Annotated in this window: 56 protein-coding genes, 1 pseudogene and 1 CRISPR repeat array (2 of these 58 running past the window's edge); of the genes and pseudogenes, 29 read left to right on the top strand and 28 right to left on the bottom strand. The window is 70.0% G+C overall.

The window, feature by feature from the left end; genetic code table 11:
• Nucleotides 1-98: the beginning of a UDP-N-acetylglucosamine--N-acetylmuramyl-(pentapeptide) pyrophosphoryl-undecaprenol N-acetylglucosamine transferase gene (locus ACIP89_RS11645; protein WP_401929755.1), read on the bottom strand. It extends 1,084 nt beyond the left edge of the window; the window shows 98 of its 1,182 coding nt (coding positions 1-98); the start codon lies at nt 96-98; its stop codon lies off the left edge, out of view.
• Nucleotides 99-149: 51 nt separating this feature from the next.
• A complete protein-coding gene (locus tag ACIP89_RS11640) occupies nt 150-1,562 on the bottom strand; it encodes an aminopeptidase P family protein (RefSeq protein WP_402114449.1) in 1,413 nt (470 codons plus the stop codon).
• A 189-nt stretch (nt 1,563-1,751) separates the two neighbouring features.
• On the opposite strand from ACIP89_RS11640, the gene ACIP89_RS11635 reads away from it, so the two are divergent.
• Complete coding sequence (locus ACIP89_RS11635; RefSeq protein ID WP_401929759.1) at nt 1,752-2,735, top strand: LuxR family transcriptional regulator; 984 nt, start codon at nt 1,752-1,754, stop codon at nt 2,733-2,735.
• Between the two features lie 14 nt (nt 2,736-2,749).
• Here ACIP89_RS11635 and ACIP89_RS11630 read toward each other — a convergent pair whose 3' ends face one another.
• The 3 genes from ACIP89_RS11630 to ACIP89_RS11620 all read right to left on the bottom strand — a co-directional run bounded on the left by ACIP89_RS11630 (nt 2,750) and on the right by ACIP89_RS11620 (nt 4,854).
• Nucleotides 2,750-3,307: a PIN domain-containing protein gene (locus ACIP89_RS11630; protein WP_402114446.1), complete on the bottom strand. Its 558-nt coding sequence runs from the start codon at nt 3,305-3,307 to the stop codon at nt 2,750-2,752.
• 3 nt (nt 3,308-3,310) lie between these two features.
• On the bottom strand, nt 3,311-3,763 hold the full coding sequence (locus ACIP89_RS11625) for an excisionase family DNA-binding protein (RefSeq protein WP_402114443.1): 453 nt from the start codon (nt 3,761-3,763) through the stop codon (nt 3,311-3,313).
• 452 nt (nt 3,764-4,215) lie between these two features.
• The gene (locus tag ACIP89_RS11620) at nt 4,216-4,854 is read right to left on the bottom strand and encodes a PH domain-containing protein (protein WP_402114440.1); all 639 of its coding nucleotides are present in this window, start codon (nt 4,852-4,854) and stop codon (nt 4,216-4,218) included.
• Nucleotides 4,855-5,001: 147 nt separating this feature from the next.
• Here ACIP89_RS11620 and deoC point away from each other — a divergent pair, with 147 nt between their 5' ends.
• The 3 genes from deoC to ACIP89_RS11605 are packed head-to-tail and all read left to right on the top strand — an operon-like array spanning nt 5,002 to nt 8,305.
• A complete protein-coding gene (deoC, locus tag ACIP89_RS11615) occupies nt 5,002-5,949 on the top strand; it encodes a deoxyribose-phosphate aldolase (RefSeq protein WP_401931877.1) in 948 nt (315 codons plus the stop codon).
• A 6-nt stretch (nt 5,950-5,955) separates the two neighbouring features.
• A complete protein-coding gene (locus tag ACIP89_RS11610) occupies nt 5,956-7,419 on the top strand; it encodes an aldehyde dehydrogenase family protein (RefSeq protein ID WP_401929763.1) in 1,464 nt (487 codons plus the stop codon).
• Nucleotides 7,412-8,305 carry an aldehyde dehydrogenase family protein gene (locus tag ACIP89_RS11605; protein ID WP_401929765.1) on the top strand — a complete coding sequence of 298 codons (894 nt, stop codon included), beginning with the start codon at nt 7,412-7,414 and terminating at the stop codon, nt 8,303-8,305. Before ACIP89_RS11610 ends, ACIP89_RS11605 begins: the two co-directional genes overlap by 8 nt.
• Before the next feature lie 54 nt (nt 8,306-8,359).
• On the opposite strand, the gene ACIP89_RS11600 is transcribed toward ACIP89_RS11605, so the two are convergent.
• Nucleotides 8,360-8,785, bottom strand: coding sequence for a hypothetical protein (locus ACIP89_RS11600; protein WP_402114437.1), 426 nt, complete (start codon nt 8,783-8,785; stop codon nt 8,360-8,362).
• A 75-nt stretch (nt 8,786-8,860) separates the two neighbouring features.
• Between ACIP89_RS11600 and ACIP89_RS11595 the strand changes: the two genes are divergently transcribed.
• Nucleotides 8,861-9,571 (top strand): uridine kinase, encoded by a 711-nt coding sequence (locus tag ACIP89_RS11595; protein ID WP_401929769.1) that lies wholly within the window; start codon nt 8,861-8,863, stop codon nt 9,569-9,571.
• Between the two features lie 195 nt (nt 9,572-9,766).
• Here the strand turns inward: ACIP89_RS11595 and ACIP89_RS11590 are convergent, their stop codons facing one another.
• A complete protein-coding gene (locus ACIP89_RS11590; protein ID WP_402114434.1) occupies nt 9,767-10,540 on the bottom strand; it encodes a SigE family RNA polymerase sigma factor in 774 nt (257 codons plus the stop codon).
• A 192-nt stretch (nt 10,541-10,732) separates the two neighbouring features.
• On the opposite strand from ACIP89_RS11590, the gene afsQ1 reads away from it, so the two are divergent.
• The 5 genes from afsQ1 (at nt 10,733) to ACIP89_RS11565 (ending at nt 14,543) form a co-directional block, all read left to right on the top strand.
• On the top strand, nt 10,733-11,410 hold the full coding sequence (gene afsQ1 / locus ACIP89_RS11585) for a two-component system response regulator AfsQ1 (RefSeq protein ID WP_026171255.1): 678 nt from the start codon (nt 10,733-10,735) through the stop codon (nt 11,408-11,410).
• On the top strand, nt 11,407-12,945 hold the full coding sequence (locus ACIP89_RS11580) for an ATP-binding protein (protein WP_401931787.1): 1,539 nt from the start codon (nt 11,407-11,409) through the stop codon (nt 12,943-12,945). Before afsQ1 ends, ACIP89_RS11580 begins: the two co-directional genes overlap by 4 nt.
• Nucleotides 12,945-13,559 (top strand): hypothetical protein, encoded by a 615-nt coding sequence (locus tag ACIP89_RS11575; RefSeq protein WP_402114431.1) that lies wholly within the window; start codon nt 12,945-12,947, stop codon nt 13,557-13,559. Before ACIP89_RS11580 ends, ACIP89_RS11575 begins: the two co-directional genes overlap by 1 nt.
• Before the next feature lie 107 nt (nt 13,560-13,666).
• Complete coding sequence (locus tag ACIP89_RS11570) at nt 13,667-14,215, top strand: VanZ family protein (protein WP_401929777.1); 549 nt, start codon at nt 13,667-13,669, stop codon at nt 14,213-14,215.
• 121 nt (nt 14,216-14,336) lie between these two features.
• On the top strand, nt 14,337-14,543 hold the full coding sequence (locus ACIP89_RS11565) for a PspC domain-containing protein (protein WP_073732498.1): 207 nt from the start codon (nt 14,337-14,339) through the stop codon (nt 14,541-14,543).
• Between the two features lie 69 nt (nt 14,544-14,612).
• Here the strand turns inward: ACIP89_RS11565 and ACIP89_RS11560 are convergent, their stop codons facing one another.
• On the bottom strand, nt 14,613-14,927 hold the full coding sequence (locus tag ACIP89_RS11560; RefSeq protein WP_401929780.1) for a hypothetical protein: 315 nt from the start codon (nt 14,925-14,927) through the stop codon (nt 14,613-14,615).
• Nucleotides 14,928-15,061: 134 nt separating this feature from the next.
• Nucleotides 15,062-16,216 (bottom strand): adenosine deaminase, encoded by a 1,155-nt coding sequence (locus ACIP89_RS11555; protein WP_401929784.1) that lies wholly within the window; start codon nt 16,214-16,216, stop codon nt 15,062-15,064.
• Between the two features lie 113 nt (nt 16,217-16,329).
• On the opposite strand from ACIP89_RS11555, the gene ACIP89_RS11550 reads away from it, so the two are divergent.
• The 3 genes from ACIP89_RS11550 to ACIP89_RS11540 all read left to right on the top strand — a co-directional run bounded on the left by ACIP89_RS11550 (nt 16,330) and on the right by ACIP89_RS11540 (nt 19,468).
• Nucleotides 16,330-17,091 (top strand): alpha/beta hydrolase, encoded by a 762-nt coding sequence (locus tag ACIP89_RS11550; protein WP_401929786.1) that lies wholly within the window; start codon nt 16,330-16,332, stop codon nt 17,089-17,091.
• Nucleotides 17,092-17,122: 31 nt separating this feature from the next.
• A complete protein-coding gene (locus tag ACIP89_RS11545) occupies nt 17,123-17,590 on the top strand; it encodes an NUDIX hydrolase (protein ID WP_402114428.1) in 468 nt (155 codons plus the stop codon).
• A 228-nt stretch (nt 17,591-17,818) separates the two neighbouring features.
• Nucleotides 17,819-19,468 (top strand): hypothetical protein, encoded by a 1,650-nt coding sequence (locus ACIP89_RS11540; RefSeq protein WP_402114425.1) that lies wholly within the window; start codon nt 17,819-17,821, stop codon nt 19,466-19,468.
• A 328-nt stretch (nt 19,469-19,796) separates the two neighbouring features.
• Nucleotides 19,797-20,620: a CRISPR direct-repeat array (repeat unit 29 nt; unit sequence CTGCTCCCCGCGCGTGCGGGGATGGTCCC).
• A gap of 180 nt (nt 20,621-20,800) precedes the next feature.
• Here ACIP89_RS11540 and ACIP89_RS11535 read toward each other — a convergent pair.
• Nucleotides 20,801-21,754, bottom strand: coding sequence for a LysR family transcriptional regulator (locus tag ACIP89_RS11535; RefSeq protein ID WP_401929792.1), 954 nt, complete (start codon nt 21,752-21,754; stop codon nt 20,801-20,803).
• Between the two features lie 63 nt (nt 21,755-21,817).
• Between ACIP89_RS11535 and ACIP89_RS11530 the strand changes: the two genes are divergently transcribed.
• From ACIP89_RS11530 to ACIP89_RS11515, 4 genes are all read left to right on the top strand, one after another.
• Nucleotides 21,818-23,125: an MFS transporter gene (locus tag ACIP89_RS11530; RefSeq protein ID WP_402114422.1), complete on the top strand. Its 1,308-nt coding sequence runs from the start codon at nt 21,818-21,820 to the stop codon at nt 23,123-23,125.
• A gap of 118 nt (nt 23,126-23,243) precedes the next feature.
• The gene (locus ACIP89_RS11525; RefSeq protein WP_401929796.1) at nt 23,244-23,960 is read left to right on the top strand and encodes a L,D-transpeptidase family protein; all 717 of its coding nucleotides are present in this window, start codon (nt 23,244-23,246) and stop codon (nt 23,958-23,960) included.
• Between the two features lie 100 nt (nt 23,961-24,060).
• Nucleotides 24,061-25,053, top strand: coding sequence for a sigma-70 family RNA polymerase sigma factor (locus ACIP89_RS11520; RefSeq protein ID WP_401929798.1), 993 nt, complete (start codon nt 24,061-24,063; stop codon nt 25,051-25,053).
• Nucleotides 25,050-25,403, top strand: coding sequence for a hypothetical protein (locus ACIP89_RS11515; RefSeq protein WP_401929800.1), 354 nt, complete (start codon nt 25,050-25,052; stop codon nt 25,401-25,403). Before ACIP89_RS11520 ends, ACIP89_RS11515 begins: the two co-directional genes overlap by 4 nt.
• A gap of 28 nt (nt 25,404-25,431) precedes the next feature.
• Here the strand turns inward: ACIP89_RS11515 and ACIP89_RS11510 are convergent, their stop codons facing one another.
• Both ACIP89_RS11510 and ACIP89_RS11505 read right to left on the bottom strand, forming a co-directional pair.
• Nucleotides 25,432-25,614 carry a hypothetical protein gene (locus ACIP89_RS11510; RefSeq protein ID WP_401929802.1) on the bottom strand — a complete coding sequence of 61 codons (183 nt, stop codon included), beginning with the start codon at nt 25,612-25,614 and terminating at the stop codon, nt 25,432-25,434.
• A 147-nt stretch (nt 25,615-25,761) separates the two neighbouring features.
• Nucleotides 25,762-26,301, bottom strand: coding sequence for a TetR/AcrR family transcriptional regulator (locus ACIP89_RS11505; RefSeq protein ID WP_402114419.1), 540 nt, complete (start codon nt 26,299-26,301; stop codon nt 25,762-25,764).
• Nucleotides 26,302-26,457: 156 nt separating this feature from the next.
• Here ACIP89_RS11505 and ACIP89_RS11500 point away from each other — a divergent pair, with 156 nt between their 5' ends.
• Together ACIP89_RS11500 and ACIP89_RS11495 are read left to right on the top strand one after the other, a co-directional pair.
• Complete coding sequence (locus ACIP89_RS11500) at nt 26,458-26,868, top strand: PPOX class F420-dependent oxidoreductase (RefSeq protein ID WP_402114417.1); 411 nt, start codon at nt 26,458-26,460, stop codon at nt 26,866-26,868.
• Between the two features lie 17 nt (nt 26,869-26,885).
• Nucleotides 26,886-27,707, top strand: a complete 822-nt coding sequence (locus ACIP89_RS11495) for an SDR family NAD(P)-dependent oxidoreductase (protein ID WP_402114414.1) — start codon at nt 26,886-26,888, stop codon at nt 27,705-27,707.
• A 64-nt stretch (nt 27,708-27,771) separates the two neighbouring features.
• Here ACIP89_RS11495 and ACIP89_RS11490 read toward each other — a convergent pair whose 3' ends face one another.
• On the bottom strand, nt 27,772-27,912 hold the full coding sequence (locus ACIP89_RS11490) for a hypothetical protein (protein WP_401929857.1): 141 nt from the start codon (nt 27,910-27,912) through the stop codon (nt 27,772-27,774).
• Here ACIP89_RS11490 and ACIP89_RS11485 point away from each other — a divergent pair.
• A pseudogene (locus ACIP89_RS11485) lies at nt 27,845-28,545 on the top strand (site-specific integrase); the annotation flags it as partial. The gene ACIP89_RS11490 and the pseudogene ACIP89_RS11485 sit on opposite strands and share 68 nt — an antisense overlap.
• 105 nt (nt 28,546-28,650) lie before the next feature.
• On the opposite strand, the gene ACIP89_RS11480 reads toward ACIP89_RS11485, so the two are convergent.
• The 5 genes from ACIP89_RS11480 to ACIP89_RS11460 all read right to left on the bottom strand — a co-directional run bounded on the left by ACIP89_RS11480 (nt 28,651) and on the right by ACIP89_RS11460 (nt 31,940).
• A complete protein-coding gene (locus tag ACIP89_RS11480; RefSeq protein WP_401929810.1) occupies nt 28,651-28,947 on the bottom strand; it encodes a hypothetical protein in 297 nt (98 codons plus the stop codon).
• A 14-nt stretch (nt 28,948-28,961) separates the two neighbouring features.
• On the bottom strand, nt 28,962-29,252 hold the full coding sequence (locus ACIP89_RS11475) for a hypothetical protein (RefSeq protein WP_401929812.1): 291 nt from the start codon (nt 29,250-29,252) through the stop codon (nt 28,962-28,964).
• A gap of 618 nt (nt 29,253-29,870) precedes the next feature.
• Nucleotides 29,871-30,233 carry a hypothetical protein gene (locus tag ACIP89_RS11470; RefSeq protein ID WP_364514694.1) on the bottom strand — a complete coding sequence of 121 codons (363 nt, stop codon included), beginning with the start codon at nt 30,231-30,233 and terminating at the stop codon, nt 29,871-29,873.
• Between the two features lie 514 nt (nt 30,234-30,747).
• On the bottom strand, nt 30,748-31,218 hold the full coding sequence (locus tag ACIP89_RS11465; protein WP_402114410.1) for an NUDIX domain-containing protein: 471 nt from the start codon (nt 31,216-31,218) through the stop codon (nt 30,748-30,750).
• Nucleotides 31,219-31,220: 2 nt separating this feature from the next.
• Nucleotides 31,221-31,940 (bottom strand): XRE family transcriptional regulator, encoded by a 720-nt coding sequence (locus ACIP89_RS11460; RefSeq protein WP_402114595.1) that lies wholly within the window; start codon nt 31,938-31,940, stop codon nt 31,221-31,223.
• Nucleotides 31,941-32,213: 273 nt separating this feature from the next.
• Here ACIP89_RS11460 and ACIP89_RS11455 point away from each other — a divergent pair, with 273 nt between their 5' ends.
• Both ACIP89_RS11455 and ACIP89_RS11450 read left to right on the top strand, forming a co-directional pair.
• The gene (locus ACIP89_RS11455; RefSeq protein ID WP_399154671.1) at nt 32,214-32,465 is read left to right on the top strand and encodes a hypothetical protein; all 252 of its coding nucleotides are present in this window, start codon (nt 32,214-32,216) and stop codon (nt 32,463-32,465) included.
• Nucleotides 32,453-32,698: a hypothetical protein gene (locus ACIP89_RS11450; protein ID WP_401929816.1), complete on the top strand. Its 246-nt coding sequence runs from the start codon at nt 32,453-32,455 to the stop codon at nt 32,696-32,698. Before ACIP89_RS11455 ends, ACIP89_RS11450 begins: the two co-directional genes overlap by 13 nt.
• Nucleotides 32,699-33,253: 555 nt before the next feature.
• Here ACIP89_RS11450 and ACIP89_RS11445 read toward each other — a convergent pair.
• Nucleotides 33,254-33,577 carry a hypothetical protein gene (locus ACIP89_RS11445; protein WP_402114407.1) on the bottom strand — a complete coding sequence of 108 codons (324 nt, stop codon included), beginning with the start codon at nt 33,575-33,577 and terminating at the stop codon, nt 33,254-33,256.
• Between the two features lie 878 nt (nt 33,578-34,455).
• Nucleotides 34,456-34,758 carry an STAS domain-containing protein gene (locus ACIP89_RS11440; protein ID WP_402114406.1) on the bottom strand — a complete coding sequence of 101 codons (303 nt, stop codon included), beginning with the start codon at nt 34,756-34,758 and terminating at the stop codon, nt 34,456-34,458.
• A 356-nt stretch (nt 34,759-35,114) separates the two neighbouring features.
• Between ACIP89_RS11440 and ACIP89_RS11435 the strand changes: the two genes are divergently transcribed.
• Nucleotides 35,115-38,465, top strand: a complete 3,351-nt coding sequence (locus tag ACIP89_RS11435) for a S8 family peptidase (protein WP_402114404.1) — start codon at nt 35,115-35,117, stop codon at nt 38,463-38,465.
• 100 nt (nt 38,466-38,565) lie between these two features.
• On the opposite strand, the gene ACIP89_RS11430 is transcribed toward ACIP89_RS11435, so the two are convergent.
• The 8 genes from ACIP89_RS11430 to ACIP89_RS11395 form a co-directional block, all read right to left on the bottom strand.
• On the bottom strand, nt 38,566-39,843 hold the full coding sequence (locus ACIP89_RS11430; RefSeq protein WP_402114402.1) for a thymidine phosphorylase: 1,278 nt from the start codon (nt 39,841-39,843) through the stop codon (nt 38,566-38,568).
• Nucleotides 39,844-39,958: 115 nt separating this feature from the next.
• On the bottom strand, nt 39,959-40,381 hold the full coding sequence (locus ACIP89_RS11425) for a cytidine deaminase (RefSeq protein WP_393339319.1): 423 nt from the start codon (nt 40,379-40,381) through the stop codon (nt 39,959-39,961).
• Nucleotides 40,378-41,667, bottom strand: a complete 1,290-nt coding sequence (locus ACIP89_RS11420; protein ID WP_401929825.1) for an ABC transporter permease — start codon at nt 41,665-41,667, stop codon at nt 40,378-40,380. The genes ACIP89_RS11425 and ACIP89_RS11420 overlap by 4 nt, the downstream gene beginning before the upstream one ends.
• Nucleotides 41,664-42,779 carry an ABC transporter permease gene (locus ACIP89_RS11415; protein ID WP_024488543.1) on the bottom strand — a complete coding sequence of 372 codons (1,116 nt, stop codon included), beginning with the start codon at nt 42,777-42,779 and terminating at the stop codon, nt 41,664-41,666. The genes ACIP89_RS11420 and ACIP89_RS11415 overlap by 4 nt, the downstream gene beginning before the upstream one ends.
• Complete coding sequence (locus ACIP89_RS11410; protein WP_401931750.1) at nt 42,776-44,362, bottom strand: ABC transporter ATP-binding protein; 1,587 nt, start codon at nt 44,360-44,362, stop codon at nt 42,776-42,778. Before ACIP89_RS11410 ends, ACIP89_RS11415 begins: the two co-directional genes overlap by 4 nt.
• A gap of 257 nt (nt 44,363-44,619) precedes the next feature.
• Nucleotides 44,620-45,657 (bottom strand): BMP family protein, encoded by a 1,038-nt coding sequence (locus ACIP89_RS11405; protein WP_401929830.1) that lies wholly within the window; start codon nt 45,655-45,657, stop codon nt 44,620-44,622.
• A 138-nt stretch (nt 45,658-45,795) separates the two neighbouring features.
• On the bottom strand, nt 45,796-47,034 hold the full coding sequence (locus ACIP89_RS11400; RefSeq protein WP_402114401.1) for an amidohydrolase: 1,239 nt from the start codon (nt 47,032-47,034) through the stop codon (nt 45,796-45,798).
• Between the two features lie 337 nt (nt 47,035-47,371).
• A complete protein-coding gene (locus ACIP89_RS11395) occupies nt 47,372-48,790 on the bottom strand; it encodes an MFS transporter (protein WP_401931744.1) in 1,419 nt (472 codons plus the stop codon).
• A gap of 764 nt (nt 48,791-49,554) precedes the next feature.
• Between ACIP89_RS11395 and ACIP89_RS11390 the strand changes: the two genes are divergently transcribed.
• The 6 genes in view from ACIP89_RS11390 to ACIP89_RS11365 are tightly spaced (at most 52 nt apart) and all read left to right on the top strand, a layout consistent with a single transcriptional unit that may run on beyond the window.
• The gene (locus tag ACIP89_RS11390; protein ID WP_402114398.1) at nt 49,555-50,346 is read left to right on the top strand and encodes a tRNA-dependent cyclodipeptide synthase; all 792 of its coding nucleotides are present in this window, start codon (nt 49,555-49,557) and stop codon (nt 50,344-50,346) included.
• Between the two features lie 2 nt (nt 50,347-50,348).
• The gene (locus ACIP89_RS11385; protein WP_401931738.1) at nt 50,349-51,371 is read left to right on the top strand and encodes a 2OG-Fe(II) oxygenase family protein; all 1,023 of its coding nucleotides are present in this window, start codon (nt 50,349-50,351) and stop codon (nt 51,369-51,371) included.
• Nucleotides 51,368-52,276, top strand: coding sequence for a 2OG-Fe(II) oxygenase family protein (locus ACIP89_RS11380; protein ID WP_401928337.1), 909 nt, complete (start codon nt 51,368-51,370; stop codon nt 52,274-52,276). Before ACIP89_RS11385 ends, ACIP89_RS11380 begins: the two co-directional genes overlap by 4 nt.
• Nucleotides 52,273-53,853 (top strand): cytochrome P450, encoded by a 1,581-nt coding sequence (locus tag ACIP89_RS11375; RefSeq protein ID WP_402114397.1) that lies wholly within the window; start codon nt 52,273-52,275, stop codon nt 53,851-53,853. The genes ACIP89_RS11380 and ACIP89_RS11375 overlap by 4 nt, the downstream gene beginning before the upstream one ends.
• Nucleotides 53,850-54,818 (top strand): 2OG-Fe(II) oxygenase family protein, encoded by a 969-nt coding sequence (locus ACIP89_RS11370; protein ID WP_401928343.1) that lies wholly within the window; start codon nt 53,850-53,852, stop codon nt 54,816-54,818. Before ACIP89_RS11375 ends, ACIP89_RS11370 begins: the two co-directional genes overlap by 4 nt.
• A 52-nt stretch (nt 54,819-54,870) precedes the next feature.
• Nucleotides 54,871-55,340, top strand: the 5' portion of a protein-coding gene (locus ACIP89_RS11365; RefSeq protein WP_402114396.1) for a 2OG-Fe(II) oxygenase family protein. It continues 445 nt past the right edge of the window; the window shows 470 of its 915 coding nt (coding positions 1-470); the start codon lies at nt 54,871-54,873; the stop codon falls past the right edge of the window.

Raw genomic sequence — 55,340 nt, 5'->3', positions numbered from 1 at the left:
ATCGCGGTCAGGGCGGGATACGTATGACCTCCCGTGCCACCGCCCGTGACGATCAGTCGGAAGGCGCGAGGAGGACAAGACGGAGAAGTACTGTTCATCGGGCGCACGTTACTGGCAAACACCGCCACCCCCGGTACCGGTGCGTCACGTCAGCCCGCGAACCGCGCCATCCACGCCTCGACGTCGTCGGCGGACCGGGGCAGGCCCGCGGACAGGTTCTCGTGGCCGTCCTCCGTGACGACCAGGTCGTCCTCGATCCGGACGCCGATGCCGCGCCACTCCTCGGGCACGGTGAGGTCGTCCGGCTGGAAGTACAGGCCGGGCTCGACGGTGAGCACCATGCCGGGTTCCAGCGCGGCGTCCACGTAGGCCTCGTTGCGGGCATGGGCGCAGTCGTGGACGTCCAGGCCGAGCATGTGGCCGGTGCCCGCCATGGTGAAGCGGCGTTGCAGGCCGAGTTCGTACGCGCGCTCGGCCGGTCCCTCGATGAAGCCCCACTCGACCAGCCGCTCCGCGAGGAGGCGCTGGGACGCCTCGTGGAAGTCGCGGTAGGCGGCGCCCGGCTTCACGGCGGCCATGCCCGCCTCCTGGGCCTCGTACACCGCGTCGTAGACCTTGCGCTGGAGCGGCGTGAAGGTGCCGTTGATCGGGAGGGTGCGGGTGACGTCGGCGGTGTAGAGGGTGTGGGTCTCCACGCCGGCGTCGAGCAGGAGGAGGTCGCCGGGGCGTACCGGGCCGTCGTTGTCCGTCCAGTGCATGATCGTGGCGTGCTCGCCCGCCGCGCAGATCGAGCCGTAGCCGACGGCGTTGCCCTCCAGCCGGGCGCGGCGGAAGAAGGTGCCCTCGATCCAGCGCTCGGACGAGGCGACCGCGCGGGAGAGCTCACCGATCACGTCGGTGAATCCGCGCACGGTGGAGTCGACGGCCTTGCGGAGCTCGGTGATCTCCCAGGCGTCCTTGACGAGGCGGAGGTCGCTGAGCGCCTCCTCCAGTTCGTCGTCGCGCTCCTCGTCGGTGGTGACGGCGTCCTCCAGGGACGGGTCGACACCGCGGACGATCCGGGTCGGCGCGCCGGAGCCGGCGGCGAGCGTGTCGGCGGCCGTGCGGACATCGCGGCAGGGCAGGCCGAGGACCTGCTCCGACTCCGCGAGCGAGCGGCGGCGGCCCATCCACAGCTCCGCCGTGGGCCCGGTCCAGAACTCGTCGTTGTCCCGGCTGTCGCGGGGCAGCTGGAAGCAGTAGGCGTCGTGGCCGCCGTCCGCCCGGGGTTCGAGGACGAGGGCGCCGTCCCGGGCCCGGTCGCCGGTCATGTGCACGTAGGCGGTGTAGGGCCGGAACGCGTAGCCGTCGTCGTTCGACCGGACCTTGAGGTTGCCCGACGGGATCACGAGGCGTTCGCCCGGGAAGCGCGCGGAGAGCGCGGCGCGGCGGGCGGCCGCGTACGGGGCCTGCTCGTCGGGCTGGAGGCCGTGCCGCTCGGTGTCGGCCCAGCCGGTCCGCATCAGCGCGGACAGTTCCTCGGAGATACCTGCGTAGAGACGGTTCTTCCGGCCTTTCGCCACGTCGTACTCCTTCTTCTGGTGGGTTCCTCGGTGGCGAGGGGCGTACCCCGCCGGTTGCGGCCCGGGTGCCCTCGCTGCCACCGGTCGGCGGCACCCGGACGGTATCCCGCACGGTGGGCGCGCGGGGCCAAGGAGTGCCAGTGGCACAGATCGGCCATACCGGGATGGGGACCGTTGGACAATGGGGGCATGACGAACGAGAGACTCCGTGCCGCCCTGCGGCTCCTGGGGCTCGGCCGGCCGGCGGCCGACGTCTATCTGGCGCTGCTCGATCTGGCCCCCGCGCCGCTGCCCGCCGTCGGCGCGGCGGCCGGTCTGGCGGGGCCGGAGCTCGACGCGGCGTACGGGGCGCTGGTCGACGCCGGTCTGGCCAGTGCCGCGGGGGACGGCGAGGACGTGGTGGCCCCGGTGCCGCCGGCCGCGGGCCTGGAGATCCTGGCCCGGCACCGGGCGAGCGAGGTCGAGGCGTCGCGGATCGCGGTCGGGGGCGCGTTCGACTCGTTCCGGCGGCAGCGGCTGGCGGCGTACAACGACCATCTCGTCGAGGTCGTCACCGGCGACGCCGTCGGCCCCAGGATCCGCCGGGCCTGGGCGAGCGCCCGCGAGCAGATCCGGCAGTTCGAGTCACCGCCGTACTTCCCGCTGCCGGGCGCCACGGACGACGCGCTGGCCACCCTGGCCCGCGGGGTGACGCAGCGCGTCGTGTACTCGCGGGAGTCGCTGGAGCACCCGGGCCATCTGAGGGACGTCATCGAACCGTGCGTCAACGCCGGTGAGCAGGCCCGGGTGCTGCCGTCCGTGCCGGTCAAGCTGGTGGTCATCGACGACGCGTACGCGCTGGTGTCGCTGTCGATCAAGGAGGCCGACGTGCACAACACCATGCTGGTGGTGCAGCCGTGCGGACTGCTCTCTGCGCTCATCGCGCTGTTCGAGCAGTCCTGGCAGAACGCCCTGCCCTTCCACGGTCGCACCACCCGCCCCGGCGGCCTGCCCCCCGCCGACCGCCGCCTGCTGTGGCTCCTGGCGGGCGGCGCGAGCGACGAGTCCATCAGCCGCGAACTGGGCATCAGCCGCCGCACCCTGTTCCGCCGCCTCCAGATCCTGATGGCCCGCCTCGGCGCCGCGAACCGCTTCCAGCTGGCCCTGCAGGCGCAGCGCAGCGGGTGGCTGTGAGGGGCCGGGCCGCTCTAGATGCCTGATCGCAACTCGGCGGCCGACTTCACCAACCCGTCGCGTTCCAGTCGGTCCAGGACATCGCCAGGTGCTCCGGGGGGATTGCGCCAGCTGTCCGCGATCTGCTGGATACAGGCGAAAACCCGGCCACGGTCGAGGTCCAACTGGGCGCGCACGAAATCGTCCGGATGAATCGCGTCAATGCCCCAGGGTTCCAGCGCCTCCGCCGGAAAGTCCTTGAGGTTCCGCGTGACGATCAACTGAGCACCGGCCCTGACAGCTGCCGCGAGAACATGCCGATCGTCGGGATCCGGGACCTCGCACACCGGCTCCAGTCTCCCGAAATCCACCACCAGGCAGTCCCGAACGGCACGCTTCATGAGGTCGCGTGTCCGGACCAACTTCTCCGTCCGCAGGTCCGGGCGGTTCTTGGCGAGGTTGTCGAAGACCTCGTCAAGGATCCGCTCACTCCACTTGGCCTGCACGAGTCCTGCTGCGCCTATCCGAATCAGAAGATCACGCAAGGTGCTGGGATACAGGACACACGCGTCGTACACAACCGTGAACGGCATCGGTCAGATCAGTCCCATGTCCTGGTTGAGCACCGTCAGTTCGTCGGCAGCCTGCCTGCGCCGACGGTCGTCGGCGCGCTGATACGCCATGAGGGAGTGGGCCTTGACTCTCCGATGCGTCCCGACCTTGCGAAACTCGATCTCTCCCGCTTCCAGGAGACCGATCAGGAAGGGGCGCGACACATTGAGCATGTCCGCCGCCTGCTGCGTGGTCAGTTCGGCATGATCGGGCACGATCGACACTGCCCGCCCAGCCGCCATGTGCCCGAGGATCGCGGCGAACATCTCGAACGCCTCGCGCGGGATCTCCACCGTGTCGGCCTCGATGAGCACCGGAATGTCATCGCTCACGCCGGAGTGCCGGGACAGTGCATCACGCACGGCGTCGACTGCCCTGCTCGCCGATTCAACGCTTTCGCGGCGGGGCTCCTGAGCACTGGAAACCTTTATGGACATGCCCCTCAGCTCCTCACGTCACACCTGAGTGCCAGTATCCGCAATATTCGAATCCTTCGCAACATCTGAAGCAGGTGCGGCGCTGAGCGGGCTCGGCATCCCTCGACCCCTGCTCTGCGACCGCCGCCCGTATACGCATGTGCGATGACCGGCCGACTCCCCCCTGAACGAACAGCTCGCCGCGCTCAAGGCGGCGCCCTCCCGCAACGACGACTGCGGACCGCCTCTTCCCGACCGTGTGGAACGTCGCGAAGGGCCGCACTCCCTCGCACCGGATCAGGGACTACGACGTCAACCTCGTCGTGCGCCCGAATCCGGTGCTCGCCCCGTGAGAGGCGTACGAGGCGAAGTCAGCCCGCTGGCGGCAGGTGTGGCCCGAGCCGACCGTGCTCGACTGGCCCACCACCTGATCGTGCCCGCCCGGCCCGCGCCCTGACCGTGCGTGCGGGGGCTCAGCCCGTCGCGCCCAGGATCACCAGCAGGATCGCGCCCACGGCTGCCGGGGCGAGGACCTCGTACGCCCAGCGCACCGATGCGGTGACGTCGCCGGCGACGGGCTTGTCGCCCGCCCGTTCGGCCAGCTCCCGCAGGTCCACCACGGTCTGGTCGGCGCCCGCGGTCAGCGACCTGGTGGCCTGGACGTCGGCGGTCACCGAGGTCCGGCCGTACGGGTCGTCCGTCGCCTGGCGGGTCTGGCGGCGGGCGGCCTTCTTGCGCTGCCGCAGCGAGACGGGGACCGCCCAGAGCTGGTACTTGGCGCCTTCCCGGGTGAACAGTTCGCTGGAGTAGCCGGCCCGCACGTTCGCGACGTCGGTCCACGGCAGCGTGATCGTGCGGAACGGGTTGCGGATCCGGATGCGCCGGTCGTTGGCGAACACCACGGGGCGCAGGGTGAAGGCGACCACCAGGGGGACCACGGTGAGCAGCCCGGCCAGCGCCAGCCACGGCACCCGGGCCTCGCCCCGGACCGCGGCGTCCACTCCGAGCCAGAGGATGAGCAGGAGCAGCAGGGCGCCCCCGACCAGCCCGGCGGGCGACCGGAAGGTCCGGTCGGCGTAGGTGGGCTCTGCGGGAGGCTTGGGGCTCGTCATGAGCCCGATTCTGCCTGACAGGCGCGAGCGGTGCGGGGGCGGCTTCCCGACCGCCGGGCGCCCCGGGCCCGCGGGGCCGGGCGATACCCGAACGGCATGGGCCCCTGTACAGGCCGCTACGCGCGTAGATATGCTCATCTGGTGACCATGCCCACCACTGCTCCAGCATTCGCCGACGCGACGGCGTCCGACAGTGCGCTGCGCCGCTTCCTGCACGGGCTGCCCGGCGTCGACGCCGTCGGCCTCGAAGCGCGCGCCGCCTCACTCGGAACCCGTTCGGTCAAGACGACGGCCAAGGCGTACGCCATCGACCTCGCCATTTCGATGATCGACCTGACGACGCTGGAAGGCGCGGACACCCCGGGCAAGGTCCGGGCGCTCGCCGCCAAGGCCGTCCACCCCGACCCCACCGACCGCACCGCCCCCCGCACCGCCGCCGTCTGTGTGTACCCGGACATGGCGGCGACCGCCGTCGCCGCCCTGGCCGGTTCCGGCGTGAAGGTGGCGTCCGTCGCGACGGCCTTCCCGGCAGGCCGGGCCGCGCTCGGCGTGAAGCTCGCAGACGTCCGTGACGCCGTGGCCGCCGGGGCCGACGAGATCGACATGGTGATCGACCGGGGCGCCTTCCTCTCCGGCCGGTACCTGAAGGTGTACGAGGAGATCCTCGCCGTGAAGGCCGAGTGCGGCTCGGCCCGGCTGAAGGTGATCTTCGAGACCGGCGAGCTGTCCACGTACGACAACATCCGGCGGGCCTCCTGGCTCGGGATGCTGGCCGGCGCGGACTTCATCAAGACGTCGACCGGCAAGGTCGGGGTCAACGCCACCCCCGCGAACACCCTGCTGATGCTGGAGGCGGTGCGCGACTTCCGGGCGCAGACCGGCGTCCAGATCGGCGTGAAGCCGGCCGGCGGCATCCGCACCTCCAAGGACGCGGTCAAGTTCCTGGTCCTGGTGAACGAGACGGCGGGCGAGGACTGGCTGGACAACCACTGGTTCCGCTTCGGCGCCTCCAGCCTGCTGAACGACCTGCTGATGCAGCGCCAGAAGCTCAGCACCGGCCGCTACTCCGGCCCCGATTACGTGACGGTGGACTGATACCCCATGGCATCCGCATTCGAGTACGCACCGGCGCCGGAGTCCCGTTCCGTCGTCGACATCGCCCCCTCGTACGGCCTGTTCATCGACGGCGAGTTCACCGACGCCGCCGACGGCCAGGTCTTCAAGACCGTCAGCCCGTCGTCCGAGGAGGTCCTCTCCGAGGTCGCGCGGGCCGGCGCAGAGGACGTGGACCGGGCCGTCAAGGCGGCCCGCAGGGCGTTCGAGAAGTGGTCGGCGCTGCCCGGCTCCGAGCGCGCCAAGTACCTGTTCCGGATCGCCCGGATCATCCAGGAGCGCAGCCGCGAGCTGGCCGTCCTGGAGACCCTGGACAACGGCAAGCCGATCAAGGAGACCCGCGACGCGGACCTCCCGCTGGTCGCCGCGCACTTCTTCTACTACGCGGGCTGGGCCGACAAGCTGGACCACGCGGGGTTCGGCCGGAGGACGGCAGACGGGCACGCCGGGGCGAACCCGCGCCCGCTCGGCGTCGCCGGGCAGATCATCCCGTGGAACTTCCCGCTCCTGATGCTCGCGTGGAAGATCGCCCCGGCGCTCGCCACCGGCAACACGGTGGTGCTGAAGCCCGCGGAGACGACCCCGCTCTCCGCGCTGTTCTTCGCGGACATCTGCCGCCAGGCCGGGCTGCCCAAGGGCGTCGTCAACATCCTCACCGGCTACGGGGACGCGGGCCAGGCGCTCGTCGAGCACGGGGACGTGAACAAGGTCGCCTTCACCGGCTCGACCGCCGTCGGCAAGGCCATCGCCCGCAGCCTCGCGGGTACCGGCAAGAGGGCCACCCTGGAGCTGGGCGGCAAGGGCGCCAACATCGTCTTCGACGACGCCCCGATCGACCAGGCCGTCGAGGGCATCGTCACCGGCATCTTCTTCAACCAGGGCCAGGTCTGCTGCGCGGGCTCGCGGCTCCTCGTCCAGGAGTCGGTCCAGGACGAGGTGCTGGACGCCCTCAAGCGCCGGCTGGCCACGCTGCGGCTGGGCGACCCGCTGGACAAGAACACCGACATCGGCGCGATCAACTCCGCGGAGCAGCTGGCCCGGATCACCGCGCTCGTCGAGACCGGCGAGGCCGAGGGCGCGAAGCGCTGGTCCGCGCCCTGCGAACTCCCCTCCTCCGGCTACTGGTTCGCGCCGACGCTGTTCACCGACGTCACCCAGGCGCACACCGTCGCACGGGACGAGATCTTCGGCCCGGTGCTGTCCGTGCTGTCGTTCCGTACACCGGACGAGGCGGTCGCCAAGGCCAACAACAGCCAGTACGGCCTCTCGGCCGGCATCTGGACGGAGAAGGGCTCCCGCATCCTCGCGGTGGCGAACAAGCTCCGGGCGGGCGTCGTCTGGGCCAACACGTTCAACAAGTTCGACCCGACCTCGCCGTTCGGCGGCTACAAGGAGTCGGGCTTCGGCCGCGAGGGCGGCCGTCACGGTCTGGAGGCCTACCTCGATGTCTGACGGACGACTGAGTGTCTTCAAGACCTACAAGCTGTACGTCGGGGGCAAGTTCCCCCGCTCCGAGAGCGGCCGGGTGTACGAGGTGACGGACTCCAAGGGCAGGTGGCTGGCCAACGCGCCGCAGTCGTCCCGCAAGGACGCCCGCGACGCGGTCGTCGCCGCGCGCAAGGCGTTCGGCGGCTGGTCGGGCGCGACCGCGTACAACCGCGGCCAGGTCCTCTACCGCGTCGCGGAGATGCTGGAGGGCCGCCGGGAGCAGTTCGTCCGGGAGGTGGCGGAGGCCGAGGGGCTCTCCAAGTCCAAGGCCGCCGCCGTGGTGGACGCGGCGGTGGACCGCTGGGTCTGGTACGCGGGCTGGACGGACAAGATCGCCCAGGTCATGGGCGGGGCGAACCCGGTCGCGGGCCCCTTCTTCAACCTCTCCACGCCCGAGCCGACCGGTGTGGTGACGGTCCTGGCCCCGCAGGAGTCGTCGTTCCTGGGCCTGGTCTCGGTGGTGGCCCCGGTGATCGCCGCGGGCAACACCGCGGTCGTCATCGCCTCCGCGGACGCCCCGCTGCCCGCCCTGTCGCTGGGCGAGGTGCTGGCCACCTCCGATCTGCCGGGCGGAGTCGTCAACATCCTGTCCGGGAAGACGGCGGAGATCGCCGCGCCGCTCGCCTCCCACCAGGACGTGAACGGCATCGACCTCACGGGTGCCGACGCGGAGCTGGCCAAGGAGCTGGAGATCGCGGCGGCCGACAACCTGAAGCGCGTCCTGCGCCCGCCCGCGCCGGGTGCCGACTGGTCGGCCGACCCCGGCACGCACCGGCTCACCGCGTTCCTGGAGATCAAGACGGTCTGGCACCCGACGGGGGCGCTGGGCGTGTCGGGCTCCTCGTACTGACACGCACGAGTGCGGCCCGTCCCCGGTCTCCCCGGAGCGCGGGCCGCCTCAGGGTCAGCTGTGCAGCAGCCCCGTGATCTGCCCCACCACGGGCAGGTCCTTCAGCGCGCCGCCGCTGGTCAGCGGGTCGGTGACCAGGGCCGTGGAGAGCGGCTTGAAGTCGGCGACCTGCGTGCCCACCGCGTTGTCCAGCGGGTCCGTGCCGGTGCCCGCGAGCGGGTCGAGCCGCAGATGCGTGACGGGGGCGATGCTGTTGTCGAGCGCGGGGCCGAGCGCCCCGGTCAGCGCTCCGCCGGCGGCGTGCGTGGCCGCACCCAGGCCGCTGCTGCCGCTGTCGCTGCCGGTCACCGGTGCGGCGGGCAGCGGCGCCGCCTGGGCCGCCGCGCCCCCCGCGCCGAGAGCGGCTCCCACCGCGGTGACGGTCAGCCCCGCCCGCAGCAGAGCGCGGCGCGGGGACTTGGAAAGTGCGTGACGTGCCATGGATTTCCCACCTGATCGGGCCGATCGAACCATCGATCGAGTAATCGTCTGGGCGCACAGCGTAGTTGAGGTGTGATGCTCGATACCAACAAGACCTCCGGGGGGTCCCCTGTGCGGGTCAATGCCTCACACTCATGTCCTGTGAGTTCCCATGCGCTTTCGACCCGCGTCGTCCTCCTGGCGGGCCCCTCCGGCTCCGGCAAGTCCTCCCTCGCCGCCCTCAGCGGTCTTCCGGTGCTTCGGCTGGACGACTTCTACAAGGAGGCCGACGACCCCACGCTGCCGCTCGTCCCCGGCAGTGCGGACATCGACTGGGACTCCGCGCAGTCCTGGGACGCCGACGCGGCGGTCGCCGCGATCACCGCGCTGTGCCGCACCGGTCGCACCGACGTGCCGCTGTACGACATCGCCACCAGCTCCCGGACCGGGCACGAGGTGCTCCACATCGAGCGCACCCCGCTCTTCGTGGCCGAGGGAATCTTCGCCGCCGACATCGTGGAGCGGTGCCGGTCGCTCGGAGTGCTCGCGGACGCCCTGTGCCTGCGCGGCCGTCCGTCGACGACGTTCCGCCGGCGACTGCTGCGGGACCTGCGCGAGGGCCGCAAGTCCGTGCCCTTCCTGCTGCGGCGGGGCTGGCGGCTGATGCGCTCCGAGCGGCGCATCGTGGCACGCCAGGCCGAACTGGGCGCGTACCCCTGCAACAAGCCCGAAGCCCTGGGCCGCCTGGCCGCAGCGGCGGCGGGCCGCTGCCGGACGCCCGCCGTTTCGAGCCCCTCCGGCGATTGAGGAGCGGGGGTCCGGGGAGAGCGCCCCGAAACGGTCCGGAGCGGCAGCGCCCCCGGAACGCGCCGCGGGGCCGGACAGGACCCCCCGGCCCGTCCGACCCCACGACTTCCCCCGTGCGCCGCCGCCTCCCCCGAAGCGGCGACCCCGTTTCCCCCGTTTCCCCGTGTCCCCCGTATCCCCGTTTCCCCCGTCGCCTCAGGCCACCAGCTCGCCGAAGGACTCCTGCTCGTCACGGCCGAAGCTGAGGACCTCGTCCTCGCGCAGCCGGCGGAGCGACCGCCAGATGCTGGACTTCACCGTGCCGACACTGATGTCGAGGATGGACGCGATCTCCGGGTCCGTACGGCCCTCGTAGTAGCGCAGGACCAGCATCGTGCGCTGGAGCTCCGGCAGCCGCGCCAGCGCCTGCCAGAGCACGGCGCGCAGCTCCGTACCACGCATCGCGTCCGTGTCGCCCGCCGTCTCCGGCAGCTCCTCGGTCGGGTATTCGTTCAGCTTGCGCCTGCGCCAGGCGCTGATGTGCAGATTGGTCATCGTGCGGCGCAGATAGCCGCCGACCGCCGCCTTGTCACTGATCCGGTCCCACGCCCGGTACGTGGAGAAGAGCGCGCTCTGGAGCAGGTCCTCGGCCTCGAACCGGTCGCCGGTCAGGTGGTAGGCGGTGGCGTACAGGGAGGCGCGGCGTTCCTTGACGTAGGCCGTGAACACCGCTTCGGCGTCCGCGTCCCGCGCCGGGGCCTGCCGCTCTCCCGTGGCCTCCCCGTACGTGCTTCCCCCGTTGTTTCCCCCGTTGCTCCCGCCCGTTGAGGCGGGTGCGTCCACCACCGTCATGTACGACGAGTGCTGGCGCCCAGCGCCGCGAACGCACCCCCGCCCGTTCAATGCGGCGCCGGACTTCTCGGTGGTCCGCCCGACGTCGTGGAGACGCGTGACAACTGCGCTTGCGGTGATGCTGTGAGTTGCGTTCATCTCGCGCCCCCCGTCGGTGGAGTCCGTCCGTTCCTTGTGTCAACGAGCTTGCCGGGGCAGTTTCATGGCACTGTCCCCCGACTGTCACAGGCCTGTCACAGCGGCCGGAGCGGACCCGATCCGGGGGTGCCCGGCGCATAAGAGGGGACCAACTGTCGAACTAGGGCTCCCCCATGGGTCAGAATGACCAGCGTGCCTTTCCTGTTGCTGATCGAGGACGACGACGCCATCCGCACGGCCCTCGAACTCTCGCTGTCACGCCAGGGCCACCGTGTGGCCACCGCGGCGACGGGAGAGGACGGCCTCAACCTGCTGCGAGAGCAGCGGCCCGACCTGGTCGTGCTGGATGTGATGCTGCCCGGTATCGATGGATTCGAGGTGTGCCGGCGCATCCGGCGCACCGACCAGCTGCCGATCATTCTGCTGACCGCGCGCAGCGACGACATCGACGTCGTGGTGGGTCTGGAGTCCGGTGCCGACGACTATGTGGTGAAACCCGTGCAGGGCCGGGTGCTCGACGCCCGGATCCGCGCGGTGCTGCGCCGGGGCGAGCGCGAGTCCACGGACTCCGCGACGTTCGGGAACGTGGTGATCGACCGGTCAGCGATGACCGTCACCAAGAACGGGGAGGATCTTCAGCTCACGCCGACCGAGCTGCGTCTCCTGCTCGAACTGAGCCGCCGCCCCGGCCAGGCCCTGTCCCGGCAGCAGCTGCTGCGCCTGGTCTGGGAGCACGACTACCTCGGTGACTCCCGGCTGGTGGACGCGTGCGTCCAGCGGCTGCGCGCGAAGGTGGAGGACGTGCCGTCCTCACCGACCCTGATCCGTACCGTGCGGGGCGTCGGGTACCGGCTGGACTCGCCGCAGTGAGCACGGCTGTGCGGCGGGGCCTGCTCGCCGGGCTCCGCTGGACCAGCCTGCGGCTCCGGCTCGTCGTCGTGTTCGCGCTGGTGGCGCTGACCGCCGCGGTGTCCGCGTCCGGGATCGCGTACTGGCTGAACCGCGAGGCGGTGCTGACCCGTACCCAGGACTCGGCGCTCGGGGACTTCCGCCAGGAGATGCAGAACCGGGCGGCCTCGCTGCCGCCCCGTCCCACCAAGGACGATCTGGAGCAGGCCGCCGCGCAGATGGCGAGCAGCAGCCCCGGTTACAGCGTGCTGCTGATCGACGAGCGCGACCCGGGCAAGCCGATCGTCGGCACCTCCGACGTGGACACCTTCACCCGGGACAACGTGCCGCAGTCGCTGCAGAAGCAGGTCGCCAAGAAGCAGCCGGTCAAGGCGGGCAACAAGTACCAGTACCACCTGTTCTGGCAGCGGACCTCGATCCGCGGCACCCCGTACCTGGTCGGCGGTACGAAGATCATCGGCGGTGGCCCGACCGGGTACATGCTCAAGTCGCTCGACCAGGAGCGGCAGGATCTGAACTCCCTCGCCTGGTCGTTGGGGATCGCCACCGCGCTCGCCCTCGTCGGCTCCGCGCTGCTCGCGCAGGCCGCCGCGACGACCGTGCTGCGTCCCGTACAGCGGCTCGGTGACGCCGCCCGCAAGCTGGGCGAGGGCAAGCTCGACACCCGGCTCACGGTGTCCGGCACCGATGAACTGGCGGATCTCTCGCGGACGTTCAACAGAACGGCGAGCTCGCTGGAGAAGAAGGTCGCGGACATGACCGCGCGGGAGGAGTCCAGCCGCCGCTTCGTCGCCGACATGTCGCACGAGCTGCGCACCCCGCTCACCGCGATCACCGCGGTGGCCGAGGTGCTGGAGGACGAGGCCGACAGCCTCGACCCGATGATCGCGCCGGCCGTGCACCTGGTGGTCAGCGAGACCCGGCGGCTCAACGACCTGGTGGAGAACCTGATGGAGGTCACCCGCTTCGACGCGGGCACGGCCCGGCTGGTCCTGGACACCGTGGACGTGGCCGACCAGGTGACGGCCTGCATAGACGTGCGGGCCTGGCTGGACGCGGTGGATCTGGACGCCGAGCGCGGCATGATGGTCCGCCTCGACCCGCGCCGGCTCGACGTGATCCTGGCGAACCTGATCGGCAACGCCCTGAAGCACGGCGGTTCGCCGGTCCGGGTCACGGTACGGACCGAGGGCGACGAGCTGGTCATCAAGGTCCGCGACCACGGCCCCGGCATCCCCGAGGACGTACTGCCCCACGTCTTCGACCGCTTCTACAAGGCCAGCGCCTCCCGGCCGCGTTCCGAGGGCAGCGGTCTCGGCCTGTCGATCGCCATGGAGAACGCGCACATCCACGGCGGCGACATCACCGCCACGAACTCGCCGGACGGCGACGGCGCCGTGTTCGTACTGCGCCTGCCGCGCGACGCGGAGGCGCTGAACCGCACCGCGGAGGACGAAGACGCGGAGACCACGGACCAGGAGGACGACGCGACGTGATGCCCTGCGAACGCCGGGGCCGGCGCCCCGTCGCGGCGGTGGCCGCGGCCGTGCTCTGCGCGGTACTGGCCGCGGGCTGCGGGATCAGGACGACCTCGGTTCCGGTGGACGCCGGGCCCGCGCCGTCCCGGGTGCCGTGCGAGATACCCGCGCAGGACGGCGGCGCCCGGCCGGGGCAGAGCGTCGCCGCGGACATCTACCTGGTCTGCAACTCACAGCTGGTCGCGGTCGGCCGCACGGTCACGGCCCAGGAGGCGAAGGCCGGCCGGCTCACGCTCGCCACCGCCCTCCTGGACGAGCTGCGCGCGGAGCCCCCGGCCCCCGAACGCCAGGCGGGCTTCGCCACGGACGTCCCGTCGTCGCTGCGGGTCGGCGACCCCCGCGCGGGCGACCCGAAGGACGCGCTGCGGCTCAGCGAGCAGCCGGAGGACCTGACGGCAGAGGCGCTGGCCCAGATCGTCTGTACGTACGCGGAGAGCGAAGCGCTCGTCCAGGGCGGCACGGTGCTGCTCGGCGGCCCGGGGGCGTACGCGCCGCGCGGCTATCTGTGCACCGCGGAGACGAAGGCCAGGCCCAAGGCCGTACCGACGCTGGGCGCGGTCCGGCTGCCCTGAGCGCGGTCCGGCTGCCCTGAGCGCGCCGCCTTGACCTGCCGCACGGTGAGCCATGTCTCCCCCGCGGGAGCGGAACCGATCCCGCCGCCGCCCGCGTCTTGGGGAACGTGCGTCAAGGTTCGGACGGCCAAGCCGTCATCCGCTTCCGCGCGGCCGGAGTGTCACTCCTCCTCGCGCATCTGCTGCTCGTCGGGTGGCTGACTCTCCGCCCGCTGGACGTGCCGTGGATGACCGCCGCCAACCTCCAGCCGTTCGCCGGTATCAAGGCGGACCTGACTCTGGGCCCGGTGACCGCCACCCGTCGGATCGGCGGGGACCTGCTGCTCCTGGCGCCGCTGGGCGTACTGCTCCCGATGGCCGGCGGCCGGCTCCTCGTCTCGCCGTGGGCCTCGCTCGCCCGTACCGTCGCGGCCGGGGCGCTGATCTCACTGGCCATCGAGCTGGGCCAGACCGGGGTGCCCGGCCAGGTCGTCGACGTCGACTCGCTGATCCTGAACACCGTCGGTGTGGCACTCGCCCACGCGCTGTTCGTCCCCGCGTGCCGGTCCCGGCTGCGCCGCCGCGCGCGGCTCCGGATCCGGGTGGTGGCCCCGGTCGGCCGTGAGGTCCCTCAGGGGTCGACCCCGACGATTTCCGGGGTCGGCATCGCCCCGTAGAGCGATGCCCCGCCCCCGTCGTACGAGCCATCCTGGATACGTCGGGAGCGGACAGGCCGCTTCCGGCACGGGGAGCGCGACAGGCCGCTCCCTCCAGCAACGGTTCGCGAAGGAGCTCACCATGGCCGCACTTGCCCGCCCCCGTGACGGACGCATGATCGGTGGAGTGTGCGCGGCGCTGGCCCGGCGCTTCGGCACCTCCGCGGGGACCATGCGCGTCATCTTCCTCGTCTCATGCCTGCTGCCGGGCCCGCAGTTCCTGCTCTACCTGGCGCTGTGGGTGCTCCTCCCCCAGGAGCGCTCGTCGTCGTCCGCCGCGGCCTGGTAGCCCCCGTACACACGCCTGTGGGCGGGCACCCCGGCCGGGGTGCCCGCCCACAGGCGTGTGCGATGCGGGTCAGCGGCCGAGCGGCACGCCGTTGAGGTTCAGGCCGCCGGTCTTCAGGCCACCGGTGGGGAGGCCGCCGAGGAGGCCCTTGGCGGGGGCGGTGACGTCCTTGACGGCCTTGGCCTGGCCGGTGCCCAGGAGCTGCGTGGCGGTGTCCTCGACCGGCAGCGTCGAGGTGGCGTTGGCCAGAGAGCCGACGACGGGCAGGGCGCCGGTCGCGGTGTCGAGCGGCAGCGCGGTGGCCGACGCGGTACCGGCGGCGGCAGCGGCGAACGCGGCACCGAGAACGGCGACGCCGAGAGTCCTGGCAGCAGACTGCTTCATGTGAATTTCATCCTTGGGGAAGGGGATGTGAGCGGCTCTGCAACGTAGCCAGTTCCGAGCCTTTCCCGCAAACATCGAAAACACGCGAAAACGGCCGGGATTCACATCCCGGCCGTTTGTCGCGGAGCGTCCGTTCAGCCGGCCACGGAGGTGGAGACGCTGGTCGCGGCGGTCTGCTCGAAGAGCCATTCGGACTTCAGCTCGGCGTATCCGGGCTTGATGACGTCATTGATCATCGCCAGACGTTCATCGAAAGGAATGAATGCTGATTTCATCGCATTGACTGTGAACCACTGCATGTCGTCGAGCGTGTATCCGAAGGTCTCGATCAGCTTCTCGAATTCCTGGCTCATGCTGGTGCCGCTCATAAGCCTGTTGTCCGTGTTGACCGTGGCCCGGAAGTGCAGCTTGCGCAGCAGCCCGATCGGGTGCTCGGCGTACGAGGCGGCGGCGCCGGTCTGCAGGTTGGAGGTCGGGCAGAGCTCCAGCGGGATGCGCTTGTCCCGTACGTAGGAGGCGAGGCGGCCCAGCTTCACGCCGCCGTCCTCCGCGACCTCGATGTCGTCGATGATGCGGACGCCGTGGCCGAGCCGGTCGGCGCCGCACCACTGGATGGCCTGCCAGATCGACGGCAGCCCGAAGGCCTCGCCCGCGTGGATGGTGAAGTGGTTGTTCTCCCGCTTGAGGAACTCGAAGGCGTCGAGGTGCCGGGTGGGCGGGAAGCCCGCCTCCGCACCGGCGATGTCGAAGCCGGCGACGCCCTGTTCCCGGTAGCGGTTGGCGAGTTCGGCGATCTCCAGCGAGCGGGCGGCGTGCCGCATGGCGGTGAGCAGGGCGCCGACCCTGATCCGGTTGCCGTCCCGGCGGGCTCGCGCCTCGCCCTCCCGGAAGCCCTCGTTGACCGCCTCGACGACCTCTTCGAGGCTCAGCCCGGCTTCCAGGTGCTGCTCGGGGGCGTAGCGGATCTCGGCGTACACGACCCCGTCGGCGGCCAGGTCCTCCGCGCACTCGGCGGCGACCCTGACGAGCGCGTCACGGGTCTGCATGACGGCGCAGGTGTGGGCGAACGTCTCCAGGTACCGCTCCAGCGAACCGGAGTCGGCGGCTTCCCGGAACCAGATGCCGAGCTTGTCGGGCTCGCTCTCCGGGAGTCCTTCGTATCCGGTCGCCGCGGCGAGGTCGACGATCGTCCCGGGGCGCAGACCGCCGTCGAGGTGGTCGTGGAGAAGGACCTTGGGCGCACGCCGGATCTGATCCTGGCCGGGCACATTGAGGGTCGGGCTCATCATTCACGCACTCTAGCGCCTACGCGCGTAGAGCACCGCTGTGCGGAGCTTGCCGATACGTAACGGTGACCGCGAATACGGGTGGCGTACACCTGTCCTTCTGAGACTGTTACGTCATGGCACAGCGCGCACTACCCCTGCCTGCTGCGAGGCTGGGACGGGCCGTCAGAACGGCCGGAGCACCTACCGAAGTCAGCGGCGTGGTCCTGCTGCTCCCGGACGGCGAGCCCGACTCGTACCGCCGCCCCTCCCCCGTCTCGTACGTCCGCCAGCTCCCGCTGGCCCGCGCCCTGGCCCGCGCGGCCCGGGACGACGGCCTCACCGCGCACGTCGTCCACTACCGCTGCCGGGGCTGGAACACGGCGGAGGCGCGGCTCGCGGCGGACGCCGAATGGGCGGTGGAGGAGGTGGTACGCCGCTACGGCGACGTCCCCGTCTGCCTGGCCGGCCACGGCATGGGCGGCCGCGCGGCCCTCCGCGCGGGCGGCCATCCGGCGGTGGGCGCGGTCCTCGCGCTGGCCCCCTGGCTGCCGGCGGAGCCGGACGCGGAGCCGGAGCCGGTGAAGCACCTGGTCGGGCGTCAGGTCCTGCTGGTGCACGGCACCACCGACGCCGGCGCCGACCCCGAGCTCTCCTTCCGCCTCGCGGAACGCGCCAAGAAGTCCAACCGCGACACCTGCCGCTTCGAGGTCCACTCGGACGGCCACGCCCTGCGCCAGCACCACAGCGAAGTGGCCGCCCTGGCGGCGGACTTCATCCGCGGCGCCCTCTTCGGCCACGCCTACGCCCGCCCGGTGGCCGACGCGCTGGCGGCTCCGCCACCGCTGGGGCTGCGGATGCCGCTGGCGGCGGGGTTCGGGAAGTCGCTGGGACACTGAGGGATCGAGCGGTTCGGGAGGGGCGGGCGGCATGAGTTTCCGGCTGGCGGCGTACGCCGTGTGTGTCGAGGACGGGCGGGTGCTGATCGCCCGTCACGTCTCCGCGGACGGCGAGAGCAACTGGACCCTTCCGGGCGGCGGCGTCGAGCACGGGGAGGACCCGTTCGACGCGGTGATCCGGGAGGTCGCGGAGGAGACCGGCTGCACGGCGGTGGTCGAGAGCCTGCTGGGGGTGGACTCACGGGTGATCTCCGCGGCCGAGGCACGGCACGGGATCAAGCACCAGAACGTCGGCGTCTTCTACCGGGTCCGCATCACCGGCGGCCGGCTGCGGCCCGAGCCGAACGGCGAGATCGCCGAGTCCGTCTGGACACCGTTCGCCGACGTCGCCGCCCTGCGCCGGTCCTCGCTCGTCGACGTCGGCCTCGCCCTCGCCCGCACCGGTCCCGCGACCGGCCACGTGGACCCCGTCCCGGTCGGCGGCCTGGTCCGGCACTGAGCGTGGTCCGGCACTGAGCGTGGTCCGATACTGAGCGTGGTCCGGTACTGAGCCACCCCGTGGGCCCTGCCCCACGGGGTGGGCCCCCGTGCGGTGTGGGTCCCGCGATTTGGGCCCGGGGGTGGGCCTTCGGGCACTGTCCGTGGGCCCCCGTGCCGTCGTTACGGTTCGAGTCCCGGCGGGTGTCCCGCCCCCCGGCGACCCGGGCGAGGGACGACGAGGTGACGCGTGGAACGCAGCGATCGGATACGCCGAGGCGTACGCACGAGCACGGGGCAGAGCGCGATCGAGTACCTGGCCGTACTGGGCATCGTCGTCGCGGTGGTCGGCTCGATCATGGCCGTCAGCATCGGCGGCGACGTCACCGGCTCCGCGCACGAGCAGATCTGCCGCATCGCGGCGACGACGGGCGGCAGCGGCGAATGCGGCGATGACAACGCTGTCAGCGGCGGCGGGACGGACTCCGGCGGCACCCCCTCCGCATCCCCCGATCCGGCCGGTGCCGCGGATTCTTCCGGCGCCACGGACGGTGCCACGGACGGCGGGCCCGACGACGAACCCGGCGCCAAGCCCTCCGACAAGCCCTCCGAAAAGCCCGATGAGAACAAGGGGAACGCGCTCCCCAGCCTGTGCTTCGAGCCGAGGGAACGCTCGTCGAACTCCTCGGTCTCCGTCCCCGGCAACGGCCCCGTCAGCACGGCCGCCGCCTGGGGGTACTCGTACCTCGTCAACTTCATCATCGACAAGATCAACAACGAGAAGAACAAGGAGAAACGGGTCAAGCAGGCGCTCGACGACCTCTCCTACTGCCTGCCCGACTACAACATCGTCATCGCGCAGCCGCACGAGGGAAACCTGCAGCAGATGGACGGCGCGGCGATGATCCAGACCGTCGAGATCAGCGGCACGACGTACCGCGTGTACGCCTTCAAGACCGGCACGTTCACCTGGGCGGACGACGCCGACCTCGGATGGAAGAACCGCGCGTTCAAGGGCGTGTTCGACGTCAGCGAGGACAAGCGCACGGTCACCTTCGGCGAACCGCCCCGCCCCAAGCGGAAGAAGGACTGGAAACCCGGTGACGAGGGCTGCCAGATCGAGGGCCGGGAGCCGCCCGACCGGAGCCGCTACTACGACACGTACTCCCCGCTGGACAACGAGGGTTCGGCCCAGGCGGTCCGGATGCTCGTGAACGACATGCGGCGCTGCTATCCGGATTACAACGTGGTCGCCATGCACTCGGAGCAGTCGTCGCACTGGGTCGACAAGCCGGACTCGTTCATCAACGAGAGCAGGTACCGGCTGAACTCCAACGAGTACCACGACGAGGAGACCGGCGACGACATCGCCTCGGGCCGCGCGGTGTTCGACGTCTACGTCTTCGACAAGGGCACGTTCAGCAACGACGGCGACGGCGGGTACACCAACTGGGCGTTCTACGGCGACTTCACCCGCGACGGCTCCGAGGCCGCCTTCGAACAGCCCGAACCCGCCGACCTGGACGCCGACTCGATCTCCACCGGATCGGAGTCGGTCGACTTCAACGACGGTGCCCCGAAGTACACCGACGGGACGTACCCCGGCACCGACTACGACGGCAAGGCGCCGGGCGACGACGCCGAGCTGAACCAGTCACTGATCGACGAGTACAGCCGCGCCTTCCCCGACACGAACATCATCGCGGTGAAGAACTTCAACGACCTCTCCTTCTCCGGCGTCTCGGGCCTCGAACACCTCGCGGTGGTGGACGGCGTCGACATCTTCTCGATCAAGAACGGCACGATCATCAACAACGGTGACGGCGGCTGGAAGAACTGGGGCTTCGCGGGCACGTACGACCGCGACGAGGACTCGAAGGAGGTGACGTTCAAGCGATAGCGCAGCCTGCGGCCACCGCCCGGTCGCTCCTCAGCCGGCCCGCCTGCCGGAACGGCCCGTTCAGGGTGGCTGGTCGCTTCCTTACGTTCGCGGCAGCTACCTGTCGAGCTGCCGGAGCTGCCGACGGGGAACGATGACGTGGCGAAGCTTGCGGGAATACGGGGTACGTTCGCGCGTATGCACCTCGCGGGCGGCGGGCCGAGGCTAGGTTCTTGTGCTTGCGGCACCACGGCCGCAATCCGATTGGAGGCCTGATGGACGTTTTGCCGGATTCTCTGAAGCTGGTGGAAAACTGCTACGAGACGCCGCAAACCCGCAGGTCGCGCAGTCTGCTCCCCGCGCGTGCGGGGATGGTCCCTCGGCGAACTTGAACGCAATGCCCTGTTGCAGCTGCTCCCCGCGCGTGCGGGGATGGTCCCCTGCGCCTCTGCCCGGGTGATCGGCACGCGCTCTGCTCCCCGCGCGTGCGGGGATGGTCCCCCGCTCGTTACGCCGTTGCAGACGGTGAGGTTCTGCTCCCCGCGCGTGCGGGGATGGTCCCGTCTTCGTGAGCTCGCCAGCCGCCTTGCCCTTCTGCTCCCCGCGCGTGCGGGGATGGTCCCGCTGGGGGTACATCTGGCACCGGCGCCGTTTTCTGCTCCCCGCGCGTGCGGGGATAGTCCCTCACCGGATGGGTTCGGTAGTTCCCGAGGCCACTGCTCCCGTCCCGTGCGGGGATGGTCCCGCACGGGACATGATGCTGGCCCGTCCCATCCCCTGCTCCCCGCGCGTGCGGGGATGGTCCCGGAGTGACCTGGTGGCCGACGGTCTCGATGCTCTGCTCCCCGCGCGTGCGGGGATGGTCCCTGGTTGTCCGACCCGGGATAGCCGTGCTTGGGCTGCTCCCCGCGCGTGCGGGGATGGTCCCCCCTACGTGCGGGCGGGATGGAACTGCCCCGGCTGCTCCCCGCGCGTGCGGGGATGGTCCCTGGTACGAGCCGCTCGACGCCGCCCCGTTCGTCTGCTCCCCGCGCGTGCGGGGATGGTCCCATCATCGTGGTTTCGAGGTACCACGTCTGCGCGCTGCTCCCCGCGCGTGCGGGGATGGTCCCGGATGAGCCGGACTCCCCGGGCCCCTGTGCCACGGCTCCCCGCAATAACGGGGGCGGCCCCAACTGCTGGCCAGAATCGTCCAGTCGGACTCTCCGCACCCCGCACCCGTCAGAACGACCCCGTACAGCCGAAGCACCCGCGCTCCGGCCGGTTGTGCACACCGCCCCGTCGCCGCACCGCGTCCGCGTCTGCCGCGCGCCCCCGGCTGTGGTCACCGGCTCCTGGCTCTCGCCGCGCCCCTCACTCCGGCAGCAGGTGCCCCCTTCGCGACAGCAGGAACTTCTTGAACGCCGCGACCGGCGGGGTGTCCGGGTGGCCGTCCAGCCAGGCCACGCCGATCTCCCGAGCGGCCCGCGGTGCCGTCACCGTCAGCTCCACGACCCCCGGGCGGGCCACCGCAGGAGGGGGCAGGAGGGCCACGCCCAGGCCGGCCGCCACCAGGCCGCGCAGGGTCTCCGCCTCCTCGCCCTCGAAGGCGACGCGGGGGACGAAGCCCGCCTCGGCGCAGAGGTCGTCCGTGATGCGGCGCAGGCCGTAGCCGGGTTCCAGGGTGACGAACGTTTCGTCGGCCGCCTCCGCCAGGCGGATGCGGCGGCGGGTGGCGAGGCGGTGGTCGTCGGGAACGACCAGGCGCAGGCGTTGTTCGTCCAGGCGTCGGGCCACCAGGTCCGGGGCGTCCGGGACGGGGGAGGTGAGACAGAGGTCGAGGCCGCCCGCGCGGAGGCGTTCGATCATGGCCTCGCCGTAGTTCTGGACGAGTTGGAAGCGCACCCTCGGGTGGTCCGCGCGGAAGGCGCGGATCAGGGCGGGGACGGTCTCCGAGCCCATCGTGTGCAGGAAGCCGAAGGCGACCTTGCCCGCGGTGGGGTCGGCGTCCGCCCGTACCGAGTCGGCGGCCTTCTCCACCTCCGCGAGGGCCCGCTCCGCCGAGCCGAGGAAGGTGCGGCCGGCCGGGGTGAGGGAGACCGTGCGGCCCTTGCGGGCGAACAGCGAGACCCCCAGGTCCTGTTCCAGACGGACCATGGCCCGGGAGAGCGTGGACTGCGGGACGCCCAGCTCCTGTGCGGCCCGCGTCACATGCTCGTGACGGGCCACCGCCTCGAAGTAGGCGAGGCGCGGCGCGAGGACCGCGCGGATGTCTTCTTCGTAACTGCTTGGTGACAGCCGAGGCTGTGAGCTGTACTGATGCGCCATGGGATTGATTATCAGGTGTTTGTGCATTGGACGCATGAACGGCGGGCGGCCTACGTTCTCTGCATGCCTCCCGCCAGTACCGGGGCGTCCACCATCATCGTGGCCGCCTCGACCCAGTCGTCCCCCGTAAGCCCCGTGACCGCCACCGCGGACCGGCTCGAACCCGGTGGGCCCGGCTACCGCCGGATGAGCTTCGCGCTCTTCGCCGCCGGTGTCGCGACCTTCGCACTCCTCTACTCCACCCAGGCGCTGCTGCCCGCCGTCTCCGCGTCCTTCGGCGCCACGGCCGGGCAGGCGAGCTGGACGGTCTCGGCGGCGACGGGTGCGCTGGCGCTGTTCGTGCTGCCGCTCAGCGCGCTGTCCGAGCGGTTCGGGCGGCGGCAGATGATGACCGCCTCGCTGACGGTGGCGGTCGTGGTCGGACTGTTCGTGCCGTTCGCGCCGTCGCTCGGCTGGCTGATCGCGCTGCGGGCCGTGCAGGGCGCCGCACTCGCCGGACTGCCCGCGTCCGCGATGGCGTACCTCGCGGAGGAGGTCCGGCCCAAGGCGCTGGTCGCCGCGATCGGACTGTTCGTGGCCGGCAACAGCATCGGCGGGATGAGCGGCCGCATCCTCACCGGCTGGGTCGCCCAGCTGTGGGGCTGGCGGGCCGCGCTCGGCTCCGTCGGTCTGCTGGCCGTCGCCTGCGCCGTCGTCTTCCACTTCATGATCCCCCGGGCCCGGCACTTCACCCCCGGTTCGCTGAACCCGAAGGCCCTCGCCAGGACCGTCGGCGGGCACCTCGCCGATCCGCTGCTGCGCCGGCTGTACGCGATCGGCGCGCTGTTCATGACGGTGTTCGGCGCGGTCTACACGGTGATCGGCTACCGGCTGGTGGAGGCGCCGTTCAACCTCCCGCAGGGTGTCGTCGGCTCGATCTTCCTCGTCTATCTGGTCGGTACGGTCTCGTCCGCCGCGGCCGGGAAGCTGGTGGCCCGGATGGGGCGCCGGGGTGCGCTCTACCTCGCCGTCTCCACCACCGCCGCCGGGCTGCTGCTCTCGCTGACCGACCAGCTGGCGGCGGTGCTGGGCGGGCTGGTCCTGATCACGGCGGGCTTCTTCGCCGGGCACGCGGTCGCCTCCTCGTCCGTCAGCCGTACGGCGACCAGGGGCCGGGCCCAGGCGTCGGCGCTCTACCAGTCGGCGTACTACCTCGGCTCCAGCGCGGGCGGCACGCTCGGCGCGGTCGCCTTCCACGCCGGCGGCTGGGCGGGCACGGTCACGCTGGGACTGCTCGCGGTGCTCGGCGTCGTCTCGATCACGCTGTACGGGACGCGGGCGGCCCGCGTCGAACAGCGCCGGTCCGCCGCGGTGCTGTCCGTCCAGAACTGAGCCGTACAGAACCGAGACATTCGGCGCACAACCAACCACTCCCCGACGCACGTCTAGCAGGCGGAAGCACCGCACTGCGTGCGAAGGGGAGTTGGCACATATGGGACTCAAAGGGAACATGAAGAGCATTCAGGGCATACGGGGTGTGCGGCCACGACGCGTACTCGCACTGTCCGTCGCGGGCCTGACCGCGATACCGGCATTCGTCCTCGGCACCGGCACAACCGCGCAGGCGGCATCCTGCACGGCGTCCAAGGGGCCGTACCAGAAGCAGGTGGAGAAGTATCTGCACCGGACCGTGGACGGCAAGCAGTCCGCCGCCGACTGCAAGGCGATCCGGTCGTTCCAGAGCACCTACGGGGTCACGCCCACCATCGGGTACGCCGGGCCGGTCACCTGGCGGACCATGCAGACGCTGACCGCCCAGAAGGCGGCCGGGAAGAACCCGAACAAGGCGAAGAAGTGCCCCACCAACAAGGGCCGCATCGCCTGCGTGGACCTGACCCGGCAGATCAGCTGGATCCAGGACGGGAGCAAGCTGAAGTTCGGCCCCGTACCGGTGCGGACCGGGCGGGACGGGTACGAGACCCGTACCGGGGCGAAGAAGATCTACTGGCGCCACATCAACCACGTGTCGTCGATCTACCACAGCGCGATGCCGTACTCCCAGTTCTTCGACGGCGGGGAGGCGTTCCACGCGGTGGGCGTGAAGATGTGGAACCCGCCGGGGTCGCACGGCTGCGTCAACATGCGCACCGCCGACGCGAAGTCATACTGGAAGCTGCTCAAGAACGGCGACGACGTCTTCGTGTACGGGCGCAAGCTCGGTACGTGACCGCTTTCCGCTCTTCACGCCCCCACTGTCAGTGCCCTGGGGTAGCTTCCGAAGTGCTGGAGTGAGCGGTGTCACGGCGCGACAGGGGTGGAGCGACGCAATGGGTGATCTGACGGCGACGGCGGGCGATGTCGACAGCCGCCTCGAAGGACACCGTACCGAGCTGACCGGGTACTGCTACCGGATGCTCGGTTCGGCCTTCGAGGCGGAGGACGCGGTCCAGGACACCCTGGTGCGCGCCTGGCGCAACTTCGACAAGTTCGAGGGGCGCTCCTCGCTGCGGTCCTGGTTGTACCGGATCGCGACGAACGTCTGTCTCGACATGCTGAACGCGGGCAACAAGCGGGCCAGGCCGGTGGATCTCTCCGGCCCGACGCCGCTCGCGCAGGCGGCGCTCAATCCACTGCCGGAGAACACCTGGCTGGAGCCGATGCCGGACGGGCGGATCCTGCCGTCCGTCGCGGACCCGGCGGAGGCGGCGGTGGCGCGCGAGTCCGTGCGGCTCGCGTTCGTCGCGGCGTTGCAGCATCTGCCGCCCAAACAGCGGGCCGTGCTCATCCTGCGCGAGGTGCTCGCGTGGAAGGCGAGCGAGGTCGCCGAGCTGCTCGACACCTCGGTCGCGTCGGTCAACAGCGCCCTCCAGCGGGCGCGGGCGACGCTCAACGAGCACCAGGGCACCGCGGCCGACGCCGCCGATCCGCTGGACGAGGAGCAGAGCAAGCTCCTGGAGCGGTACGTGGCGGCGTTCGAGGGCTACGACATGAAGGCGCTGACGGCGCTCCTCCATGAGGACGCCATCATGACGATGCCGCCGTTCGACCTCTGGCTCCAGGGGCACGACGACATCACCGGTTTCATGACCTCCATGGGGGCGTCCTGCGCCGACTCCCGGCTGGTGGCCATCTCCGCGAACGGCACTCCCGCCTTCGCGCACTACAAGCCGAACCCGGACGGGCCGGGGCTCGTGCCGTGGGCACTGCAGGTCATCGACATCTCGGACGGCGCGATCACCGCGATGCACTGCTTCCTGGACACGCCGCGCTGGTTCCCGCTGTTCGGACTGCCCGATCACCTCGATGCCGATGCGGCGTGAGCCGACGGCTCGGCCGGGCTGCGACGTACGGCCTGGTCGCGGCGTGGGCCGTGGTCGTGGGGGCCGGCTGGGGGCTCAGCCAGTGGCTCGGTGAGCCGGCCGCCACGTCCGGCCCCGGCCGCGTCGCGCCCCCGGTCTCCGACGCGGAGCCGGGGCCGCAGCCGGAGTTCGGGGACGGCGATCCCTGCGACCGGGCCCGGTCCGGGTCGGACGCCGGTCCAGCCGCGCCGTCCTCTCCGTCGCCGTCTCCGGGCGTCCCCACGAAGACGGTGAGCGCCGAGGCCCGGCTGTCCGTGGTCCAGTGCTCGACGGTGATCGTCAGGGACGGCTGGCGCGAGACGGACGAGTAGCCGGACGGCGGCCGTCAGATCTCCGTGATCACGCGGTCCAGGCGGTAGTCGGCGCCGACGGAGCCAGTGAGGCGGGCGGGGCGGGCGAGTAGTCGAACGGGAAGTCGCCGGGAAGGTGCATCCGCTCCGGCCGTCCGGCCCGCACCCGCACGTCAGCCGACCACCGTTCGAGAAGGCCCTCGCGAGCCGGGCGGTGCGGGTTGGTGGTCATGACGACGAGACGTTGTGGATGGCCTGGGCATCGGTGGCGTGGAGCCAGATCGCGGCACCGATGCCGGCCTGGGCGACGGATCTTGAGGACGATCCCGCAGTCGCCGGCGGGCACGCGCGACGGGAGCACGCGGGTGGCGCGGTCGCGTCAGGATGGGCCGAGTCCGGTGAACAAGGACCGGGCCACCACGTCGGCCCCCTCGGCGGGAGTCAGCTCCGGCATCTCGTGCGAGGCGAGGTTGGTGAGCTGCACGAGCAGGGAGCGGGCCCAGCGGTCCGGGAGCCCTGGGCGGATGAATCCCTCGCGCACCGCGCGGGCCATGAAGATGTCGAGCTGCTCGATCACCCGCCGGAGACGGGCAGCCGCCGCCTCTTCCTCCACTTGCTGCAGGTTCACCGGCCACCGCCTGCTGACGGTGATGATGCCCTCCGCGTATCGGTGCAGAGCCACCGCCACAGGCGCCTCTGCCAGTCGGGCGTCGGCAAGGACCTGCTCGCAGGCGTCGAGCTTGGCCGTGTGCACAGCGGCCATCAGTGCCTCGCGGGAGCTGAAGCGCCGGTAGACGGTACGCCGGTCAACGCCCGCGGCCGCGGCGATCGCCGCGATGCTCATGGCGGGATCCTGCGCCAGCAGGCGTGCTCCGGTCTGCAGGACCGCGTCCAGGTTGCGTGCCGCGTCAGCTCTCATCGTGACCGGAGCATACGCAGGCGCGGGGCCGATGAGCGAATAGATGCCACATCACTCTTGCGGATTTCCGTCTAAGAGTCACATAGTTGTGGCAGTTAACCCGTCCGACGGATCTGCCGTCGCATCGGTCCTCATTCCTCACCCCGGGAGTCATGCGTGCCGGTCCACATGTCCGAGAAACTGCGGGAGACCCTCGACTCCGGAGTCTTCGCCACGGTGGCGACCCTCCAGCCCGACGGCAGCCCGCATCAGTCAGTGGTCTGGGTGGGGCGGGACGGCGACGACGTGTTCTTCGTGACCGGTGTCGACAAGCTCAAGGTTCGGAATCTGCGGCGTGATCCGCGGCTGAGCGTAACGATCAATCCGCCGGACGAACCGTACGGGTACGCGGTGGTCAGCGGCACCGCGCGGTTCGAGAGCGCGGGCAGCCGGGAGCGGATGGACGAACTGGCCGTCAAGTACACCGGCAGGACATACGCCGGACAGCACCCGGAACAGCATGCCGCGCTCCCGGAACTGATCACCGTCCACGTCACCCCCGAAAAGCTCGCGGCGCGGTTCCTGTGAGCCGCAGGAGAGCGGGGATGAAGACCTACGTCATCACAGGTGGCACGGACGGTATCGGCAAGGCGCTCGCACTCACATACCTGGAGAGGGGGCAGGAAGTGGTGGTCGTCGGGCGCAGTGCGGAGAAGGGCGAAGCATGGCTCGACGCCGCGCGACAGCGTGATGCGGCCGGGCGAGCGCACTTCATGCGCGCCGACCTGAGCCTGCTGGCCGAGACCAGGGCAGTGGCCGGCAGAATCCGGTCCTCCTTCGCGAAGCTCGACGCACTCGTGCTGTGCGCCCGGCACTTCCGGACCACCCGTCTGGTCACGGCCGAGGGTTTCGAGAACACTTTCGCGCACTTCTATCTGAGCCGGTTCGTACTGGGCTACGAGCTGGCCGACCTGCTCGAAGCCGCTGACACTCCCGTCATTCTCAACGTGGCCGGCCCCGGCGGCGAGGGCGAGATCCGCTGGGAAGACCTGGAGTTGGCGCTGGAGTACGACGGAGCGAAGGCGCTCGCACAAGGCGGGCGGCTCAACGACCTGCTCGGCGTCGCCTTCGCGGCGGGCCGGCCGGGGACGAACGTGCGGTATGTACTGCTCAACCCGGGGACGGTCAGCACCAGTTTCTCCGGGCAGTACTCCCCGGACGTCAAGGCGCGGATCGACGCCATGCGCCGGTCCGCCCAGCCGGTCGAGGAGGCCGTGGTTCCGATCCACCGGGTGCTGGATGACCCGCCCGCAGCCTTGCTCAGCGCCTTCGTGCGGGGCGAGCCTCTCAGCCCGCACGGTCCTGGGTTCGCGGCCAAGGATGCGCGGCGGCTGCACGAGCACACCGAGAGGCTGCTCGCTGACTAGCTGGAGTGGCCCTGGCCAGTCCCTCGGATGCTCATTCCCCTCCCCCGAAAGGGAGATACTCCGCTCACGTCGATTCCTCCGCCAGCGCCAGCACGTCTGCCAGCCCCACCAGATCCATCAGCAGCCGCAGTTCGGGAGGCGTCCCGCGCAGCCGCAGCCGCCTGCCGCCCGACCTGCGGGCGACCAGCGACAGCCGGGCCGCCAACGGCCACCGGTTGCAGCCACTGTTCGAACTCGCCCTCCACACCGGACTCCGCAAGGGCGAACTTCTCGGCCTGCGCTGGGAAGACCTCGACCTCGACACGGGCACCGCCGCCATCCGCCGCACATTTCAGCGCAGCAGCACCGGCGGACTCACCACGCTGCCCACAAAACGCGCGCCTCCGAGCGCCGCATCGCCCTTCCCACCCGTTGCCTCCATTCACTGAAGCTCCACCACGAGCAGCAGAAGCGCGAGCGTGAGGCCGCGGGCACTATGCGGCAGCGCGACGAGCACGTGTTCACCACTGCGCAGGGCACACCGATCGACCCAACCAACCTCACCCGCACCTTCACCGTGCTTCTCCGCAAGGCCGGCCTTCGCCACATCCGCTTCCACGACCTCCGGCACTCCACCGCCACCCTCCTCCTGGAACAGGGCGTCGAACTCGTCGTCATCAAGGAACTCCTTGGCCACTCCCACATCGGCGTTACCGCTACCGTCTACGCCCACGTCCGACTCCGCCTCCAGTGAGACGCCATCGACGCCCTCGGCACCGCGCTCAGCAGCCCAGAGACCACCGCGACAGCCAGCGGCGACGGCGACGACCCGCCAGCAGTAGCCGCCCTCGTCCACTGACGTTGCCGTCAACTACTGCCGTCATCCCACGCAGAAGCCCCGCCGGGACACACCCGACGGGGCTTCCAGTTTGCTGCAGCTACGCGTAGCTGCAGCACTCACGCACTAGTCTCCCAGAAACCACAGATAGAGATGTGATCCATTCTCCACCTGCAGACAGAGCGTTTCGATCTCCGCTGCTGATTCCTGTCCAATAATCTCGCGGACAGACTGGTGAGCGATTTCCCGTCGAAGCCTCTCGACCTGTCGCGAATTGAACATTGTATCCGCGTAAGGCAGCAGGCTGCTCAAGAACGGAAATTTGTCTTCATCAATGCGCTGGACGGTTTCCATCCAATCCAGTCCGCAAGATCCGCGTAGCACGATTTCGCCACCCTCCGTGCGTACCTGGGCATTAATCATCAGCCACCACCTCGTCAGTTCGGGTGAACGCTCTCGACCGCACCGTTCCGCACCCACACCGCAACCGAGAACAGATCGCTCCCGTCCGCGTCGTAGCCGATCGGGTGACAGCTTCTAATGTCGAGAATGTGGCGGCGGGCGGAACCGGTGCCGAGGTTCATGGTATCCATCGGCTTTCTCATCGCCAGCTTGGACCAGTTGCGGATATGGTCTGGCGTAACCCAGTCCTCGAATTTTGACTTCTCCGCCCATTTCCAGGAGTCCGCATGTTTCGCGTCACGCCTCGGAAGGATATGTTCATCCATCACCTTATCCGAGACGGCCCCAGTCCCGCAGTTATGCACAAGAACCGGAGTCGCCCCCGCCAGCACATAGTACGTGTGCTGGCTGAGGCGCCGTCATCTGCGTTTTCGCAGGTCAGCGGAATTCGGTCAGTCCGTGGGTGTGCGTGGAAGTGCCGTACTGTGCGCCTCTGTTGCCGTCGGCGTTGCGGTCAGACGGCTACGCACGGGAGGGCGGTGGAGTGGGCTTTGGTCGGTGTCCTGCCCGGGTTGGGGTCGGGCATGGTCAGGGGGCCGTACGCTGGCCCGGCAACTCGGGCAGGTCGTGATCCTGCCCGGAATTTGAACGAGTGGCCCCCTGGCCTTGCCCGACGCGGGCCCCGGCCCGGGGAGGTGGGTAAAGCCCACGGAACCGACCGGCCCCACCGCCGGGCCGCCGTCCCGGCCAACTCCCCGCCGTCGCCTCATCGTCGGCCTGGTGTTCGCCGTGCTGGCGCGTCCGGCTTCCTTCGCGCTTCCAGTGGTCCGCTACGCGTTTCTGCGCGGCCTGGTCGCTGGCCGGCCTGCGGTGGCGGAGCCGAGAGCGGGCCGGGTGGGCGGCCGTGCCGCGCGCGACCCGCGTCAGCGGGTCGCCTTGATCTGTCAGGAATCGCTTCCAGAAAGGATCACTGCGGCCAAAATGCTCTCGCCGCTAACCTCACCGTAAAGCATCACATCCATTTTCCCGGCCTGTACATGGATCAGCTTAATCTCACTTGACTGTGCACCATTAAAGGCTGACAGCAAGTTAGCCACAAGCCGAGCCACGTCGCGGTCATTACGAGCCTCCGCCCTTCTGAGTCGACTCTCGAAGATGTGAATCAGCTGCTCGCTGGCGACGGTACTCTCGTGAAGAACGATCACACCGTACTCGTCAACCGCTGCGGCAAGCTGATCCATTCCCAGCCGGCCTGCCTCAGAGGCGATAAAGCTCTCTTTCATCAGCCAGCTCCAGGTAGATGCCATGGGCCCCTGTTGATGCTGATTTCCGCACCCTCAATAATCCCTTCCACCAGAAGTTCACTCTCACCGTAAATATCCTGCGTACCCTTAATTAGGCGATCCTGTATATCCGCGCGACGATGGCGCATAACAATCCCTGGACCGTTGCCTAGTTCGGCAGCATCCAAGGCCACGCCTTCGTAGTCATCCGTCCAGGATGTGAATGGACTGTTGAGATAGTCGCCACCATTGTGCGATGCAGCGTCAGCATTTCCACCGTGCGGCACCGCTCGCCCTTCAAGGGCATCATCATACTTGGAGTGCCCCCAATCTATTCCGCGGTAGACGTGCTCCCCTGCCCCATCACCGCAATTGTGAACGAGACCCGGCATAGCCCCCGCCAGCACATAGTACGTGTGCTACGCGACCCCTCTCTATCTGCGTATTCGCAGATCAGCGGCGGTTTCGGGTTCCGCTGGTGTCCGTGGCTGTGCGGGGGAATCCGTGGGTGTTGCCGTCGCTACTGCCGTCAGGCGGTTCAGCCCAGGTACGGCTTCTCGCGTTGTTCCAGGAAGTGTTGGAGCCTGAGTCGTTGGGTGTGGTGCATCGGCAACCGCTCGATCTCTTCTGATGGCACAAACCGGAGTTCGGTGGACTCGCCGGAGATTGTCAGTTGGCCGCCGGTGATGCGGGCGGTGAAGCAGACGTTGAACTGACGGCGGACCTCGCCGTCGGTGTAGGCGATGATGTGTTTCGGGTCGGTGTAGGTGCCAACCAGGCCGGTGATCTCAACGTCGAGGCCGGTCTCTTCCTTGACCTCGCGGACGGCCGTGCCGGGCAGAGAGTCGGTGAGTTCTATACCGCCGCCGGGCAGCGCCCACAAGTCGTTGTCTCGGCGGCGCTGGAGGAGGATGCGCCCGTGGTCGTCGGTGACGACGGCGGAGGCGGCGACGACCATGCTGTTCGGCTTGGGCGCGTTCGGGTCGTCGTAGTACTCGGTGCGGGCCACAGTCAGCCTTCCTCTCGTGCGGGCGTTGCCGTCGTCCACACAGCGTCGAAGCTCTCGGCGTAGGTGTCGAACATGCCGCCTGTCTCGTGTCGGCGAAGGTGCCATACGGGGGCGGCGTAGGCGTTGACGCCCCAGATGTGGGCGTTGACGAGTTGCTGGTCGTCGGCGCGGTAGAGGGAGTTGTAGAGCTTGGTGCCGTGGGTGCGGACTTCGATGCCGGGGGTGTCGGCGAGCGGCTTGTAGTGCATGAGCGCGAGGCGGCAGCGGGATTCGATGCCGTGGCCGAACCGCTCCTCCTGGCCGCGGGCTTGGACGTTGTCGCTGTCGGCGTCCCCGATCGCGATACGGACGGTGCAGCCTTCGGCGGCGCGCTCGGTGAGGAGTTCGTTCAGCCGCGGGTACGCCTCATGGAGGAAGACTGCCGCGTAGACGAGGATGTCGATCCGTTCCCGGGCCTGGGCCATCAGGTCAGTGAACGCCGAGACGGGGATGTCGGCCCGCTGCTCGTAGAGCGCCACCAACTCAGGGCTGATGGCGCGGGCGGGGCGGGCCTGGCGGAGCGCCGGCCAGAGTGCGTGCACGTCTTCTCCCAGGGCCTTGGCCGCCTGGAGGGCGGTGGCACGACGTGGGATACGCCCGAGGTTCACCCAGCGCTCGACCGACTTGGGGTCGACCTCGACCTGCTGAGCGAGTGCGGCGTACGTCCAGCCTCCCGCCGCCATGACGGCTCGTAGTTTCTCGTTCGGCACGAGTCTCCCCCTTCGTCTCAGGACGGCACCAGGGACGTTCTACACGGTGCAGGACGTCCCGAAGTGGGGTTTGGTCGAGGTTCCTTCGTCCCGGTGACCGGCGTGAGGATCGGTGCCGACCCTGCGGCACCAACAGGCCCAGGGGCACGCATCAACGCCGCCGAGGAGCGTCACCGTGCGAATGAGCGCCACCCCACGTGTTCCCGCCCCGCGACTGGACGCCCGGTCACGCGCCGCCTCGCCGGGGTGGTCACGATGACGGCCCCCACCCCTGATGCCGACGGGCACACCGTCTCGCCCGATGCCGGCGCCCTGGTGGTCGACCGGCGGAACGGCAAGGTGGGCGTGGTGATGGGGCATGTGGGGACATACGTGCAGCTTCGGCCACCGCGCGGTGGCCGGGAGTGGGACGTGCCGCCCGAGGACGTTCGTCCGCCGACTCCGACGGAGGAGTTGAGCGCGAAGGTGGCGGTGGCCAACCGGAGGTGGGGGCGTTGACCCCGCGCTCGGTCCTGCGCTACGAGACCTGGACGCTCCAGCCCGACCGCGAGCCGGACGCGGAGCCGGTCCTGTACGCGATGCAGTGCGCCGTGGACGGGGAGACCTCACCGACAAGCGAGGACTTCGCCGAACCGCAGGACTGGGTACTGCGGCACTGCGGCCAGAACCCGTCCCACCACACCTACCGGGAGATCATCACCCGCCCCTGGCGGACCTGGCGCCAGACGTGACCCACCTCGCTCGCCCAGGCGCCGCACCGCGCTGACCCACCCGACTCCCGTCCCTGCCGGGCGCGGCCGATCGAGGCTCCCCGTCCTCGTAAGCCCCGGCAGGGACGGGTCTTCACGTGTGCGCCGCGCCCATGACTGTGAGGTTCTGGCCTCAGCCCCAGAAAGTCAGCCACGACGGCGGGTGCGCCAACCGATCACCCGCCACGTGTGTCTCGCTCAACCCCGCACCGGCATCAGCCCAGTTATCTCCATCGTCACCGCCCCGAGCCAGGCAGCAAGCATGGGCGTCCGGGACGACGCGAGCCCGCCGGGCGGCCTCCCAGGTGTCAGCGTCATCGGCGTCACCACCACCGCCTACACCAGGTCCGGCTCGGCCTCCAACGAGACGCCACCAACGCACTCGACACGGCGCTTGGCGGCGCCAAGGCCAACGAGCCCGGCGGCGACGGCCCACCAACCTTCACAGCCCCCCTCCGCTGACGTTGCCGTCACCTACTGCCGTCAAGACGCGAAGAAGCCCCGCCGGAGCAATTCCGGCGGGGCTTGCTGATTTTGCTACCGCGAGGCTCGTGGAATCCACTCCTCCAGCCCCAGCACAACCGCTTCTAGCTGGTCCTCAAAATCCGCGCCAGAGAGCTCTCCACCATCGAAAGATCGCCACGCTTCGGACAGGGAATCAACCAGATCGCCCTGCTTCATAAGGAGATCAGACAGCTCTTCTCCGCTCAGCGAATACTTTCCCTTGGAAATCACCCAAACGACACCCGCCGCGTCCGCCGAGATTCCTCGGCCGGCGAGCTCGACAGCGCGCCACGAAACCCTTGATTCAGCAGCAACCTTGAGGAATACATCGAGCGCCTCGGAGTTTCTTGCAGCCATCTACGTTCCTTGCAATCGGGACACAGCGCTTGAACACGCCGGTCAAGACGTCATCAGCGAGAGGCCTACTGGCCGCCGGAGAGGAACTTCCTTGCCCACGGAATGGCCGCTTTCCCTTCCGGAACGGAAGCCCCTCCCGCTCGGAGCACATTTGCACAGTACGTCAGACAACTATTCTCCAGTGGGTGATACGGACCCCAGCTACCCTGAGTCTTCTTCTGAAATTCCAGGGCAGTTTTAGCGTTCGGAAGATCGATGTCTCGACTCATAATGCTCGGAGGGCCAGAATACGGCGAGCCGACAGCTTCCCCGTCATGAGGCATCAGGTGGGTGTGCGTCACCGTCTCGCCATCCGCCGCCTCAATACTGAAGTGATTCCCGTCGCCGTGATAGTGCCCGATAGGTTCATCAAAGGACCAGTTGACAGTAAGTCTGCTGTCAAAAGTGACATCACATCTCTCGGCATGGAAAGTCAGATAATGGGCGGTCAGCCCCTTGTGCAACCCAGCTCTGGTTACACATTGTTGACTTGTTCCGTCTGTGCCAGCGACTGCCGAAGGTCTGGAATTCGACAGAGAACACATGAGGACGGGACTCTATGGCCGGCGCTCACTATCGCCCGGCCTTTCACCCGGAACTAGCTGCATATTGAGTGAAGTTGAGGGGCCGAGAGTCGCAGGGCAGGACGCACTTCATGTCGCTGCGGCCACTTGAGGATTGATCTCCTTCCGTCGGGTTTCCGCCGCTCGGGCGGTGATTTCGGGTCGACAGCTCCGCTCCGGCGGAACACAGGTTCGACACGCTGAGTAACTCAAGGTCGACGCGCAGGACATGTGTCCGACGACATCGGGGCGACGCCTGCCTGATGTCTGGCTGGCTCACGACGCCGTATCCGCGAGACCCACCACATCGCTCAGCCCCACCAGATACATCAGCAGCCGCAGTTCGGGAGGCGTCCCGCGCAGCCGCAGCCGCCTGCCGCCCGCTCTGCGGGCGACCAGCGACAGCCGGGCGATCGCCTCCACGGCGGCGAGGTCCGGTCGGACGACGGCGGCCACGTCGCAGTACACCGAGGTCACTTCCCTGTCGGCTGTGGCCAACAGCGCCTCCAGCTCGGCGCAGAGCCCGGGGACGGCGGACCGGGTGACGCGTCCGGAGACGGTGAGAACGATCGGGGTCATGGCATCCACATGCGGAAGACCGGTCCGGCGGCCGAAACTCATCGGCCCGCCGCTGACCGCCTGTCGCCGGACCGCCGCACTCCCACGACCGGCCGCTCGGGGGACCCTGGTGCCCCCAGCAGCTCGTACGCCTCTCCGGCCGCCTCTGCGACGGCTGCTCCAGCGCATCGCGGGGGTGGTTGAGAGCCGATCGACAGACGACGAAGAGACGCCAACTTCGAACACCTTTGTGCTTGCTGTGAACCACTCCGATCAGACCACCCCTCTCTACGGGTGAAACTGCCGGCGCCGATGCACGCATCGGCGCCGGCTGCTCAGTGGCCCCTCCGGGGTCACCTGATTCTCCAGGGGGAGAGTTGCGCAGACACGTCAGAAGAGCGTGTGTCTCGACCGTCGCCACGGCGGCCGCCGTGGCCCTCGCGGCCGGGTTGACGACCCCGGCCGTGGCACGCGACAGCAGCCCGTCCCGGTCGGCGGACAGCCCGTCCGGCGCCCGGCACCAGTTGACTCTCATCACCGGCGACCGCGTCTCAGTGGACGCCAAGGGCCGGATCGTGAGCTTCCGCCCGGCGGCGGGACGCGAGCACATACCCGTGCAGCGTCAGACAGTCGACGGGCACACCCTGCTCGTCCCCGTCGACGCACACCGTCTGATCGCTTCCGGAAAGCTGGACCGCCGGCTGTTCGACGTCACGGAGCTGAACCGGGCGGAGAACCGCAGGGCGCAGAAGTCGGGTCTGAAGCTGATCGTCGCCTACCGGGGCACCGGGGCCACGGCCGCGAAGGCCGGAATCCGGGACGCGGGCGCGACCCGGGTCGGGCCCGTGCTGAAATCGCTGAACGCCCAGTCCGTGGCCACCCCGCGGGAGGACGCGGCGGCCGTCTGGCGGGCGCTCACCGCCAGGCCCTCGAACAGCGCCCAGCGTACGACGGCCGCCGGAATCGACCGGGTGTGGCTGGACGGCGTGCGCCGGGCGAGCCTCGACAAGAGCGTCCCGCAGATCGGCGCCCCGGCCAGCTGGAAGGCGGGCTACACGGGGAAGGGTGTCAAGATCGCCGTCCTGGACACCGGAGCGGACGCCACCCACCCGGACCTCAAGGGCCAGATCCTCACGTCCAAGAACTTCTCCGGGACGCCCGACACCCTGGACCACTTCGGCCACGGCACCCACGTCTCGTCGATCGCGGCCGGTACGGGCGCGAAGTCGGGCGGTAAGTTCAAGGGGGTGGCCCCCGACGCCAAGCTCCTTGAGGCCAAGGTGCTCGACGACGACGGCTTCGGTGACGACTCCGGCATCCTGGCCGGTATGGACTGGGCGGTCGCGCAGGGTGCCGACATCATCAACCTGAGCCTGGGAGGCACCGACACCCCGGCCATCGACCCGCTGGAGGCGGCGGTCAACAAGCTCTCCGCCTCCAGCGGCGTGCTCTTCGCCATCGCGGCGGGCAACGAGGGCGACCAGTCGGGCACGGTCGGCTCCCCCGGCAGCGCGGACGCCGCGCTGACCGTGGGCGCGGTGGACGACCACGACCTGCTGGCGGACTTCTCCAGCCGCGGGCCCCGGGTCGGCGACAGCGCGATCAAGCCCGATGTCACCGCACCCGGCGTGGACATCACGGCGGCGGCCTCACCGGGCTCCGTGATCGACAAGGAGGTCGGCCAGAACCCGCCCGGGTATCTGACGATCTCCGGTACGTCGATGGCGACCCCGCACGTGGCGGGCGCCGCGGCGCTTCTCAAGCAGCAGCACCCCGCGTGGAAGAACACCGAGCTCAAGGGCGCGCTCACGGCGTCCACGACGCCGGGGAAGTACACCCCTTTCGAGCAGGGCTCGGGCCGGATCGCGGTCGACCGGGCGATCACGCAGTCCGTCGTCGCCGACCCGGTCTCAGTGAGCTTCGGCCTCCAGCAGTGGCCGCACACCGATGACGCGCCGGTCACCAAGCAGGTGTCGTACCGCAACCTCGGTACGACCGATGTGACGCTCGCGCTCACCCTCCAAAGCACCGGCCCGACGGGCAAGCCGGCCCCGGCCGGCTTCTTCACCCTCGGCGCCACCGACGTGACCGTCCCGGCAGGCGGCACCGCCCGGGTGCCGCTGACCGTGAACACCAAGCTCGGCGGCACGGCCGTCGGCTCCTACTCCGCGTCCCTCGTCGCGACCGGCGGCGGGCAGACCGTCCGCACCAGCGCGGCCGTGGAGCGCGAGCGTGAGTCGTACGACCTCACGCTCAAGACCATCGGGCGCGACGGCAAGCCGGCCGCGTTCACCACGGGCGACGTCTACGGCATCGGCGGCGCCTCGTCCGGCCTGTGGGAGTCGCCCGAGTCGGTCGACGGCACGGCGAAGCTCCGTGTCCCCAAGGGCGGGTACGTGCTGAACTCGGCCGTGTTCGTCGACCCGGAGGACTACGACAAGGGAGTCGACTGGCTCACCCAGCCGTACCTGAAGGTCACCAAGAACACCGAGGTGACCTTCGACGCGCGACTGGCCAAGCCGGTCGACATCACTGTTCCGGCCGCCGGTGCGAAGCCCCTGCTCGCCTCGCCCGACCTACAGTTCGAGACCGAGGACGAAGCGTACGGCTACGGCTGGCTGCTCGACTCGTACAAGCAGCTGCGCACCGCACACATCGGTCCCGAGGTGACCGCCATCCAGCTCTCGCAGCACTGGAGTGGCAGTTGGGCCAAGGGTGGCGCGACACGGTACGACATCTCGGTCGGCGGCCCGGTGCGCCGGGCGGCGACCGGCTACCACCGCGCGTTCAGCGGCGGTCAGCTGGCCAGGTTCACGATCCGCGCCGGTTCCTCCGTCAAGGGCAAGACCGGCGACATCTCCGCGTCGGGCACTGTACCCGGCCAGCTCGGCGGCTGGGCGGCCATAACCACTCAGAAGCTCCCGTCCACCACCACCGCCTATGTGTCCACCGCCGACAAGGTGAACTGGAGCTTCGACTTCGAGCAGAGCGGCGCTCCCGACGAGGACGGCTTCCCGCGGTCCGACGCCTGGTACTCGCTCGGTGCCCCGCAGACCGTCAAGGCGGGCAAGACGTACGCGAGGACCGTGAACACCGCGGTGTTCGGCCCGTACGTCAACGCCGAGTTCGGGATCTTCCGTGAGCGCGACGGCCTGGTGGCGTCGTTGCCGCTGACCGCCGACGGGCACCGGAACGTCGGCGGCTCCGCCTACCGCTCGGTGAAGACCGCGCTGTACCGCAACGGCAAGGTGCTCGTCAGGAACGACGACCCGCTGACCGGCGAGAACACCATCACCGTGCCGGCCGCGGCGGCCGACTACCGGCTGACCACGTCGGTCCGGCGCGGCACCGACGTGGCTTCCGTCTCCACCCGGATCGACGCGAGCTGGACCTTCCGGTCCGGCCGGACACAGGATTTCGTCGCACTGCCGGTGTCCATGGTCCGCTTCACGCCCGAGGTGGCACTCGACAGCACGGCCACGGCCGGGAAGTCCGTCTCCGTGCCGGTGACGGTGCAGGGCGCGGCCGCCGGGAAGAACCTCAAGTCGCTCACGGTGTACGTCAGTTACGACGCCGGGAAGACCTGGAAGAAGACGGCGGTCAAGAAGGGCAAGATCTCCGTGAAGAATCCGGCCAAGAAGAAGTCCCTCTCCTTCAAGGCCAAGGTGACGGACAAGAAAGGCAACACGTCGTCCGTGGCGATCTATGACGCCTACTTCGGCAAGTAGCCGGTGACCGGCTCGAAGCAGTCGGCGCCGACCGCGTGACAGCGGCCCGCCGGGACGGTGGGACACCCTCCCGGCGGGCCGTTCGTGTGAGCGGGCGCGGTTACGCGATGCGCTCCCGCACCACCGGGGTGGCGGTGAACGCCGTGCCGGACGGTGCGATGTCGTACGCGTCGGGCAGGGCCTTCAGCGCGTAGTCGAACTTCTCCGGGGTGTCCGTGTGCAGCGTCAGCAGCGGCTGGCCCGCCGTCACGGTGTCGCCCGGCTTGGCGTGCAGCTCGACGCCCGCGCCGGCCTGGACCGGGTCCTCCTTGCGGGCGCGGCCCGCGCCGAGGCGCCAGGCGGCGACGCCGACGTCGTACGCGTCGAGGCGGGTGAGGACGCCGGAGGCGGGGGCGGTCACGATGTGCTGTTCGCGGGCGACCGGGAGGGTGGCGTTCGGGTCGCCGCCCTGGGCGGAGATCATCCGGCGCCAGACGTCCATCGCGGAGCCGTCCGCGAGGGCCTTCTCCGGGTCGGCGTCCTTGAGTCCGGCCGCGTCCAGCATCTCGCGGGCGAGGGCCAGGGTGAGGTCGACGACGTCCTTCGGGCCGCCGCCGGCCAGCACCTCGACCGACTCGCGGACCTCCAGGGCGTTGCCCGCGGTCAGGCCGAGCGGGGTGGCCATGTCGGTGAGGAGGGCGACCGTGCGGACGCCGCTGTCGGTGCCCAGGGCGACCATGGTGGAGGCGAGTTCGCGGGCGTCCTCGATGGTCTTCATGAAGGCGCCGGAGCCGACCTTGACGTCCAGGACGAGTGCGCCGGTGCCCTCCGCGATCTTCTTCGACATGATCGAGCTGGCGATCAGCGGGATCGCCTCGACGGTGCCGGTGACGTCGCGGAGCGCGTACAGCTTCTTGTCGGCGGGGGCCAGTCCGTCGCCCGCCGCGCAGATGACCGCGCCGGTGGTGTCCAGGACGTCCAGCATCTCGGCGTTGGTGATGTGGGCGCGCCAGCCGGGGATGGACTCCAGCTTGTCGAGCGTGCCGCCGGTGTGGCCGAGGCCGCGGCCGCTGAGCTGCGGCACGGCGGCACCGCAGGCGGCGACCAGCGGGGCGAGCGGCAGCGTGATCTTGTCGCCGACGCCGCCGGTGGAGTGCTTGTCGGTGGTGGGACGGGAGAGCGCGGAGAAGTCCATCCGCTCGCCGGAGGCGATCATGGCGGCGGTCCAGCGGGCGATCTCCGTACGGTTCATGCCGTTCAGCAGGATCGCCATGGCCAGCGCGGACATCTGCTCGTCGGCCACCTCACCGCGGGTGTACGCGTCGATGACCCAGTCGATCTGCTCGGGGGTCAGCTCGCCTCGGTCCCGCTTGGTGCGGATGACGGAGATGGCGTCCATGGTCTGGAGTCCTTCCGGCCGGTACGTACGTGCGCGTGGGTCCGGTTGACTCTACGCGCATAGAGGGGAATGGAAGCGCCGGGTGGGCCCGTGTGCGGGCCCACCCGGCGGAGTGCTACCCGAGGTGCGAGGGTCCGAACGCCTGCGGGAGCATCTCGTCGAGGGTGCGGAAGCCGTCCGGGGTCTCCAGGACGAGTTCCGGTCCGCCGAACTCGTACAGCAGCTGCCTGCACCGGCCGCACGGGACCAGGATCTCGCCCGCCCCGTCCACGCAGGTGAAGTGGGTCAGCCGGCCGCCGCCGGTGGCGTGCAGCTGGGAGACCAGTCCGCATTCGGCGCACAGCCCGATGCCGTACGAGGCGTTCTCGACGTTGCAGCCGACGATCGTGCGGCCGTCGTCCACCCGGGCGGCGACGCCGACCGGGTAGCCCGAATAGGGCGCGTACGCCCGGGACATGGCCTCCCGGGCGGCGGTCCGCAGGGCGTCCCAGTCGGCCCCTGCCACGGCGGTGGCGCCCGCTCCGGCGGTGGGCGTCACTTGCCCTGCCCCTTGCGGTAGCGCATGCCGTCCGCCTTCGGCATCCGCAGCCGCTGCGCGGAGAGCGAGAGGACGAGCAGCGTGACGACGTACGGGGTCGCGCTCACGAACTCGGTGGGCACGGTGTCCGTACCGAGGTACCAGACCAGGATGGCGGCGGCGACGACCGCGCTGACGGCACCCTGTACGAAGCTCTTGCGGTAGAGCTTCCAGGCCGCGATACCGGCCAGCGCGACCACGAGCAGCAGGAGCAGCGCGTGGACGGACTCGCCGCCGTTGCGCAGCTGGAGCGCGTCGGCGAAGCCGAACAGGCCCGCGCCCATGGCGAGTCCGCCGGGCCGCCAGTTGCCGAAGATCATCGCGGCGAGACCGATGTAGCCGCGGCCGCCGGTCTGTCCCTCGTTGTAGATGTGCGAGGTGACCAGGGAGAGGAAGGCGCCGCCCAGTCCGGCCATGCCGCCGGAGACGATCACCGCGATGTACTTGTACGTGTACACGTTGACGCCGAGCGACTCGGCGGCCACCGGGTTCTCGCCGCAGGAGCGCAGCCGCAGACCGAAGGCGGTCTTCCACAGGACGAAGAACGTCACGACGAAGAGGATGACGGCGACGATGGTCAGCAGCGACACGTTGGTGACGATTCCGCCGAGGACTCCGGCCAGGTCGGAGACGAAGAACCAGTGGTGCTTCTCGACGCTGTGCAGCCAGTCGGAGAGGCCCGGGACCGTCACCGAGGTGATGTCGTCGGCCGGTGGGGACTGCTTGGGCGAGCCGCCCTTGGCCGCCGCGTCGCCCGAGTTGAACCACAGCTTGGCGAAGTAGGTGGTGAAGCCGAGCGCCAGGATGTTGATCGCGATGCCGGAGATGATGTGGTCGACGCCGAAGGTGACGGTCGCCACCGCGTGCAGCAGGCCGCCGAGCATCCCGCCGACGACACCGGCGAGCACGCCGAGCCAGGGGTTGGTCTGCCAGCCGGCCCAGGCGCCGAAGAAGGTGCCCAGGATCATCATGCCTTCGAGGCCGATGTTGACCACGCCGGCCCGCTCGGACCAGAGGCCGCCGAGACCGGCGAGGCCGATCGGCACGGCCATCGCGAGGGCCGCGCTGATCTGTCCGGCCGAGGTGACGTCCTGCGCGCCGGTGATGGCGCGCACGGCGGACAGCGCGAGCAGCACGCCCGCGATGATCAGGAGGACGACGGGGAAGGAGAGGCGGTTGCGGCCGCCCTTGCCGCCGGAGACCTTGCGGGCCGCGGGGGGCGGGGTGGAAGTCGCCGTGACGGTCACGCCGACACCTCCTGCTGGTCGGAGTTACGGGCGGCCTGTGCGGCGAGTTCCGCGCCGACCTTGCTCTGCTGTCGTTTGAGTCCGTAGCGGCGGACGACTTCGTAGGCGATGACGACGCACAGGACGATGACGCCCTGGATCACGCCGACGATCTCCTTGTCGTACCCCTCGAACTCCAGCTTTCCGGTGCCGCGTTCCAGAAAGCCCCAGAGCAGCGCGCCGAGCGCGATGCCGACGGGGTGGTTGCGGCCGAGGAGGGCGATGGCGATACCGGTGAAGCCGATGCCGACGGGGAAGTCGCCGCTGAACTCGTGGCTGTCGTTGAGCAGTGTCGGCATGCCGATCAGGCCGGCCACGGCGCCCGAGATGAGCATCGAGGTGACGACCATCTTCTTGACGTTCACCCCGCTGGCCTCCGCGGCGGAGCCGGACTGGCCCACCGTGCGCAGGTCGAAGCCGAACCGGGTGCGCGAGAGCGTGAACCAGTAGGCGACGCCCGCGACGACCGCGACCACGATGAAGCCCCAGACGGGCGTCGGGGTGGTCGGGAACTCGAAGAAGTAGGAGGACTCCGGGAGCGGCTTGGTGGAGATCTTGGTGCCGGCCTCGTCGAGGTGTCCGAGGCGGTTCTGCTGGAGCAGGTAGCCGATGACGGCGGTCGCGATGGAGTTCAGCATGATCGTCGAGACGACCTCGCTGACGCCCCGGGTGACCTTGAGGAGGCCCGCGATACCGGCCCACATCGCGCCGACGATCATCGCGGTGAGGATGATCAGCGGGATCTGGAGGGCGCCCGGCAGGGTCAGCGCGCCGCCGACCGCCGCGGCGAAGAAGGCGGCCAGGCGGTACTGGCCGTCGACGCCGATGTTGAAGAGGTTCATCCGGAAGCCGACGGCCACCGCGAGACCCGCGAGGTAGTACGTCGTCGCCTTGTTCAGGATGTAGACCTGGCTGTCCGACTTCAGCCCGTAGTCGAACATGATGCCGAAGGCGCTGAACGGCTCCTTGCCGGTGGCGGCGAGCACGAGTGCCGTCACCAGGAAGGCGACCACGATCGCGAGTACGGGGGCCGCGATCCCCAGGAGCAGCCGCTCCTTGTCGATCTTCTTCATCGGTCCTCTCCCCCGTCCCGGGGGTCGGTGTCGTCCGTGCCGGGGGCGGCGGACGCGCCGTCGCCGCCGGTCGTTTCGAGGTGTCCTGCAGCCGCGCCCGTCATCGCGGAGCCGAGCTCCTCCGGGGTGACGGTCGCCGGGTCGGCGTCCGCGACGAGTGCGCCGCGGTACATGACGCGCAGGGTGTCGGAGAGCCCGATCAGCTCGTCCAGGTCGGCGGAGATCAGCAGCACCGCGAGTCCCTCGCGGCGCGCCTCGCGGATCTGGTCCCAGATCTGGGCCTGGGCGCCGACGTCCACACCCCGGGTGGGGTGCGCGGCGATCAGGAGCTTGGGCGAGTGGCTCATCTCGCGGCCGACGATCAGCTTCTGCTGGTTGCCGCCGGAGAGCGAGGCCGCGGTGACCTCGATGCCGGGGGTGCGCACGTCGTACTCGCGCACGATCCGCTCGGTGTCGGCGCGGGCGGCCCTGAGGTCGAGGAAGACGCCCTTGCTGTTGGGGCGCTCGGTGACGTGGCCGAGGATGCGGTTCTCCCAGAGCGGGGCCTCCAGCAGCAGTCCGTGCCGGTGGCGGTCCTCGGGGATGACGGCCATTCCGTCCTCGCGGCGCTTGCGCGTCGGCGTACGGGAGATGTCCGCGCCGTCCAGCGAGAGGGAGCCCGCGTCGGGGGTGCGCATGCCCATGATGGCGTCGACCAGTTCGGACTGGCCGTTGCCCTCGACGCCGGCGATGCCGAGCACCTCGCCCTTGTGGATGGTGAAGGTGATGCCGTCGAGCACGGCCCGCACCACCCCGTCCGGGTCGGTGGCGGTCAGCCGCAGCCCGTCGACGTCCAGCATCGGCGTCTCGGTGACGGTCGACTCGCGGGTCTCCGGCGACGGCAGCTCACTGCCGACCATCAGCTCGGCCAGCTGCTTGGTCGTGGTGTGCTCCGGATCGGCGGTGCCCACGGTCGTCCCGCGCCGGATGACGGTGATCTCGTCGGCCACCGACAGCACCTCGCCCAGCTTGTGCGAGATGAAGATGACGGTGAGTCCCTCGGCCTTGAGCTCGCGCAGGTTGTCGAAGAGCGCCTCGACCTCCTGCGGTACGAGGACGGCCGTGGGCTCGTCGAGGATCAGGGTGCGGGCGCCCCGGTAGAGGACCTTGAGGATCTCCACGCGCTGGCGGTCGGCGACCCCGAGGTCCTCGACCATGGCGTCGGGCCGGATGCCGAGTCCGTACGAGTCGGAGATCTGCTTGATCTTGGCGCGGGCCCGGTCCCCGATGCCGTACAGCTTCTCGGAGCCGAGTACGACGTTCTCCAGGACGGTGAGGTAGTCGGCCAGCATGAAGTGCTGGTGCACCATGCCGATGCCCCGGTCGATGGCGTCGCCCGGGTTGGAGAACGTGGCCTGTTCGCCGTCCACCGCGATGGTGCCCTCGTCCGGCTTCTGCATGCCGTAGAGGATCTTCATGAGCGTGGACTTGCCGGCGCCGTTCTCACCGACGAGGGCGTGGACGGTGCCGCGGCGCACGGTGATGTCGATGTCGTGGTTGGCCACGACCCCGGGGAACCGCTTGGTGATGCCGCGGAGCTCCACGGCATGAGGACTGCTGGACGCGTTGATGGCGCACTCTCCTTGACAGGAGCGGAGGGCGGAGGCGGTGGGTGCCGATTGCGGAGGCGGAAAAAGGTACCGCGCCCGAGCGGGCGCTACGCGCGTAGCGCTCCCGAATCGTTGGCCACCCGTTCACAGGTGGCGTACCGGGGCCGGTGACCCCCGTCGCGGGGGTACGTGAATCGGGGCCCGGGTGAGCGGTGGAAGCCGCTCACCCGGGCCCCGATCGACGGGCCGGATCAGGTCGTGGACTTGACCTTGATGGTGCCGTCGACGATCTTCTTCTTCGCGGCGTCCAGCTGGGTCTGGATGTCCTTGAGGTGGTCACCCGTGGGGGTCAGGCTGACGCCGCCCTTGGCCAGGGAGTACGTCGTCGTGCCGGTCATCGGCTTGCCGTCCTTGACGGACTTGACCAGGTCGAAGACACCGGCGTCGACGTTCTTGACGACCGAGGTCAGGATCGTGTCCTTGTACTTCGCCAGCGCCGGGTCCTTGGCCTGGTCGGAGTCGACACCGATGGACCAGGCGCCCTTCTTGCCCGCGACGGCCTCGATCGAACCGGCACCCGAGCCGCCCGCGGCGGCGAAGATGACGTCGACGCCCTTGTCGAGCATGCCCTTGGCGGCTTCCTTGCCCTTGTCGGGGCTGCCGAAGCCGGACAGGTCGGAACCGGTGGACAGGTACTGGATCTGCACCGTGGCCTTGGGCTTCGTGTCCGTGACGCCCTGCCGGAAGCCGGCGGCGAACTTCTTGATCAGCGGGAGGTCCACACCGCCGATGAAGCCGACCTTGCCGTCCTTGGACTTCAGCGCGGCCGCGACTCCGGCGAGGTAGGAGCCCTGCTCCTCGGTGAAGACGATCGAGTTGACGTTCTTCACGTCGGACACCGAGTCGACCAGACCGAAGCTGACCTTCGGGTACTTGGGAGCGATCTTGTCGACCGCTTCCTTGTACGCGAAGCCGATCGCGATGACCGGGTTGTAGCCGCCCTCGGCGAGCGACTGCAGACGCTGGTCGCGGTCGGCCGAGCTCTCACCGGTCTTGGCGGTGAGCTCCTTGGTCTCGGCGCCGAACTCGGCCTTGGCCTTGTCCAGGCCGCGGGCCGCGGAGTCGTTGAACGAGTTGTCACCCCGGCCGCCCACGTCGTAGGCCATGCCGATCTTCATCTTGCCGTCGGAGCTGCTGGACTCGTCGGACGAGCTGCCGCACGCGGTGGCAGTGAGGGCGAGCGCCGCGGCAATGGCACACGCGGCGGTGATCTTGGATACCGGGCGCAAGGGAAGGCTCCTTCAAACCTGACCGAAGCGCCTCTTCCGGCGCTGGTTTCGCGGCGATCGTAACGCGCGTAGATGTCAGATAAAGCCCTGTACGGAAGCCGTTATCGGATCGTCGCGAACCAGGGGTGACCTGTCCGGTTACAGATGATTGCCGTCGAGCAACGCGGCGGCGGTGAAGAGTTCCACACCCACGGTGATCGCCTCCTCGTCCGCGTCGAAGTTCCCCCGGTGCAGGTCCAGACCGCGGGGGTCGCCGGGGGTACGTACGCCGAGCCGCGCCATCGCGCCCGGCACGTGCTCCAGGTACCAGGAGAAATCCTCCCCGCCCAGGCTCTGCTCGGTGTCCTCGATCGCATACGATCCGCGGCGGGCGGTCATGGCGCCGGTGAGCAGATCGATCGCGACGGCGTCGTTCACCACGGGCGGCACCCCCCTGATGTAGTTGATCACCGTCTTGGCCCGGTACATTCCGGCCACCTCGTCGATGGCCGCGTGCACCAGGTCGGGGGCGTCCCGCCAGGCGGTCAGATCCAGGCAGCGCACCGTGCCGGACAGCTCGGCGTGCTGCGGGATCACGTTGCAGGCGTGCCCGGTCTCCAGCCGCCCCCAGGTCACCGCGAGCCCGGCCCGCGCGTCGACCCGGCGGGCCAGCAGCGCGGGGACCTCCGTGGCCACCCTGGCGGCGGCGGTGACCAGGTCGGTGGTGAGGTGCGGGCGGGCGGTGTGGCCGCCGGGCCCGTCCAGGGACAGCTCCAGCCGGTCGCAGGCGGAGGTGATCGCCCCGACCCGCAGCCCGATCCGCCCCACGTCCACCTTCGGGTCGCAGTGCACCCCGATGATCCGGCCGACGCCCTCCAGTACCCCGGAGTCGATCGCGTCGGGCGCCCCGCCGGGCAGCACCTCCTCGGCCGGCTGGAAGATCAGCCGCACCGGGTTGGGCAGCAGCCCCTGCCGGTCGAGGCCGGCGAGCACGAGGCCGGCGCCGAGCACGGTGGTGGTGTGGATGTCGTGCCCGCAGGCGTGCGCCCGGTCGGGCACGGTGGAGCGGTACGGGACGCCCGTCTTGGTGTCCGGGATCGGCAGCGCGTCGATGTCGGCCCGCAGCGCCAGCATCGGGCGCGTGGTCCCGCTCCTGGTGCCGACGTCGCACATGAGCCCGGTCCCGGAGGCGAGCACCCGTGGCTGGAGTCCGGCCAGCTCCAGCCGGGCCTTGATGGCCGCGGTGGTGCGGAACTCCTGGTTGCCGAGCTCGGGGTGCATGTGCAGGTCGCGCCGGAAGGCGACCAGTTCGGCGCGCAGCGCTTCGGGCAGCCTGCCGGGCAGGTCCTCTCCTGCGGGCGGCCGGGCTTCACCAAGGCGGGACGTCGAGTGGCTCACGGGTGAAGGGTAAGGCCCTTCCCCCGCCAACTGACCATGAAACAAGAAAAGTTCAGCCACTTAGGCGAATAAATGACTGGGTCACGGCGTGTGCGCCGATGACAGGGTGGGTAAACTCGCGCGTTTCGCCGCCGGGGCCGTCCGGCGCGTGGGCAACGGAGCCGTCCGGCGCGTGGGCGACTGGGCCGTCAGTACACCGGAGGCGGAGGCGACGTCAGTACACCGGGGCGGAGGCGCCGGGCCGCCCGGTCCGAAAGGGCCGGGCAGCGCGCGGACTTGGGGACCGGGTCGCGTCCCGGTCCCACGACGGCCCGCACCGCACCGCCCGTGGGCCCGTTCACCCTTCCGGCTCCCCCGTCCCGGCTCGCACCGCACCCTCGCGCAGCCTGATCCACGCGGCGAGTACCGCGCACGCCGCCATGCAGACCGCCGCGGTGATCAGCAGGGCCGTGTCGGCGGCCGCTTCCGAACCCACGCCCCGGTCCTGGTCGGTGACGGCCCCGGCCAGTCCGACGCCGAGGCCGGCGGCCACGGTGATGACCGTCTTGGTGACTCCCGACGCCTCCCCGGCCCGCTCCGGCCGGATCACCGCCTGGGTGGCGATGAGCGTCAGGGAGTTGGCCACTCCGAGGACCGCTCCGCCCACCGTGGCCACGGCCACATACAGGGTGAGGGAGGAGGTCCGGGTGAGACAGGCCAGGACCAGCGCTCCCCCGCACAGGCAGCCCGCCATCAGCCGTACCGCGACCCGGGGCGGTACCCGCCCGGCGACCGGCCCGGCGAGCGCCATGGCCAGTGCGGGAGCGAGGAACGCGGCGCCCGCGAGGACCACCGTGAGGTCCCACTGGCCCTGGAGCGTCAGGGGCACGACGAAGAGGAACATCACGGTCGTGGTGTTGGCCGCGGCACCCGCCAGGGTCAGCGCCATGTACGGGCCGTTGCGGAAGAGGCTGAGCTCCACCAGCGGATGGGCCGCGGCACGTTCACGCCGTACGAAGAAGACCACCAGGGCCGCCGCGACGACCACGCCCGCCAGGGCCGCGGGCCACGGCCAGTGCGGTCCGCGGTCGATGACGACGCAGAGAGCGGCGAGCGCGGCCGTGGCACCGACCAGTCCGCCCCAGTCGAGGCCGCGCGGCGCACCGGTGTCGTAGCTCTCGGCGGTACGTGAGGCGCAGACCGCGCCGAGTGCGGCGAGCGGCACGTTGAGCCAGAACACGGCACGCCAGGAGACCGAATCGGTCAGCGCGCCACCGATGAAGGGCCCGCAGGCCGTGGCGATCCCGCCGATGCCGAGGGCCCAGCCGATGGCACGGCCCCGCAGCCCGTCGGGGTAGACGTTGGTCAGCAGGGACAGCCCCACCGGCATGATCATCGCGGCTCCGGCGCCCTGGGCCACCCGGGCCGCCACGAGGACGGGCAGGGTCGGGGCGAGCGCGCAGACCAGCGAGGAGGCGCCGAACACGGCGAGCCCCGCGACCAGGAGCCGCCGCCGGCCGAACAGGTCGCCGAGCCGTCCCGCGCCCAGCATCAGCGTGCCGGTGGACAGCAGGTACGCGCTGATCACCCATTGGAGGCCGTCTCCGCCCGCGTGCAGGTCGCGGCCGATCTGCGGCAGGGCGAGGTTCAGGCCGAACGAGTCGAGCTGGATGCAGAACACGCCCACGGACATGGCGAGGAGTGCCCACCGCCGGGCGGCGAAGGGCCGCGCCGGCGTGCCGCCGGCGCCGTTCGTCAAGGTCGCGCCCTTGCTCACGATTGCCCACTTCTCCTCATGGCCGGCCCTCCGGGAATGGTTCCTGCTGCCGCCGCACGGGTGTGCGGCGGCACGAGACGTTGGTGCCGGGGGGGGAGAGGGCCGCAGCCGAAGGCGCACCTGGACGCAGGGCGCCGCCGCGGAGAAGGAGAGGTGGGGCCGGGACGGAAGCGGCTTCCCACGGGAAGTCCGAAGTGCCACATCGACGGACCACCGCGTGGATGACCCACGCAGGTCCATGACTCGACGGGCGGTCGGGACGACTTCACCGTAACGGGTCCCCGGGCACTTGCCAACCCGGCCCCGTACGGACCGGCAGAGCGGACGAAGCCGGTCTATCACCGGCATCAACGGCCAAACAGCGATATATGACGTCCTGTCACGCACGCGGAAACTATTCAGCCATCATGGACAACGCCGCGAACGGCGCCCCTCGGGCCACGTCCGGACACCCCTCTCCCCCCGCCGGGACGGAGGCGCGCCCCGGACCTCCGCGCCGCGACCTCCCAGCTGAACGCCGTGTGAGAGCCGCCCCGCGGAGGCCGGGGCTCCGCTCCACGGCCCAGCCGCCCGCACGCGGTGCGACCGTGCGCTCACTATCCGCGCCGGCCCGCCGGATCCGCGCCGCCCGCACCCGCCAAGTGCCAGGTCAGCCGCCGTGAAGCAGCCGGGTACCGCGGCCGCCCCGCGGTACGGCCTGTTCCCCACCCCGGGGCCTTGGCTTCCGGTTCGACCTGCTGTTAGTAATTTCGTTCGACAGGCGAATGTCATTCCTGCACCTCCCCTCCATCATGGATCAGGCGGATGTCATGTCGTTAGACGCGCAGGGGACCGCTACTCCACCCCACCGGATAGCCCCCACCCGCAGGACGCGTTACAAGGCGGAGATCGCCTCCGTCTCCCCGGATTCGAGCAGGAACACCTTCGAAGAGTACGAAACATGTTTTCTCGGTGTCAGTCTGGAAAACAGCAACTTCACTACTCCCAAACTCACGAGCATGGTCAAGTGGATCTCCCGCAGGTTCGGCAGATGCACCGTGCTCATCGGCGACAGCATTCACCGGCTCACTCTGGAGTCGACCCAGGGACTGCCCCCCGACCGCGCAGAGGAACGGGCGCTGGAGCTTGGCCGGCGCTTCGTCGAGAACGAGGCGAAGGTGTTCGACGAGTATCGCGAGAGTGTCGACTTCACCCTGTTGACCTGCAGTGAAGTGCAGAAGGGTGAGAGGTACGCCGAATTCCACAGCAAGTTGCGGGCGTTCTACGACGAGGACGACGCGTTCCGCTCCTCGGTCGAATCGTTCGGTCACGCCTATCACCGGAAGCGGGCCGACGGCATCAGCGAGACCGCGCTGGAAAGGCGCATCCGGATGTCCAGCGATTACTTCCTCGAAGAGTTCGCGGTATTCGCCTGCCTCAAGGAGCAGGGGCTGCCGGTGATGGTGTACCCCGGATCGTTCAGCACTCTTTCCGAGATAGCCAAGGGCGAGCATCCGGGAGCTCCGGAAGAGTTACGTGACCTCGTCGTGGTCTCCCTCCACCTGAAAGGCCGGTGAGCATGAGCGCCGAAGCACGTGGCCTGGTCCCCGAAATACGGCGGGGAAAGATATACAAGGACGTCTACGCGAAACGTTCCCCCGGCCGGCCCGCACTCGGCGAAGCCCGCCTCGAAAGGGCCCGCGCGGTGGACGGGGTGCTGGAATTCGACGGTTCCGGGGCACGTGACCGGGCCTTCGGGGACGGCGTCTTCCTCCTGGAGATACCGAGCGGGCTCGACGTGTCGGCCGGTGATGCGTTCGCGCGCCAGTTCTACGAGGGTCCGGCCAAGGCTCCCTACGGCCGGTTCCGCGACATCGGCAGCGACCGGTTCGGGGACCCGCTGCTCGGCTTCCACCAGCGGATCAACCAGATCGAGCAGTTCCTCCTCGAACGCCGGTTCTGGGCGACCGCCTACCCGCCGGAGATCGCCGCCCTCGGCGAGTCGCTCACCCGGCTCTCACGGGAGGTCCTGTGTTCGGTCCTCTCCGCGGTGGGCATCCCGGAGCAGGACCGGCGGCGGGCGACCGGCGGCTGCTCGGAGTGTGCGGGCTCCTATCACCTGACGTTCAACCACTACCGGCCCGCACAGGCCGACATCGGACTCAGCTCGCACAAGGACGACGGGTTCCTCACCATCCTGCGGACGACCGCGCCGGGCCTGGAAGTCAGCCGTGAGGACCACTGGGAGACCGTCCCGGCCGACCCGGACTGCTTCATCGTCAACTTCGGCCTGTCCATGGAGATCCTGACCGCGGGCAGCCGCATGCCCGTGGCCGCCATCATGCACAGGGTCGCCCGTCAGCAGGACGACCGGTCCAGCTTCGGGCACTTCAGCTCCAGCGGCTGCCTCCCCGGGGAGGACGAGGGCATCTACCGCTACGCGACCGGCAGCGGCCTTGAGCGCGTCTGCGGCTCGCGCGAACTCATCGACGAGAACGACTACGAGATCTACGCCGGCACGGACGCGCCGGACGGACCGGACACGGCGACCGTCCCCGGCAGCTCCGACGAGCACCCCACAGTGAAGGGCGCGGGCCGATGACCGTGGACACCATGACCCTCCAGCGGGCCGCCGTGACACACACCGGTCTGCGTTTCGACGCCGCCGACGGCCTGTCCCGGGCCCTGCGGGACGGCTGCTTCCTGCTCGCCGTACCGACCGGGTTCGATCCGGGCCCGGGTATCACCCTGTGCCGCGAGTTCCACCGGCCGCCCGACGGGGGGCCGGAGGCCACCCGGGCGTACCGCGGATTCAAGGACGTGCCGGGCGTCTACTTCGACCGGGAGCACTTCCAGACCGAGCACGTCCTCATCGACGGCCCCGGACGGACCCGGCACTTCCCGGGCGAACTCCTGGCGATGGCGGAGCAGATGAGCTCCCTGACGCTTCTCGTCCTGCGCGACGCGATGACCGAGCTGGGCATCGCTCCCGCGCTGTGGAGCGAGATCACCGGTGGTGCCGTGGACGGCCGCGGCACGCACTGGTTCGCGGCGAACCACTACCGGCCGGAGCGCGCCAAGCTCGGCTGCGCCCCGCACAAGGACACCGGATTCGTGACCGTGCTCTACAACGAGGAACCCGGCCTGGAGGCGTCCGTCGACGGCGCCTGGGTGCCCGTCGATCCCGTCCCCGGCCACTTCGTGGTGAATTTCGGCGGCGCCTTCGAACTGCTCACCGCGGCGCTCGACCGCCCGGTGCGGGCCATCCTGCACCAGGTGCGCCAGTGCGTCCCGGTCCCCGGCGCCGGGGACCGGTTCTCCTTCGCGGCCTTCGCCAACCCGCCGGCCACGGGCGACCTCTACCAGGTCCGCGAGGACGGCTCGGCGGCGGCCGTACGCAGCTCCGAGGAGTTCCTGCGCGAGTTCAACGAGCAGACCTGGTCCGACCGGCACGCCGACTTCGGGATCGCCGGGGCCGCCGGCAGGAGCGGAGGCGGTACGTCATGAGCGTCTCCGCGGACCGCGTCGGCGCCCCGCGCCGCGGCAGGCCGCTCCCCCTGCCGCAGGCACCCGGAGCGCCCTTCCCCGGAATCGTCGCCCACCACGAGGGACCCAGCCGGCTGCACGGCCACGCCCCGGCGTTCCACGAGGCGACCGTGGTGCGCGGGGAGCCGGCCTCGCACTACTTCCGCGCCTCCGGCATCAGCGCCCGCGCCGAGGAGAACGGCGGTCTGTGCACCTTCTGGATGGGCCGGAGGCTCGCCGTCTACCAGATCACCAACGAGCCGCTCGTCGACGAAGCCGTCCTGGCACCCTCCACCGACGCCAACCGCGAACTGTTCGGCGACTTCATGGGCTCGTTGCCGCATGACCACCCGGACCGCCCGGGGAAGCGCGCCGTGGTCGAACGCTCCCTCGGTAACGCCAAGTTCGTCGAGAACCTGGGGCCCGACATCCGGCGGCACACCGCGGATCACCTGGCCGGCCTGGCCGACCGGCCCGTGCCGCTGGACGAGTTCACGCTGTCGCTGACGGCCTACGTGGACAGCATGATCCCCGGCGTCCTCGATCTCACCCAGCGGCCGCTGCCCGAGTACCTGGCATCGGCCGAGTACGGCCGCGTCGTGCGTGGATTCTTCGACCTCGCCTCCGACGTCATCAGCAACGACAATCCGGCGGCCATGGGCGAGTTCGACATCATCGTGCCGTTCGTGCGCGACCTCCTGACAGACAACTTCGAGGCGCTGTCCGACGCGCCCGCGACCAACATGATCCGACGCCACTTCGACCTGTGGGAAACGCCCTTCACCAGGCGGTCCGTGGCCGGGCTCGACGCCGCGCGGATCAAGGAACTGGGCACGGTCATCGTCGCCACGTACGACACGACGGCACTCAGCCTGATGTGGGCGATCGGCTATGTGGAGGCCACTTCCCGGGTCAAGGACGCCGTCGTGGCGGAAGCCGGACGCGCCGCGGCAGCGGTGGCCGGGGCGGGGTGCCCGTACGCGGGCCCGCCTCCGCGGACGGACGCCGCCCCGTCCGTGATCGACCTCGCGGTCCTGGAGGCCGTACGCCTCGGCGGCAGCAATCCCAGTGCCCTGTGGCGCCGCACGACGGAGGCCTGCGCCCTGAGCCACCGGGGCGCCTCGGTGACCGTTCCGCCGGGCACCATGATGTGGCTGGACCGGCGGCAGGCCAACCGCGACCCCGCCGTGTTCCCCGAGCCGAGCCGCTTCGCCCCGGCCAACATCGGGGCCATCGCCCGCTCCGACCGGGAGACGGTCTCCTCGCTGCTCTCCCGCGGCCGCTACGAGATCAACTCGTTCAGCATGGTCAACGCCGACCGCAACCCACGCAAGTGCCCCGGCCGGCTCTTCTCGGTGCGGATGCAGTCCATGGTCCTCTCCGAGCTGTACGGCCGGTACTCGGTCGCCACGCGGGGCACCGACCTCCGGCTCAGGCACCACGCGTCCATGCCGCGTCCGGCACGGCCGGGCAGCATCACGATCCGGCCGGAGCCCGGCGGGCCGTCCGGCCCCCGTACGCCGCGCGACACCGCACCCCCGAGGGAGCCGTCCCCATGAACACCGCCAACTCCTCCTCCGCCCCCGTCCGGTCCCACCCCGCGACCGTGCGGGCCCCGGTCAGCCTGCCGCCCATGCCCGGCGAGCGGCAGGCCCGTGCCGACTACTCACCGGTGGAGCTCGAACGCTCGTGGTTCGACGGGGACGAGCTTCGCTTCGAGCACGAGGGCGGCTTCGACCGCGCCCTCGCCAAGGGGTTCTTCCTGCTGCGCATACCGGACGGGCTCGACACCGGCCCCGGGGACCGGCTCGCCGCGCACTTCTACGAGGACCCGGCCGGCGACGGCATGGACCCCTACCGGGGATACCGGCACACCGAGGTCCCCGACGCCTACCAGGGCTACTTCGACCGGGAACACGACCAGTGGGAGAACTTCTACATCGAGCGGGCGAACTGGGCGCTGCTGCCGCCAGAGGTCTCCGGGCTCGGCCATCGGATGGCCGGCCTCGGCATCGCTGTGCTGCGCGCGGTGCTGCGGCACGTGGAGGTGCCGCAGGCCCTGTGGAGCGAGGTGACCGGCGGCCTCGCCGACAACAACGGCCATCAGATGCTCGCCTTCAACCACTTCCGGTCACAGAAGGAGACCCGGGGCTGCAAGTTCCACCGTGACTCCGGGTGGGTGACCGTGCTCCGTTCCTTCGAGCCGGGCCTCCTCGCGCTCATCGACGGCGAGCTGAGCGCCGTCAACCCCGAGCCCGGCCACTTCATCGTCAACTTCGGCAGCTCGCTGGAGGTGCTCACCTCCGCCCTGCCGCGGCCCGTACGGGCGAACGTGCACGGTGTGGTCTCCACCGAGCGCTCGGAGGGCCGCGCCGACCGCGTCTCGTACGTGACGTTCCTGGACTCCGCCCTCGACGGCACCGTCTACCGGCTCGACAACGGCACGGCGCACCCCGTGCAGTCGGTCGCGGACTTCGCGGCCCAGGAGGTGAGCAGGACCTATGACAACGACGGCGCGCTCTGACGGGGGCACGGGCACGGCACCGGTGGAATCCGACCAGGACGGGAATCGCACCATGACGGACACCGCGCAGACACACGAGACAGCACGGGAAGGGCAACAGGACCACCTCGACCTGCCCGCCGCGGAGGTCGACGGGGGCACCCTCCGATTCGCCACCGCGGACGACACCGAACAGGCCCTCCGCGTAGGCGCGTTCAGCGTGGCCGTCCCCGAGGGTCTCGACGTGAGCGCCGGAATCGACTTCTGCCGCACCTTCTACCGGCCGGGGACGGGCGACCCGGCCGACCGCCACCGGGGCCACCGCGAACACGGCCACCCGGCCTCCAAGCTCGGCTACGAGGACCGGCCGGACCAGGTCGAGCAGCTCCAGCTGGAGAGCTTCCTGTGGCAGGAGTACCTGCCGGACGAGGTCGCCGCGGTGCTGCGGCGCATGCGACAGCTGACCCTGGACGTCCTCTCCGGCGTCTTCGACGCCGCCGGGGTGCCACGGGCCGACCGCGACCTCATCACCGGCGGCGCCCA

It is taken from the genome of Streptomyces sp. NPDC088730 (genome assembly GCF_044751215.1).
In the GTDB taxonomy this organism is placed as follows: Bacteria; Actinomycetota; Actinomycetes; order Streptomycetales; family Streptomycetaceae; genus Streptomyces.
The sequence above is the reverse complement of the archived record's forward strand: the minus strand, read 5'-3'. Positions and strand labels throughout refer to the sequence as shown.

Excerpts from the sequence above, each read along its gene's own strand:
- ACIP89_RS11635 (WP_401929759.1), top strand. The coding sequence starts at position 1,752 with ATGACGAACGAGAGACTCCGTGCCGCCCTGCGGCTCCTGGGGCTCGGC.
- ACIP89_RS11630 (WP_402114446.1), bottom strand. The coding sequence starts at position 3,307 with ATGCCGTTCACGGTTGTGTACGACGCGTGTGTCCTGTATCCCAGCACC.
- ACIP89_RS11625 (WP_402114443.1), bottom strand. The coding sequence starts at position 3,763 with ATGTCCATAAAGGTTTCCAGTGCTCAGGAGCCCCGCCGCGAAAGCGTT.
- ACIP89_RS11620 (WP_402114440.1), bottom strand. The coding sequence starts at position 4,854 with ATGACGAGCCCCAAGCCTCCCGCAGAGCCCACCTACGCCGACCGGACC.
- deoC (WP_401931877.1), top strand. The coding sequence starts at position 5,002 with ATGCCCACCACTGCTCCAGCATTCGCCGACGCGACGGCGTCCGACAGT.
- ACIP89_RS11610 (WP_401929763.1), top strand. The coding sequence starts at position 5,956 with ATGGCATCCGCATTCGAGTACGCACCGGCGCCGGAGTCCCGTTCCGTC.
- ACIP89_RS11605 (WP_401929765.1), top strand. The coding sequence starts at position 7,412 with ATGTCTGACGGACGACTGAGTGTCTTCAAGACCTACAAGCTGTACGTC.
- ACIP89_RS11600 (WP_402114437.1), bottom strand. The coding sequence starts at position 8,785 with ATGGCACGTCACGCACTTTCCAAGTCCCCGCGCCGCGCTCTGCTGCGG.
- ACIP89_RS11595 (WP_401929769.1), top strand. The coding sequence starts at position 8,861 with ATGCTCGATACCAACAAGACCTCCGGGGGGTCCCCTGTGCGGGTCAAT.
- ACIP89_RS11590 (WP_402114434.1), bottom strand. The coding sequence starts at position 10,540 with ATGAACGCAACTCACAGCATCACCGCAAGCGCAGTTGTCACGCGTCTC.
- ACIP89_RS11575 (WP_402114431.1), top strand. The coding sequence starts at position 12,945 with ATGCCCTGCGAACGCCGGGGCCGGCGCCCCGTCGCGGCGGTGGCCGCG.
- ACIP89_RS11565 (WP_073732498.1), top strand. The coding sequence starts at position 14,337 with ATGGCCGCACTTGCCCGCCCCCGTGACGGACGCATGATCGGTGGAGTG.
- ACIP89_RS11560 (WP_401929780.1), bottom strand. The coding sequence starts at position 14,927 with ATGAAGCAGTCTGCTGCCAGGACTCTCGGCGTCGCCGTTCTCGGTGCC.
- ACIP89_RS11555 (WP_401929784.1), bottom strand. The coding sequence starts at position 16,216 with ATGATGAGCCCGACCCTCAATGTGCCCGGCCAGGATCAGATCCGGCGT.
- ACIP89_RS11550 (WP_401929786.1), top strand. The coding sequence starts at position 16,330 with ATGGCACAGCGCGCACTACCCCTGCCTGCTGCGAGGCTGGGACGGGCC.
- ACIP89_RS11545 (WP_402114428.1), top strand. The coding sequence starts at position 17,123 with ATGAGTTTCCGGCTGGCGGCGTACGCCGTGTGTGTCGAGGACGGGCGG.
- ACIP89_RS11535 (WP_401929792.1), bottom strand. The coding sequence starts at position 21,754 with ATGGCGCATCAGTACAGCTCACAGCCTCGGCTGTCACCAAGCAGTTAC.
- ACIP89_RS11530 (WP_402114422.1), top strand. The coding sequence starts at position 21,818 with ATGCCTCCCGCCAGTACCGGGGCGTCCACCATCATCGTGGCCGCCTCG.
- ACIP89_RS11525 (WP_401929796.1), top strand. The coding sequence starts at position 23,244 with ATGAAGAGCATTCAGGGCATACGGGGTGTGCGGCCACGACGCGTACTC.
- ACIP89_RS11520 (WP_401929798.1), top strand. The coding sequence starts at position 24,061 with ATGGGTGATCTGACGGCGACGGCGGGCGATGTCGACAGCCGCCTCGAA.
- ACIP89_RS11510 (WP_401929802.1), bottom strand. The coding sequence starts at position 25,614 with ATGACCACCAACCCGCACCGCCCGGCTCGCGAGGGCCTTCTCGAACGG.
- ACIP89_RS11505 (WP_402114419.1), bottom strand. The coding sequence starts at position 26,301 with ATGAGAGCTGACGCGGCACGCAACCTGGACGCGGTCCTGCAGACCGGA.
- ACIP89_RS11495 (WP_402114414.1), top strand. The coding sequence starts at position 26,886 with ATGAAGACCTACGTCATCACAGGTGGCACGGACGGTATCGGCAAGGCG.
- ACIP89_RS11480 (WP_401929810.1), bottom strand. The coding sequence starts at position 28,947 with ATGATTAATGCCCAGGTACGCACGGAGGGTGGCGAAATCGTGCTACGC.
- ACIP89_RS11475 (WP_401929812.1), bottom strand. The coding sequence starts at position 29,252 with ATGGATGAACATATCCTTCCGAGGCGTGACGCGAAACATGCGGACTCC.
- ACIP89_RS11470 (WP_364514694.1), bottom strand. The coding sequence starts at position 30,233 with ATGGCATCTACCTGGAGCTGGCTGATGAAAGAGAGCTTTATCGCCTCT.
- ACIP89_RS11460 (WP_402114595.1), bottom strand. The coding sequence starts at position 31,940 with ATGGCGGCGGGAGGCTGGACGTACGCCGCACTCGCTCAGCAGGTCGAG.
- ACIP89_RS11445 (WP_402114407.1), bottom strand. The coding sequence starts at position 33,577 with ATGGCTGCAAGAAACTCCGAGGCGCTCGATGTATTCCTCAAGGTTGCT.
- ACIP89_RS11440 (WP_402114406.1), bottom strand. The coding sequence starts at position 34,758 with ATGACCCCGATCGTTCTCACCGTCTCCGGACGCGTCACCCGGTCCGCC.
- ACIP89_RS11430 (WP_402114402.1), bottom strand. The coding sequence starts at position 39,843 with ATGGACGCCATCTCCGTCATCCGCACCAAGCGGGACCGAGGCGAGCTG.
- ACIP89_RS11415 (WP_024488543.1), bottom strand. The coding sequence starts at position 42,779 with ATGAAGAAGATCGACAAGGAGCGGCTGCTCCTGGGGATCGCGGCCCCC.
- ACIP89_RS11390 (WP_402114398.1), top strand. The coding sequence starts at position 49,555 with ATGTCATTCCTGCACCTCCCCTCCATCATGGATCAGGCGGATGTCATG.
- ACIP89_RS11385 (WP_401931738.1), top strand. The coding sequence starts at position 50,349 with ATGAGCGCCGAAGCACGTGGCCTGGTCCCCGAAATACGGCGGGGAAAG.
- ACIP89_RS11380 (WP_401928337.1), top strand. The coding sequence starts at position 51,368 with ATGACCGTGGACACCATGACCCTCCAGCGGGCCGCCGTGACACACACC.
- ACIP89_RS11375 (WP_402114397.1), top strand. The coding sequence starts at position 52,273 with ATGAGCGTCTCCGCGGACCGCGTCGGCGCCCCGCGCCGCGGCAGGCCG.
- ACIP89_RS11370 (WP_401928343.1), top strand. The coding sequence starts at position 53,850 with ATGAACACCGCCAACTCCTCCTCCGCCCCCGTCCGGTCCCACCCCGCG.